The sequence below is a fragment of the Aquabacter albus genome, assembly GCF_040049275.1.
Lineage (GTDB): Bacteria > Pseudomonadota > Alphaproteobacteria > Rhizobiales > Xanthobacteraceae > Aquabacter.
Genome location: NZ_JBDZDT010000003.1, coordinates 565,739 through 620,997, shown reverse-complemented (window position 1 = coordinate 620,997; position 55,259 = coordinate 565,739). Strand labels below are relative to the sequence as shown.

52 protein-coding genes (2 of these 52 running past the window's edge) are annotated in these 55,259 nt (G+C 67.7%); 33 read left to right on the top strand and 19 right to left on the bottom strand.

The window, feature by feature from the left end; translation table 11 throughout:
* From ABLE91_RS09300 to ABLE91_RS09280, 5 genes are all read left to right on the top strand, one after another.
* On the top strand, positions 1-166 hold the 3' portion of the coding sequence (locus ABLE91_RS09300) for a hypothetical protein (protein WP_348930517.1). It extends 38 nt beyond the left edge of the window; only the last 166 of its 204 coding nucleotides appear in the window; its start codon lies off the left edge, out of view; the stop codon is at positions 164-166.
* Positions 163-909 (top strand): zinc ABC transporter ATP-binding protein AztA, encoded by a 747-nt coding sequence (gene aztA, locus ABLE91_RS09295; RefSeq protein WP_348930516.1) that lies wholly within the window; start codon positions 163-165, stop codon positions 907-909. The genes ABLE91_RS09300 and aztA overlap by 4 nt, the downstream gene beginning before the upstream one ends.
* Before the next feature lie 156 nt (positions 910-1,065).
* On the top strand, positions 1,066-1,938 hold the full coding sequence (locus ABLE91_RS09290) for a metal ABC transporter permease (RefSeq protein WP_348930515.1): 873 nt from the start codon (positions 1,066-1,068) through the stop codon (positions 1,936-1,938).
* A gap of 11 nt (positions 1,939-1,949) precedes the next feature.
* Entirely contained in the window at positions 1,950-2,885 is a 936-nt protein-coding gene (locus ABLE91_RS09285) for a metal ABC transporter substrate-binding protein (protein ID WP_348930514.1), read from the top strand.
* Between the two features lie 153 nt (positions 2,886-3,038).
* Complete coding sequence (locus ABLE91_RS09280) at positions 3,039-4,094, top strand: CobW family GTP-binding protein (RefSeq protein ID WP_348930513.1); 1,056 nt, start codon at positions 3,039-3,041, stop codon at positions 4,092-4,094.
* 17 nt (positions 4,095-4,111) lie between these two features.
* Here the strand turns inward: ABLE91_RS09280 and ABLE91_RS09275 are convergent, their stop codons facing one another.
* Both ABLE91_RS09275 and ABLE91_RS09270 read right to left on the bottom strand, forming a co-directional pair.
* The gene (locus tag ABLE91_RS09275) at positions 4,112-5,158 is read right to left on the bottom strand and encodes a hypothetical protein (protein ID WP_348930512.1); all 1,047 of its coding nucleotides are present in this window, start codon (positions 5,156-5,158) and stop codon (positions 4,112-4,114) included.
* A 49-nt stretch (positions 5,159-5,207) separates the two neighbouring features.
* Entirely contained in the window at positions 5,208-6,614 is a 1,407-nt protein-coding gene (locus tag ABLE91_RS09270; protein WP_348930607.1) for a sodium:proton antiporter, read from the bottom strand.
* 191 nt (positions 6,615-6,805) lie between these two features.
* On the opposite strand from ABLE91_RS09270, the gene leuS reads away from it, so the two are divergent.
* From leuS to holA, 3 genes are all read left to right on the top strand, one after another.
* A complete protein-coding gene (gene leuS / locus ABLE91_RS09265) occupies positions 6,806-9,427 on the top strand; it encodes a leucine--tRNA ligase (protein WP_348930511.1) in 2,622 nt (873 codons plus the stop codon).
* A complete protein-coding gene (locus ABLE91_RS09260) occupies positions 9,414-9,971 on the top strand; it encodes a hypothetical protein (protein ID WP_348930510.1) in 558 nt (185 codons plus the stop codon). Before leuS ends, ABLE91_RS09260 begins: the two co-directional genes overlap by 14 nt.
* Positions 9,972-10,037: 66 nt before the next feature.
* Entirely contained in the window at positions 10,038-11,063 is a 1,026-nt protein-coding gene (holA, locus tag ABLE91_RS09255) for a DNA polymerase III subunit delta (RefSeq protein WP_348930509.1), read from the top strand.
* Between the two features lie 45 nt (positions 11,064-11,108).
* Here holA and ABLE91_RS09250 read toward each other — a convergent pair whose 3' ends face one another.
* The 3 genes from ABLE91_RS09250 to ABLE91_RS09240 form a co-directional block, all read right to left on the bottom strand.
* Complete coding sequence (locus ABLE91_RS09250) at positions 11,109-12,440, bottom strand: AmpG family muropeptide MFS transporter (protein WP_348930508.1); 1,332 nt, start codon at positions 12,438-12,440, stop codon at positions 11,109-11,111.
* Between the two features lie 40 nt (positions 12,441-12,480).
* Entirely contained in the window at positions 12,481-13,155 is a 675-nt protein-coding gene (locus ABLE91_RS09245; RefSeq protein WP_348930507.1) for a response regulator transcription factor, read from the bottom strand.
* Positions 13,156-13,256: 101 nt separating this feature from the next.
* Positions 13,257-13,724 (bottom strand): secondary thiamine-phosphate synthase enzyme YjbQ, encoded by a 468-nt coding sequence (locus ABLE91_RS09240; protein WP_348930506.1) that lies wholly within the window; start codon positions 13,722-13,724, stop codon positions 13,257-13,259.
* A 78-nt stretch (positions 13,725-13,802) separates the two neighbouring features.
* On the opposite strand from ABLE91_RS09240, the gene ABLE91_RS09235 reads away from it, so the two are divergent.
* Positions 13,803-14,759, top strand: a complete 957-nt coding sequence (locus ABLE91_RS09235; RefSeq protein WP_348930505.1) for an alpha/beta hydrolase — start codon at positions 13,803-13,805, stop codon at positions 14,757-14,759.
* Here ABLE91_RS09235 and ABLE91_RS09230 read toward each other — a convergent pair.
* The 4 genes from ABLE91_RS09230 to dapE form a co-directional block, all read right to left on the bottom strand.
* Entirely contained in the window at positions 14,756-15,382 is a 627-nt protein-coding gene (locus ABLE91_RS09230; protein ID WP_348930504.1) for a 2-hydroxychromene-2-carboxylate isomerase, read from the bottom strand. The genes ABLE91_RS09235 and ABLE91_RS09230 overlap by 4 nt on opposite strands.
* A gap of 90 nt (positions 15,383-15,472) precedes the next feature.
* Complete coding sequence (locus ABLE91_RS09225) at positions 15,473-15,922, bottom strand: DNA polymerase III subunit chi (RefSeq protein WP_348930503.1); 450 nt, start codon at positions 15,920-15,922, stop codon at positions 15,473-15,475.
* Between the two features lie 37 nt (positions 15,923-15,959).
* Positions 15,960-16,727, bottom strand: coding sequence for an alpha/beta hydrolase (locus ABLE91_RS09220; RefSeq protein WP_348930502.1), 768 nt, complete (start codon positions 16,725-16,727; stop codon positions 15,960-15,962).
* An 11-nt stretch (positions 16,728-16,738) separates the two neighbouring features.
* Positions 16,739-17,929 carry a succinyl-diaminopimelate desuccinylase gene (dapE, locus tag ABLE91_RS09215; protein ID WP_348930501.1) on the bottom strand — a complete coding sequence of 397 codons (1,191 nt, stop codon included), beginning with the start codon at positions 17,927-17,929 and terminating at the stop codon, positions 16,739-16,741.
* A 140-nt stretch (positions 17,930-18,069) separates the two neighbouring features.
* Between dapE and ABLE91_RS09210 the strand changes: the two genes are divergently transcribed.
* From ABLE91_RS09210 to ABLE91_RS09200, 3 genes are all read left to right on the top strand, one after another.
* Positions 18,070-20,610 (top strand): DUF3772 domain-containing protein, encoded by a 2,541-nt coding sequence (locus tag ABLE91_RS09210; protein WP_348930500.1) that lies wholly within the window; start codon positions 18,070-18,072, stop codon positions 20,608-20,610.
* A 74-nt stretch (positions 20,611-20,684) separates the two neighbouring features.
* Positions 20,685-21,191 (top strand): CAP domain-containing protein, encoded by a 507-nt coding sequence (locus ABLE91_RS09205; RefSeq protein WP_348930499.1) that lies wholly within the window; start codon positions 20,685-20,687, stop codon positions 21,189-21,191.
* A 91-nt stretch (positions 21,192-21,282) separates the two neighbouring features.
* Entirely contained in the window at positions 21,283-22,884 is a 1,602-nt protein-coding gene (locus ABLE91_RS09200) for an AMP-binding protein (RefSeq protein ID WP_348930498.1), read from the top strand.
* Positions 22,885-23,057: 173 nt separating this feature from the next.
* Here the strand turns inward: ABLE91_RS09200 and ABLE91_RS09195 are convergent, their stop codons facing one another.
* The 3 genes from ABLE91_RS09195 to ABLE91_RS09185 all read right to left on the bottom strand — a co-directional run bounded on the left by ABLE91_RS09195 (position 23,058) and on the right by ABLE91_RS09185 (position 24,883).
* Entirely contained in the window at positions 23,058-23,573 is a 516-nt protein-coding gene (locus ABLE91_RS09195) for a queuosine precursor transporter (protein ID WP_348930497.1), read from the bottom strand.
* A 67-nt stretch (positions 23,574-23,640) separates the two neighbouring features.
* Positions 23,641-23,940 (bottom strand): 50S ribosomal protein L28, encoded by a 300-nt coding sequence (rpmB, locus tag ABLE91_RS09190; protein WP_348930496.1) that lies wholly within the window; start codon positions 23,938-23,940, stop codon positions 23,641-23,643.
* 205 nt (positions 23,941-24,145) lie between these two features.
* Positions 24,146-24,883 (bottom strand): SDR family oxidoreductase, encoded by a 738-nt coding sequence (locus ABLE91_RS09185; protein ID WP_348930495.1) that lies wholly within the window; start codon positions 24,881-24,883, stop codon positions 24,146-24,148.
* A 115-nt stretch (positions 24,884-24,998) separates the two neighbouring features.
* Here ABLE91_RS09185 and ABLE91_RS09180 point away from each other — a divergent pair, with 115 nt between their 5' ends.
* Entirely contained in the window at positions 24,999-25,655 is a 657-nt protein-coding gene (locus tag ABLE91_RS09180) for a TetR/AcrR family transcriptional regulator (RefSeq protein ID WP_348930494.1), read from the top strand.
* Here ABLE91_RS09180 and ABLE91_RS09175 read toward each other — a convergent pair.
* The gene (locus ABLE91_RS09175; protein ID WP_348930493.1) at positions 25,588-26,511 is read right to left on the bottom strand and encodes a LysR family transcriptional regulator; all 924 of its coding nucleotides are present in this window, start codon (positions 26,509-26,511) and stop codon (positions 25,588-25,590) included. The genes ABLE91_RS09180 and ABLE91_RS09175 overlap by 68 nt on opposite strands.
* Before the next feature lie 121 nt (positions 26,512-26,632).
* Between ABLE91_RS09175 and ABLE91_RS09170 the strand changes: the two genes are divergently transcribed.
* The 5 genes from ABLE91_RS09170 to mmsB all read left to right on the top strand — a co-directional run bounded on the left by ABLE91_RS09170 (position 26,633) and on the right by mmsB (position 30,902).
* Positions 26,633-28,129 (top strand): CoA-acylating methylmalonate-semialdehyde dehydrogenase, encoded by a 1,497-nt coding sequence (locus ABLE91_RS09170; protein ID WP_348930492.1) that lies wholly within the window; start codon positions 26,633-26,635, stop codon positions 28,127-28,129.
* Positions 28,130-28,196: 67 nt separating this feature from the next.
* A complete protein-coding gene (locus tag ABLE91_RS09165; protein WP_348930491.1) occupies positions 28,197-28,424 on the top strand; it encodes a FitA-like ribbon-helix-helix domain-containing protein in 228 nt (75 codons plus the stop codon).
* On the top strand, positions 28,421-28,849 hold the full coding sequence (locus ABLE91_RS09160; protein ID WP_348930490.1) for a type II toxin-antitoxin system VapC family toxin: 429 nt from the start codon (positions 28,421-28,423) through the stop codon (positions 28,847-28,849). Before ABLE91_RS09165 ends, ABLE91_RS09160 begins: the two co-directional genes overlap by 4 nt.
* A gap of 1 nt (position 28,850) precedes the next feature.
* Positions 28,851-29,993, top strand: a complete 1,143-nt coding sequence (locus tag ABLE91_RS09155; RefSeq protein WP_348930489.1) for an isobutyryl-CoA dehydrogenase — start codon at positions 28,851-28,853, stop codon at positions 29,991-29,993.
* Between the two features lie 24 nt (positions 29,994-30,017).
* Positions 30,018-30,902, top strand: coding sequence for a 3-hydroxyisobutyrate dehydrogenase (gene mmsB / locus ABLE91_RS09150; protein WP_348930488.1), 885 nt, complete (start codon positions 30,018-30,020; stop codon positions 30,900-30,902).
* Positions 30,903-30,929: 27 nt separating this feature from the next.
* Here mmsB and pdeM read toward each other — a convergent pair whose 3' ends face one another.
* The 3 genes from pdeM to ABLE91_RS09135 form a co-directional block, all read right to left on the bottom strand.
* The gene (gene pdeM, locus ABLE91_RS09145; RefSeq protein WP_348930487.1) at positions 30,930-31,631 is read right to left on the bottom strand and encodes a ligase-associated DNA damage response endonuclease PdeM; all 702 of its coding nucleotides are present in this window, start codon (positions 31,629-31,631) and stop codon (positions 30,930-30,932) included.
* A gap of 273 nt (positions 31,632-31,904) precedes the next feature.
* Positions 31,905-32,996 (bottom strand): NADH:flavin oxidoreductase/NADH oxidase, encoded by a 1,092-nt coding sequence (locus ABLE91_RS09140; protein ID WP_348930486.1) that lies wholly within the window; start codon positions 32,994-32,996, stop codon positions 31,905-31,907.
* Between the two features lie 126 nt (positions 32,997-33,122).
* Positions 33,123-34,091 carry a homocysteine S-methyltransferase family protein gene (locus ABLE91_RS09135; protein WP_348930485.1) on the bottom strand — a complete coding sequence of 323 codons (969 nt, stop codon included), beginning with the start codon at positions 34,089-34,091 and terminating at the stop codon, positions 33,123-33,125.
* 240 nt (positions 34,092-34,331) lie between these two features.
* Here ABLE91_RS09135 and ABLE91_RS09130 point away from each other — a divergent pair, with 240 nt between their 5' ends.
* Positions 34,332-34,952, top strand: coding sequence for a TetR/AcrR family transcriptional regulator (locus ABLE91_RS09130; protein ID WP_348930484.1), 621 nt, complete (start codon positions 34,332-34,334; stop codon positions 34,950-34,952).
* Positions 34,953-34,963: 11 nt separating this feature from the next.
* Here ABLE91_RS09130 and ABLE91_RS09125 read toward each other — a convergent pair whose 3' ends face one another.
* The 3 genes from ABLE91_RS09125 to ABLE91_RS09115 form a co-directional block, all read right to left on the bottom strand.
* Positions 34,964-35,902, bottom strand: coding sequence for a sensor domain-containing diguanylate cyclase (locus tag ABLE91_RS09125; protein WP_348930483.1), 939 nt, complete (start codon positions 35,900-35,902; stop codon positions 34,964-34,966).
* 150 nt (positions 35,903-36,052) lie between these two features.
* Positions 36,053-37,552 carry an L-asparagine permease gene (gene ansP / locus ABLE91_RS09120; RefSeq protein ID WP_348930482.1) on the bottom strand — a complete coding sequence of 500 codons (1,500 nt, stop codon included), beginning with the start codon at positions 37,550-37,552 and terminating at the stop codon, positions 36,053-36,055.
* A 153-nt stretch (positions 37,553-37,705) separates the two neighbouring features.
* Entirely contained in the window at positions 37,706-40,444 is a 2,739-nt protein-coding gene (locus tag ABLE91_RS09115) for a ligase-associated DNA damage response DEXH box helicase (protein WP_348930481.1), read from the bottom strand.
* Between the two features lie 337 nt (positions 40,445-40,781).
* On the opposite strand from ABLE91_RS09115, the gene ftsW reads away from it, so the two are divergent.
* The 14 genes from ftsW to recN form a co-directional block, all read left to right on the top strand.
* On the top strand, positions 40,782-41,963 hold the full coding sequence (gene ftsW, locus ABLE91_RS09110) for a putative lipid II flippase FtsW (protein ID WP_348930480.1): 1,182 nt from the start codon (positions 40,782-40,784) through the stop codon (positions 41,961-41,963).
* Complete coding sequence (murG, locus tag ABLE91_RS09105) at positions 41,960-43,081, top strand: undecaprenyldiphospho-muramoylpentapeptide beta-N-acetylglucosaminyltransferase (protein ID WP_348930479.1); 1,122 nt, start codon at positions 41,960-41,962, stop codon at positions 43,079-43,081. Before ftsW ends, murG begins: the two co-directional genes overlap by 4 nt.
* A gap of 4 nt (positions 43,082-43,085) precedes the next feature.
* Positions 43,086-44,501 (top strand): UDP-N-acetylmuramate--L-alanine ligase, encoded by a 1,416-nt coding sequence (gene murC, locus ABLE91_RS09100; RefSeq protein ID WP_348930478.1) that lies wholly within the window; start codon positions 43,086-43,088, stop codon positions 44,499-44,501.
* Positions 44,502-44,574: 73 nt separating this feature from the next.
* Positions 44,575-45,462 (top strand): cation diffusion facilitator family transporter, encoded by an 888-nt coding sequence (locus ABLE91_RS09095; protein ID WP_348930477.1) that lies wholly within the window; start codon positions 44,575-44,577, stop codon positions 45,460-45,462.
* Between the two features lie 21 nt (positions 45,463-45,483).
* Positions 45,484-45,726 carry a DUF4160 domain-containing protein gene (locus ABLE91_RS09090; protein ID WP_348930476.1) on the top strand — a complete coding sequence of 81 codons (243 nt, stop codon included), beginning with the start codon at positions 45,484-45,486 and terminating at the stop codon, positions 45,724-45,726.
* Positions 45,701-45,961: a DUF2442 domain-containing protein gene (locus tag ABLE91_RS09085; RefSeq protein WP_348930475.1), complete on the top strand. Its 261-nt coding sequence runs from the start codon at positions 45,701-45,703 to the stop codon at positions 45,959-45,961. Before ABLE91_RS09090 ends, ABLE91_RS09085 begins: the two co-directional genes overlap by 26 nt.
* A 51-nt stretch (positions 45,962-46,012) precedes the next feature.
* The gene (murB, locus tag ABLE91_RS09080) at positions 46,013-46,936 is read left to right on the top strand and encodes a UDP-N-acetylmuramate dehydrogenase (RefSeq protein WP_348930474.1); all 924 of its coding nucleotides are present in this window, start codon (positions 46,013-46,015) and stop codon (positions 46,934-46,936) included.
* Between the two features lie 61 nt (positions 46,937-46,997).
* Complete coding sequence (locus ABLE91_RS09075; protein WP_348930473.1) at positions 46,998-47,918, top strand: D-alanine--D-alanine ligase; 921 nt, start codon at positions 46,998-47,000, stop codon at positions 47,916-47,918.
* 65 nt (positions 47,919-47,983) lie between these two features.
* Positions 47,984-48,862 carry a cell division protein FtsQ/DivIB gene (locus tag ABLE91_RS09070; protein ID WP_348930472.1) on the top strand — a complete coding sequence of 293 codons (879 nt, stop codon included), beginning with the start codon at positions 47,984-47,986 and terminating at the stop codon, positions 48,860-48,862.
* Positions 48,863-48,894: 32 nt separating this feature from the next.
* Positions 48,895-50,184, top strand: coding sequence for a cell division protein FtsA (gene ftsA, locus ABLE91_RS09065; protein ID WP_348930606.1), 1,290 nt, complete (start codon positions 48,895-48,897; stop codon positions 50,182-50,184).
* An 88-nt stretch (positions 50,185-50,272) separates the two neighbouring features.
* A complete protein-coding gene (gene ftsZ / locus ABLE91_RS09060) occupies positions 50,273-51,964 on the top strand; it encodes a cell division protein FtsZ (RefSeq protein WP_348930471.1) in 1,692 nt (563 codons plus the stop codon).
* A 277-nt stretch (positions 51,965-52,241) separates the two neighbouring features.
* Positions 52,242-53,183: a UDP-3-O-acyl-N-acetylglucosamine deacetylase gene (gene lpxC / locus ABLE91_RS09055; RefSeq protein WP_510181923.1), complete on the top strand. Its 942-nt coding sequence runs from the start codon at positions 52,242-52,244 to the stop codon at positions 53,181-53,183.
* A 205-nt stretch (positions 53,184-53,388) separates the two neighbouring features.
* Entirely contained in the window at positions 53,389-54,246 is an 858-nt protein-coding gene (locus tag ABLE91_RS09050; RefSeq protein WP_348930469.1) for an outer membrane protein assembly factor BamD, read from the top strand.
* Between the two features lie 5 nt (positions 54,247-54,251).
* Positions 54,252-55,259, top strand: the 5' portion of a protein-coding gene (recN, locus tag ABLE91_RS09045; protein ID WP_348930468.1) for a DNA repair protein RecN. 672 nt of this gene lie beyond the right edge of the window; the window shows 1,008 of its 1,680 coding nt (coding positions 1-1,008); the start codon lies at positions 54,252-54,254; the stop codon falls past the right edge of the window.

The window sequence follows — 55,259 nt, the reverse complement described above, 5'->3', positions numbered from 1 at the left end:
TCCCGCGCCTCCCAAGGCCGGCGGGCATGATCATGGCAGGCGCGCGCGCGGTCGGTCCTATGACCCGGCCTTCTCCGTCCTGCGGGCATCTTTCGCCCAGCGCGCGATCATCGCGGCGGGGCTCGCGGCGGTCCTTTGGGTCGCCGTGATCTGGGTGACGCCATGACCATAGCGCCCCAACTCCGCTTCCGCGACCTGACGCTCGGCTATGAGCGCCACCCGGCGGTGCACCATCTCGACGGTTCCGTGGAGGAGGGTACGCTTCTGGCCGTGTGCGGTCCCAACGGCGCCGGCAAGTCCACGCTCATGCGTGGCATTGTCGGCCAGTTGCGGCCTCTCGCCGGTGCCATCGAGCGCGGTGGGCTCGATGCCCGCGAGATCGCCTATCTGCCCCAGGGCGCGCAGGTGGACCGCAGCTTCCCCATCAGCGTCTACGACATGGTCTCCATGGGCCTGTGGCGCTGCTCCGGCCTGTTCGGCGGCATCGGCAAGGCGGACCGCGCGAAGATTGCAGAGGCCGTCGCTGCCGTTGGCCTGGAGGGCTTCGAGGGCCGCCCCATCGGTACCCTCTCCGGCGGCCAGATGCAGCGGACCCTGTTCGCGCGGCTCCTTTTGCAGGATGCCCGGCTGATCCTCCTGGACGAGCCCTTCACGGCGCTGGACGCCAAGACCGTCTCGGACCTCCTCGATCTCGTGCGCCGCTGGCATGGCGAGAGGCGCACGGTGCTGGCGGTGCTGCACGATTTCGATCTGGTGCGGGCGCACTTCCCCCACACCCTGCTGCTCGCCCGCTCGGCGGTGGCCTGGGGCCCGACGGGTGAGGCGCTGGCGCCGGAGAACCTTTTGAAGGCGCGCCGCATGGGCGAAGCCTGGCACGACAGCGCGGCCATCTGCGACGCGGCGGCGTGATCCGCACCATCAATCCCCCTCTCCCGCTTGCGGGGGAGGGGCGGGGAGGGGGCACATGAAGCAGGGCGATCCGCGCCTGCCTTCGTGCCCGGCTTTTCCCCCTCCCTAACCCTTCCCCGCAGGCGGGAGAGGGAACCGAGCGGCTTTGGACCACAGATGAACCCCTACGATCTCCTCATCGCTCCGTTCGCGGAGTTCGAATTCATGCGCCGGGCGCTGGTGGGCGTGTTCGCTTTGGCCCTGGGCGCGGGGCCGGTGGGGGCGTTCCTCATGCTCCGCCGCATGAGCCTCACCGGCGATGCCATGGCCCACGCCATCCTGCCCGGCGCGGCCATCGGCTTTCTCGTCTCGGGATTGGACCTGTTCGCCATGACCTTCGGCGGGCTCGCCGCAGGCCTTCTCGTGGCGGTGGGCGCGGGCGTGGTGGCGCGGGCGACTGAACTGAAGGAGGACGCCTCCATGGCGGCCTTCTATCTCATCTCGCTGGCCCTCGGCGTGCTGATCCTCTCGGTCAAGGGCTCGAACGTGGACCTGCTGCACGTGCTGTTCGGCACCGTGCTGGGCCTCGACGATCCCACCCTTTATCTGGTGGCCGGCATCGCCACGCTGACGCTCCTGACGCTCGCAATCATCTGGCGCCCGCTGGTGCTGGAATGCGTGGATCCCGCCTTCCTCTCCTCCGTGAGCCGGGCGGGCGCGCCGAGCCATATCGCCTTCCTGGCGCTGGTGGTGCTGAACCTCGTGGGCGGCTTCCACGCGCTGGGCACGCTGCTCTCGGTGGGCCTCATGATGCTGCCCGCCGCCACCGCCCGCTTCTGGGTGCGCGATCTGACGCCGCTGGTGTGCGTCGCCACCGCCATCGCCTTCGTCTCGGGGGTGGTGGGGCTGCTGGTGTCCTACCATGTGGGCGCGCCCTCGGGCCCGGCCATCATCCTCGTGGCGGGCGGTGCTTACCTGTTCTCGGTCCTGTTTGGACCCGCCGGCGGCATCATCACGCGCCGCTGGCCGCTGCGCCATCTCGAAGCCTGAAGGAGTTGTCCATGCTCTCCCGTCGCACGTTGCTCGCGGCCGCCCTGGTTCTCGCTGCCACGCCCGGCTTCGCCCAGACCAATGAGAAGCTGCCGGTGGTGGCGTCCTTCTCCATCCTCGGGGATTTCGTTAAGAATGTGGGCGGCGACCGGGTGGCGGTGACCACCATTGTCGGCCCCAATGGCGACAGCCACGTCTACCAGCCGACCCCGGCGGACGCGAAGAAGATCGCCGCCGCCAAGCTCGTGTTCGTGAACGGCCTCGGCTTCGAGGGCTGGATGGACCGGCTCGTGAAGGCCTCCGGCACCAAAGCGAGCGTCGTGGTGGCCACAAAGGGCGTCACGCCGCGCGAGCGCACCGCCGACGAGCCGCAGGAGGACGAGGACAAGCCCGCCAAGGGCCACGCCCATGCCCATGGCGCCATCGACCCCCATGCCTGGCAGTCCATTGCCAACGCGAAAGTGTATGTGGGCAATATCCGCGACGCCCTCATCGCCGCCGATCCGGCGGGCAAGGCCGAATACACCGCCAATGCGGACGCCTATCTCGCCAAGCTCACGGCTCTTGAGGCGGACGTGAAGGCGACGGTTGCCGCCATCCCGGCCGACCGGCGGCTCATCATCACCTCCCACGACGCGTTCGGCTATTTCGGCGACGCTTATGGCCTGAAGCTCTTGGCGCCGGAGGGTGTCTCCACGGAGACCGAGGCGTCGGCGAAGGATGTCGGCCGCATCATCCGCCAGATCAAGGCGCAGAAGGTGCCGGCGGTGTTCCTGGAGAACGTCACCAACCCCCGTCTCGTGGACCGCATCGCCAAGGAAAGCGGCGCGAAAGTGGGCGGCACGCTCTATTCCGACGCCCTCTCCGATGACAAAGGCGGCGCGCCTACCTACATCGACATGGTGCGCAGCAACCTCAAGGAGCTGTCCAGCGCGCTGACGAGCTGATGCGCCTCATCGCGTCATGGCCTGACTTGATCCGGCCATCTCGTGGGACGGGGCAAGACGGCGACGAGATGCCCGGGTAAAGCCCGGGCATGACGGCGTGTTCGGTGCGCAAAGAATTATTCTACGGCCCAAGGCCGCTGTCCGGAGTGCCTCATGTCTGAGACCCAGAAGATCCCCGTCACCGTCCTCACCGGCTATCTCGGCGCCGGCAAGACGACGCTGCTCAACCGCATCCTCTCCGAGCTCCATGGCAAGAAGTTCGCCGTCATCGTCAACGAGTTCGGCGAGATCGGCATCGACAACGACCTCGTGGTGGGCGCCGACGAGGAAGTGTTCGAGATGAACAATGGGTGCGTCTGCTGCACCGTGCGCGGCGACCTCATCCGCATCATCGACGGCCTGATGCGCCGCAAGGGCGGCTTCGACGGCATCATCGTCGAGACCACCGGCCTCGCGGACCCCGCCCCCGTGGCGCAGACCTTCTTCGTGGACGAGGAGATGGGCGCACGCACCAAGCTGGATGCCGTGGTGACCGTGGCCGACGCGAAGTGGCTCACCGACCGGCTGAAGGACGCGCCCGAGGCGAAGAACCAGATCGCCTTCGCCGACGTGATCCTCCTCAACAAGACCGACCTCGTCTCGCCGGCGGAGCTGGCCGAGGTGGAAGGCCGCATCCGCGCCATCAACCCCTATGCCAAGCTGCATCGGACGCAGAAGTCTGAGATCGCCATCGACAAGGTGCTGAACCAGGGCGCGTTCGACCTCGACCGCATCCTGGCCATCGAGCCCGCCTTCCTGGAGGAAGATGAGGGGCACCACCATCATCACGACCATGATCATGACCACGGGCCGGACTGCGATTGCGGGCACGACCACGGCCATTCCCATGGCGGGCTGAAGCACTATCACGACGAGGAGATGCAATCCTTCTCCTTCGCCACCGACAAGCCGGTGGACCCGGACAAGTTCTTTCCCTGGGTGCAGGATTTGGTCGCCACCGAGGGGCCGAGCATCCTCAGGTCCAAGGGCATCCTCTCCTTCAAGGACGATCCGGACCGCTTCGTCTTCCAGGGCGTCCACATGATCCTGGACGGCGACCACCAGCGCCCCTGGAAGGATGACGAGGCGCGCCGCAGCCGCATCGTCTTCATCGGCCGGAACCTCGACGAGAAGAAGCTGGAGGACGGGTTCCTCTCCTGCGTGGCGTAACAGCCCGCCGGGAGAAATCAGGCCCGCGCGTGGGCCGGGCGCAGGCGCTGCATGGGATCGGGCAGCGTCCGCTCGATCCAGCCCGCCATGATCTGGCGGCGGGGGTAAAGCCACAGTCCCGCCCCCATGATCGCGACGCCCAGCGCCGAAAGGGCGAAGGGGAACAGGAGCGAATCCGCGAAGATGTCGGCCACTAAGTGGCCGAGATAAATCATGATGCCGATGGTGCCGAACACCGCGTAGACGCGCCGCGCCATGAAGATGGAAAACAGGATAAGGCCGATATTCATGGCGCAGTAAAGCGCCTTCGACCACTCGCTTCCGCCATCCTGCAAGGTCAGCCCGCCCCAGAAGGTCAGCGCCGCCACCAGATGGAGCCAGAAGGCGAAGTCGCCGCCGCGGACGAAGAGGTCCACGGCCCAGGCGATCAGGATCAGCGCGAGGCCGAAATAGAGCGAGAGGTCCCGGCGCTGCTCCCAGTTGAGCTCTTCCCCGTGGAACAGCAAAGGCGCGAGGTCCATGGACAGGAACCAGAGCGCGAAAGCGATGATCGCGACGATGAACGGGAAGCGGTAGAACCACAGGGCAAGCACGCCCGCGGCGATGGTGGCAAGCTCCATGGGCACCCAGCCGCCATTGATCCAGCGGTAGAAATCCCGATAGGTGCCGGGATCGCCGCCCGCGCCCCAGGCGCCCATGCTCTCCTGGAGGCCGAACACCGCCATCGGCGCCATCCCCACAGCGATCGCCACCATGAGCCCGCCGGGCGTCGTCAGCCCGCGCCGCCACAGACGTGTGCCGGCCGTGAGGAAGACGCCAGCATAGACCACGGCCGTGACGGTCAGCGCGGTGCCTCCCATCTGGGCGAAGGCGAGGGTCGCGAACAGCGTCATGGCGGCCAGCACCAGCAGCGCGCCGCCGTACCAGAGCAGGTGGGTGAGATCAAAGCGCGGCCGCGCCACGGACCCTTGCTCCGGCAAAGCGGAGAGCAGCCGGTCCCGCGCGTCCGGAGCCAATCCGGCGGCGGTGGCCGCCGCGATAATCTGCTCGCGGGTGTAGGACATGGACGACCTCAATCCTGACTTCGCTAGAGCACCACGATCCGCCGCTATTCTATAGGAAATACAGGAACGTGATCAGCGCGAAGCAGGGCAGAAGGAAGATGCACGACCAGGCCATGTAGCCGAAGAAGCTCGGCATCTTCACGCCCCGGTGCCGGGCGATGGAGAGCACCATGAAGTTCGGCGCGTTGCCGATATAGGTCATGGCACCCATGAACACCGCGCCCGCCGAAATGGCCTCCAGCGTCACCTCCAGCGGCCCCATCAGGCGGTAGGGATCGCCGCCGGCGAGGTTGAAGAAGACGAGATAGGTCGGCGCATTGTCCAGGAACGAGGACAGCCCGCCCGTCAGCCAGAAATACCAGACGTTCACCGGCTGTCCCGCATCGTCCGTCACGAGGTCCACCAGCGGCGCGAAGGCGCCGGCCGTGCCCGCGCGCAGGATGGCGATGACCGGGATGATGGTGAGGAAGATGGCGGCGAACAGCTTCGCCACCTCCTTGATGGGCTCCCAGTCAAAGCCGTTGCGCTCCCGCACCAGCTTGGGCGTGATGGCGAGCGAGATGAAGGCGATCACCAGCAGCAGCGCGTCGCGCACGATCCATTGCAGCTCCACGTGGGTGCCATAGACGCGGAAGCTCACGCCCGGTTTCCACAGCGCGGAGAGCAGGATCGCGCCGATGATGCCGGCGAGCAGGGGCACATTCTGGAGACCGCGGATGGAGACTTTTTCCGTGTCCGGCGTGGGGTCCGGGGGCGGAAATTTCTCCTTTGCGTAGAAATAGCGGTCCAGCAGGTAGAACACCGCCAAAAGGATGCCGGCGACCAGCGCGGTGTCGTGGAACAAATGGGTGGTGGTCCAGAAGAAGCTGACCCCTTTCAGGAAGCCCAGGAACAAGGGCGGGTCCCCCAGCGGGGTGAGCGAGCCGCCGATGTTCGACACCAGGAAGATGAAGAAGACCACGGTGTGGACGTTATAGCGCCGGTTGTCGTTGGCGCGCAGCAGGGGGCGGATCAGCACCATGGAGGCGCCAGTGGTGCCGATGAGGCTCGCGATCACCGTGCCGAAGGCGAGGAGCGCCGTATTGGTGGCGGGGCTGCCGTGGATGTTGCCCACCACCAGGATGCCGCCGGAGACCGTGAACAGCGCGAACAGCAGGATGATGAAGGGGATGTATTCGAGCAGCGCGGTGTGCGCCACCTCATGGGCCGTGAGGTCCGGGCCCTCGAGCAGGGCGAAGGGGATGAGGAAGGCGAGCCCCCAGAACAGCGCCACCTTGCCGTAATGGTGGTGCCAGAAGCTGTTGGCGAGAAGCGGGAAGAGGGCGATGGAAAGCAGCATCCCCACGAAGGGCAGCGCCCAGAGGGACGATAGCTCCGCCCCGTTGACGGCCGGAAGGCCCGGAATGGCAGCGTTGGCCGAGGAGGTGAGGACCAGTGCCAAGGCCCCCGCTGCCATGCCGATGGCGGCACCGTTCAAACGTCCAGCCTGCACAGACCCATCTCCCCGCGCCCGTTCCCGATTTGATGGACGATGAGGCGGGGTAAGGCAAGGCTACAACAGGGTTATCGGCCCCAAACGCGCGGCGCCGGTTGACCCGTGCGCCTGTTTCTGTCCTAGTCCCGGCGCTTTTGAACCCGCACGAGACCATGACCGCAGAACGCTACAACGCCCGCGACGCCGAGCCCCGGTGGCAGAAGATCTGGCGCGAGCGCGGCATCTTCCGCGCCCGCAACGACGATCCGCGCCCGAAATTCTTCGTGATGGAGATGTTCCCCTACCCGTCGGGGCGCATCCATATCGGCCACGGGCGCAACTATGTCATGGGCGACGTGCTGGCGCGCTATAAGCGCATGCGCGGCTACAACGTGCTGCACCCAATGGGCTGGGACGCCTTTGGGCTTCCCGCGGAGAATGCCGCCATCGAGCGCGGCATCCATCCCAAGGAATGGACCTACGAGAACATCGCCTCCATGAAGGAGCAGCTGGAGCTGCTCGGCCTGTCGCTGGACTGGGACCGGGAGGTCGCCACGTGCGATCCCTCCTATTATGTGGAGCAGCAGCGCATTTTCCTCGACTTCCTGGAGGCGGGCCTCGCCTATCGCAAGGAGAGCGAGGTCAATTGGGACCCCATCGACAACACCGTGCTCGCCAACGAGCAGGTGATCGACGGGCGCGGCTGGCGCTCGGGCGCGGTGGTGGAGCGGCGCAAGCTCTCCCAATGGTTCTTCCGCATCACCCATTTCGCCCAGGAATTGCTGGACGCCCTCGACACGTTGGACCGCTGGCCGGATCGCGTGCGCCTCATGCAGCGCAACTGGATCGGCCGCTCGGAAGGCCTGGAAGTGCTGTTCGAGCTGTCGAAGGACAGCGCGAAGGCCGCCGGCACGCAGACGGTGAAGGTCTACACCACCCGGCCGGACACGCTGTTCGGCGCGTCCTTCCTGGCGCTCTCACCCGACCATCCGCTGGCGACGGCTTTGGCCGCCGGCAACGAGAAGCTCTCGGCCTTCATCGCCGAGTGCAAGAAGGGTGGCACTTCGGCGGAGGTGATCGAGACCCAGGAGAAGATGGGCTACGACACCGGGCTGAAGGTCGTCCATCCGCTGGACGAGACCATGACGCTGCCGGTCTATGTGGCGAACTTCGTGCTCATGGATTACGGCACCGGCGCCATCTTCGGCTGCCCGGCGCACGACCAGCGCGACCTGGATTTCGCCCGCAAGTACCACCTCTCCGTCACTCCGGTGGTTCTGCCGCCGGGCGCGGACCCGGCCACCTTCACGGTGGACGACATCGCCTATGACGGCGAGGGCACGCTGTTCAATTCCCGCTTCATGGACGCCATGAGCGTGGAGGATGCGAAGGAGGCGGTCGCCCGGCGCCTGGAGCGCTTCCGGGTGGACGGTGAGCCCCAGGGCACGCGGCGGGTGAATTTCCGCCTGCGCGACTGGGGCATCTCGCGCCAGCGCTATTGGGGCTGCCCCATCCCGGTGATCCATTGCGAGGCCTGCGGCCCCGTGCCGGTGCCGCGCGACCAGCTTCCCGTGATGCTGCCGGACGACGTCTCCTTCGACCGCCCCGGCAACCCGCTCGACCGCAACAAGGCGTGGCGCAACGTGCCGTGCCCCAAATGCGGCGCGCCGGCGCACCGCGAGACGGACACCATGGACACCTTCGTGGATTCGTCCTGGTACTTCCTGCGCTATGCCTCGGCGAACGTGGACAAGCCGCTGGACAAGGCGGCGGTGGCCCACTGGCTGCCGGTGGACCAGTATATCGGCGGCATCGAGCACGCGATTTTGCATCTGCTCTATTCGCGCTTCTTCACGCGGGCGCTGAAGGCATGTGGGCGCGTGGACATCACCGAGCCGTTCGCCGGTCTGTTCACCCAGGGCATGATCGTCCACGAGACCTATAAGGACCATGCCGGCCGCTGGCTGTTCCCCGAGGAGGTGAAGCTTCTCGGCACCGGCAAGGCGGTGAAGGTGGACACCGGCGAGGACGTCGTCGTCGGCGCGCCGGAGAAGATGTCCAAGTCCAAGCGCAATGTGGTGTCGCCGGAAGTGGTGGCGGACACCTATGGCGTCGACTGCGCCCGCTGGTTCATGCTCTCCGACACGCCCCCCGAGCGCGACAGCGAGTGGACGCCGGCCGGCATCGAGGGCGCGTGGCGCTTCGTGCAGCGCGTGTGGCGCCTCGTGGGTGAGGCGGTGGAGCTGGGCACGCCCGCAGGCGCGCCGATGCCGGAGGCGTTCGGCCCCGAGGCGCTGGCGCTCCGCCGCGCATCCCACGGCCTTGCGGCGACGGTGGCGGACGACGTGGAGCGGCTGCGCTTCAACGTCGCCGTGGCCCATGTGCACGAGTTCGCCAATGTGTTCGGCCAGGCGGTCGCGGCCGCCCGTGCCGGTGCGGCGGATGCCGGCCTTGCCTTCGCCTTGCGCGAGGCGGGGGACATCCTCGCGCGCGTGGTCGGCCCCATGGTGCCGCACCTCGCCGAGGAATGCTGGGCGGTGCTCGGCCATGAGGGTCTTGCCGCCGAGGCCGCGTGGCCCGAGGCGGACCCGGCGCTTTTGGTGCGCAACACCATCACGCTGCCGATCCAGATCAACGGCCGCAAGCGCGACGACATCGAGGTGCCGCGCGAGGCGACCCCGGCCGAGGTGGAGGCCGCCGTGCTCGCCATGGAAAGCGTGCAGCGCGCTCTCGACGGGCGCCCGCCGAAGCGTATCATCGTGGTTCCACAGAGGATCGTGAATGTCGTCGCCTGACCGCGCACCGCTCGCAGCCCCCCGCCTCGTCCGCATCGCGCTCGCGCTTTCCCTCGCGGGGGCGCTCGCGGGGTGCTTCCAGCCCATGTATGCCTCGGGCACCACTGCGGCCGGGCCGAAGCTGCAGGAGAAGCTGGGCGACATCCAGATCGTCAAGATCGACGGCGAGCTGGGCAACGACCTGCGCAACGACCTGATCTTCGATCTCACGGGCGGCGCGGGCAACCCGCAGAACGCGCCCTACAAGATGTACATCACGGTGAAGTCCACCTCCACGTACGCCATCGTCAACACCTCTTCGGGCCTGCCCGAGGCGAAGGTGGTGCGGGTCTCCGGCGACTGGACGCTGGTGAAGGTGGGCGAGGAGAACAAGCCGCCGGCCAAGGGCTCGGCCGCCGCGTCCGCCTCTCTCGACGTGAGCCAGGAGCGCTTTGCCAATTACAGCGCCACCCGCGACGCGGAGAAGCGCGCGGCCGGCACGCTCGCCGAGATGATCAAGGCGCAGCTCGCCGCCTATTTCGTCAAGCAGCAGGCCGGCAGCTAGAGCGGGATGAGGAAAAGCGTGAAGCGGTTTTCCGCCCGCATCCCGGCAATGGCGGCGTAGCGCGCCATGGTTGCGGTCCGCGCGGGCGATGCCGAGGCCGCGCTCACCCGGCGCGACAAGAAGCACCCTGTCGTCCTCCTGTTCGGCCCCGATACCGGCCTCGTGCGCGAGCGCGCCCAGGCGCTGGTGAAGCGAGCGGTTCCCGACGCCTCGGACCCGTTCGCCGTGGTGCGGCTCGAGGGGGACGAGATTTCCTCCGACCCGCGCCGCCTCATGGACGAGACGCGCACCATCGGCCTGTTCGGTGGCGAGCGGGTGGTGTGGGTGCGCGCCGGCAGCCGCAACATCGTGCCGGCCTTGGAGCCGCTTTTCGCCGAGCCGTGCGATGCGCTTGTCGTGATCGAGGCGGGCGATTTGAAGCGCGGCGCCCCTCTGCGTGCGTTGTGCGAAAGCGCCCAAACCGCGCTCGCCATCCCCTGCTATGCGGACGGGGAGCGGGATCTTGCCCGCCTCGTGGACACCATGCTGTCCGAGGCCGGCCTCTCCATCGACCGCGACGCCAAGGACCTTCTCGTCTCCCTTATCGGCGGCGACCGGCTCGCCTCGCGCGGGGAAATCGCCAAGCTTGCCCTCTATGCGAAAGGGCAAGGGCGGGTGACGCTGGACGATGTGCGCATCATCGTCGGCGATGCGTCCGCGCTGGCCTTGGACGATGTGGTGGACGCCGCCCTCGCCGGCAACGCACCGGCAGCCGCTACGGCGCTCGCCAAGGCGAAGATGGCGGCGACGCGGCCGGATGCGGTGCTGGGGGCGCTTCTGCGCGGCCTCCTCTCGCTGCACCAGATGGCGCTGGCCGTGGAAGCCGGCAGCAGCATCGACCGGGTCATCGACCAGCAGCGCCCGGCGGTGCATTTCTCCCGCAAGCCGCACCTGGAGCGGGCGCTGCGCAATTTCTCGTCCGCCGCCCAGTGTCTCCGGGCGACGTTGATGGTGGACGAAGCGGTCCTCGCCTGCCGCCGAAGCCCCGCTTTGGGCGAAGCCATCGCCGAGCGCGCGCTGCTTCAGATCGCCGGGCGGCGGAAGTCGGGGTAGGACTTAAGAAAAGCCGTCATGCCCAGCCATGACGGCGACGGAGCGCTAGAACCCCGAAAAGTGCCGCCGCGCCTGGAGATAGGCCAGCAGCATCAGCCCCGGAATGCCCGCCAGTGCCGTTATCGCGAAGAAGAGCGGCCAGCCCGTCGCTTCGGCGATGAAGCCGCCGCCGGAGGCGAGGAAGGTTCGGCCTACCGCGGTGAGGGCGGTGAGAAGCGCGTATTGCGTCGCCGTGTGCTGCCGTGCGCCGCAGAGCGCCGAGAGATAGGCCACGAACACCACCGTGCCGATGGCGCCGCAGAAATTCTCCACGATGATGGCGCCGGTCAGGAACGGCACGTTCACGCCGATGATCGCCTGGGCCGAGAAGGCGAGGTTCGACGTCATCTGCAGGATGCCGCCGATCCACAGGCATGTGACCAGCGACATGGAACGGGCGAGCGCACCGCCGGCAAAGCCGCCGAGGAGCGCCGCCGCAAGGCCCACGCCCTTCACGATGGCCGCATAGGTCGCCTTGTCGAAGCCGAGCGCGATGACGAAGGGCGCTGTCAGGACGCCCGCAAACGCATCGCTGAACTTGTAGAGCAGCACGAACAGCAGGATCGTGACCGCGTTCGGCCGGGAAAGGAATTCCGCGAACGCGCCATAGGCGGTGGCGAAGACGCGGGAGAGTGCGCCTTCCCCCGCGGCGGCGTCGCGGCGGGCCGGGGGCTCGGGCTCCCGCGCGAGGAAGGTGGCGAGCATGCCCACGGCCATGCAGAGCGCGGCCGCCACATATCCCCACATCCATGCCTTGTCCCGGGCGATGTCCATGGTCTCGATGACCGCCACGATGGCGATGACGCCCGCGCCCGACACCAGCATGCCGATGCGATAGGCCGCCACATATCCCGCCATGCCCGCGGCCTGCTCGGAGGTGTCCAGCCGCTCCACGCGGAAGGCATCCACCACGATGTCCTGCGTCGCCGACACCGCCGCCAGGATCACCGCGCCCAGGGCCACGGCGAAGGGGGCGGAGGAGGGGTTCTGGAAGCCGAGGAAGAGGATGGCGAAGACCAAGGCGATCTGGGTGGCCAGCAGCCAGCCCCGTCGCCGGCCGAGCAGGCGCGAGAGCACCGGCACGTCGATGGCGTCCACCACGGGTGCCCAGAGGAATTTCAGCGTGTAGGGGAGCCCCACCAGGGAGAACAGGCCGATGGTGCCGAGATTGACCCCCGATTCCGTCATCCAGACGGAGAGCGTCGTGCCGGTGAGCGCCAAAGGCAGGCCGGAGGAGAAGCCGAGCAGGATCACCACCAGCACGCTCGGGCGGAAATAGACGGTGATGGCCTCGAGGGGCGAAGAGCCCGCCACACGGTCCGATAGGCGCTCGGTCATTCCGCTCCTTCCTCGCTGCCGGCGTCCTGAGCGCCGGCCGTCAGCCCTGCGGCTGGGTCCACAGGCCGGTCTCCACCTTGGACACCGCGATCACGGCCTGGGTACGGCTTTCCACTCCGAGCTTCTGGAGGATGGCCGAGACATGGGCCTTCACCGTGGCCTCCGAGACCGAAAGCTCATAGGCGATCTGCTTGTTGAGCCGGCCTTCCGACAGCATCATCAGCACCCGCACCTGTTGCGGGGTGAGGGTGGCGAGGCGGGCGATCACCGCATCGGCCTCGGCATCCGCGCGGCTCGAAAGGTTGATGTCGGCGGGCGCCCAGGTGCCGCCGGCCATCACCGCAGCCACCGCATCGCGCATGCCGGCGATGGCGAGCGTCTTCGGGATGAAGCCGGAGGCGCCGAGGTCGAGGCAGCGGCGGATCACCGCCGGCTCCTCGTTTCCGGAGACCACCACCACGGGCAGCGCGGCATACTGCGCGCGCAGATAGATGAGGCCGGAAAAGCCCCGCGCGCCGGGCATGGCGAGGTCGAGCAAGACGAGGTCGAACTCGGAATCCCGCTCCAGCAGGGCATGCAGTTCATCGAACGTGCCCACCTCGACGATCTCGCTCGCCGGATAGAGGGCGGTGACGGCCTCGTGCAGGGCGCCACGGAACAGAGGATGGTCGTCGGCGATGACGAGCCGGACGGTGTTGGCGACCTCGTCTCCCAAGAACGACCTCCCGCAACGGACGATTCTATGAAGGTTGTATGGCGTCCGCGAATCGCCCGCCGGCATTTTCGGCCGCTCAGCCTGTGGTGGCAAGCTGCGGATCAGGGCGCGGCCCGGCCGGAAAAGGCAAGGATGATCTCGCGCTCGAGCGGCTTCGCACGGTGCTCCACCAGATAGATGCCCTGCCAAGTGCCGAGGCAGAGCTTTCCCTCGCGCACGGGAATGGCGAGGTGGCTGTCGGTGAGCATGCTGCGCACATGGGCCGGCATGTCGTCCGGCCCCTCCAGATGGTGGACCCAGGGCCGGTCCTCGGGCGCCAGCGCGTGGAGCGCGGTCAGGAGGTCGATCTGCACGTCCGGGTCCGCATTCTCCTGGATGGTGAGGGAGGCGGAGGTGTGGCGGCAGAACACGAACACCATGCCGAAGCGCCCGCCGGTCTCGGCGAGGAAGGCCCGCACCTCGCGGGTGATGTCGATGAAGTCCTCGCCGCGCGTCCGCACGGTGAGCACCGCCTGGGCCTGGGTGTCGATGGCCGTGACTTTGGCGGGGCTGCGGGTCATCTCAGTCATCCCATATCCTCCGTTACCGCTCTTGACGCCCGCGCACTTGCCCTCTTCCCTTGCCCCGGCATGAGGGCTCGGGGACATATGGACACCATCCACCTTAAGAAAGAGGACTTCGGGGCGGAAGCCGTTGCCGCAGACACGCGGATGATCAACCAGGCGGTGATCAAGGCGCTTGCCGCGATCCCGGACCGGGGTAGCGTTCCGCCTGCCGTCATCCGCAAGGCGCGCCTGGAAGGGCGTGGCCCCTTCCCGCTGCCGCCGGAAAGCCGGCGCGCCCGCGACGCGGTGATCGAGGGGCCGCACGGCCCCACCCCGCTGCGCATCTATATGCCGGAGGCCGCGCCCAAGGGCGTCTATCTCCATCTGCATGGCGGCGGCTGGTGCATCGGCTCGCCGCGCGAGAATGACGGCGCCAACGACCGCATCGTAGATCGCACTGGCTATGCGGTGGTCTCGGTGAAGTACCGGCTCGCCCCGGAGCATCCCCATCCCCAGGGGCCGGACGATTGCGAGGCGGCAGCCCTGTGGCTCGTGCGGGAGGCGCAGGCGCGGTTCGGGACGTCCCGGTTCGCCATCGGTGGGGAATCCGCCGGCGCGTGCCTTGCCGTCGCGACGCTGGTGCGGCTGCGCGATCGGCACGGGCTGAAGCCGTTCGCGGGCGCGGTGCTCACCGCCGGCTGCTTCGACCTGCGGCTCACGCCGAGCGTGCGCCAATGGGGCACGACGCCCCTTGTGCTGAACACCGAGGATATCACCCGCTTCGTCGCCTACTACCTCTCCGGCGGCGGCAGCGCGGAAGACCCTGACGTGTCGCCGCTTCTGGCGGACCTGTCCGGCCTGCCGCCCGCCTTCTTCACCGTCGGCACCCAGGATGCGCTGCTGGACGACACCCTCTTCATGTCCGCCCGCTGGCTCGCCGCCGGCAATCCGGCGGAGCTGCTGGTGATGCCGGGCGGCTGCCACGTCTTCGTGCATTTTCCCGGCAGCGCCGGCAGCACGGCCAATGGGCGGATCGACGGGTTCCTGAACGGGCTCTAGGCTTTGGGCACGTCGCCGAAGGGCGCGCGGCCGGAGGCGAGGGCGTCATCCAGAAGCTCGATGCGGTCCTGGCCCCAGAAGACCTCGCCGTCGAGCACATAAGAGGGCGCGCCGAACATGCCGGCAGCGAGCGCCGTGGTGCGGTTGGCCTCATAGGCGGCGCGGATTTCCGTCGTGTCCGCCGCCGCGACGATGGCGTCGCCCGGCAGGCCCACCTCGTTGATGATGCCGGCGAGAACCGCCCTGTCGCCGAGATTCTCCTGCCGCTGCCAGACTGCCGAGTAAAGGCGTGGCAGCAGGGTCTCGATGGATCCGTGCGCCATGGCGGCGAGCACTGCGCGGTCGGCGAAGGGGGCGTCGAACGGCCAGAAAAGCGGGTTGAGGTGGAAGTCCACGCCCCTTTTCACCCGCCAGCGCTGCATCTCGAGCATGCGGTAGCGCTGGCGCGGCGGGGCGCGCTTCGCCAGCGGCAATCCGCCGGTCTCGGCGAACACCGGGCCGAGTTCCACGGGGAAGAAGCGCACGGTCGCGCCGTGGCGGCGCACCACATCCATAAAGGGCGCGTGGCCGAGGAAGGACCAGGGACTGGCAAGGGAGAAGAAATAATCGATGGTGCGGGACATTCGCGGGAGACCTTCTGGACGCGTCTTTCGAGAACAACCGTCATCCCCGGACCGAGCCCGGGCATGACGGCCTTGATTTTCGCTGCCGCCTCACGCCTTCCTCACCCACCGGCCGTTCTCATCCTGCTGCCAATAGGTGAGCGCGTGCCCCGCCGCCTTCGAGGTGCGCCATTTTTCGCGGGCGGCGGCGACAGCATCATCGTCGCGGCCGTCGAACATATGGACCACGCGCACATAGCCTCCCGCGTCCGGGATGTCGGCCCCGTCCACCAGGAAGCGCACCTGGGCGCCGTTGGGATTGGCCTCGCCCGTGGTGAGGAGCACGGGCTGGCGGTCGGGACGGGCCTGCGCGTCCGTGCCGTGGGGCAGGAAGGCGGCGTCGCTATAGGTCCACAGATGCGCGTCGAGCGCGTCGCGCCGCTCCGGTGAGCCGCATTGCACCACGCAGCGCCACCCCCGCTCCAGGCTCTTTTCGAGCAGCAGGGGCAGGGCGTCCTCAAGGGGGCGCCGTTCGAGATGGTAGAACAGGACTTCGGTCACGGGCGGCACCGTCGCGGGCGCGCCACGCCCCGTCAAGTCAAAGCAGGCTCTCCACCACGGTGACGAGGCGTTCCAGGTCCTCGGGGCGGGAGAGGCGGTGGTCGCCGTCCTTCACGAGGCTGAAGACCACGTCGTCCTCCGCAAGGCAGGAGACCAGCGTCATGGCGTGCTGCCACGGCACGTCCTCGTCCCGCGCGCCCTGGAGGATGCGCACGGGGCAGCCGACCGCGAAGGGCGTGCCGAGGACCAGGTGACGTCGCCCGTCCTCGATCAAGGCGCGGGTGATGACGTAAGGCTCGTCGCTGTATTCGGAGGGCCGCTCGAACCGGCCGGCAGACAGGATCTGCTGTTGCACTTCGGGGGAGAAGCGCGCCCACATGAGGGTCTCGGTGAAATCCGGCGCCGGGGCGATCAGCACCATGCCGGCAAGGCGCTTCTCGCCGCGCGCCGCCAGCGCGCGGGCCAAAAGAAGGGCGACCCAGCCGCCCATGGAGGAGCCGACAAGGATCTGCGGGCCGTGCGTCGCGCAGTCGAAGACGGCAATAGCCTCCTCCAGCCATTGGGAGATGGTGCCGTCCACGAAGCGGCCGCCGGATTCGCCGTGGCCGGAATAGTCGAAGCGCAGGAAATTCTGCCCGCGCCGCACCGCCCAGTCGGCGAGCGCCTGCGCCTTGCCGCCCATCATGTCGGACTTGAAGCCGCCCAGCCACATCACGCCCGGGCCCTGGCCGGGAATGGCGCGCACCGCGATGGCGCGGCCGGAGACGTCGAGATGGGTCAGGGTTTCGGGGCCGGGGGTGGTCACGCAGATCTCCGTCAGGCGGGAGGATGGGCGAAATAGCGGGCGATGATGGTTTGGTAGATGTTGGTGAGCGCCAGGAGGTCGGCGACGGGGGTCGCCTCGTCCACCGCGTGCATGGTGCGGCCCACGAGGCCGAACTCCACCACCGGGCAGATGTCCTTGATGAAGCGCGCGTCCGAGGTGCCGCCGGTGGTGGAGTGCTCCGGCCGGCGGCCGGTGACTTCTTCCACCGCCCCGCAGATCAGGTCCACGAAGGGGCCGGGGGCGGTGAGGAAGCTTTCGCTGGCGCCGGGGCGGAAAGACAACTCGAAACGGGACGGCTCTACCGCACCTTCGAGCCGGCGAACGATCTCGGCCTTCAGCGTGTCCAGGGAGAAATGATCGTTGAAGCGCACGTTGAAGCGGGCCTGCGCCTCCGCCGGGATGACGTTGAAGGCGGGGTTGCCCACGTCCACCGAGACCACTTCCAGGTTGGAGGAGGGGAAATGCGCCGAGCCCGCATCGAGGGGCGCATCGATCAGCGCCGCGAGCAGCTTCACGAGGCGCGGCACCGGATTGTCTGCGAGGTGCGGGTACGCGGCATGGCCCTGCTTGCCCTTCACCGTGATGACGCCGGAGAGGCTGCCGCGCCGGCCGATCTTCACCATATCGCCCAGGGCGCCGGGATTGGTGGGTTCGCCAAGGATGCAATGGTCGATGCGCTCGCCCTGGGCCTTCAGCCACTCCACCACCTTGACGGTGCCGTCGAGCGCCGGTCCTTCCTCGTCCCCTGTGATGAGGAGCGAGAGGCTGCCGTGTACCGGGCGCCCGTAGCGCAGCGCGGCGGCGAGCCAGGCGGCGACGCCGCCCTTCATGTCCACCGCCCCGCGTCCATAAAGCAAGCCGTCCACCACCTCGCCGGAGAAAGGGGGATGGCTCCAATGGGCGGCATCCCCCGGTGGCACCACGTCCACGTGCCCGGCAAAGCACAGATTGGGGGACTGATCGCCGATCCGGGCATAGAGGTTGGGAACGGGAATGCCGGCACTGTCGAAGGTCAGGCGCTCCACCCGGTAGCCGCCCGCCTCCAGGGCCCGCGCCACCACATCCAGCGCGCCGTCCGCATCGGGCGTGACGGAGGGCGCGCGCAGCAGCGCCTGCGCAAGGGACAGGGGATCGGAGGCCAAGGGGAAAGCTTCGCTCTTGACGGAGGGGGGCATGCTCATGGACTTAGAGTTCCGCATCGTCTCGCGCCGTTTTAGTTCGCTTTCCGGGTGGAAGGAAACCATCGGTGACGGCGGCAAGGGGGCGCTGCCATCAGGTCGCCGCCTTCGGGCAGCAGAAGGCCGCCTCCCGGAGGGTGTCCATGTCCCGCTCGTTCGTGCGTTTTTCCGGCGCGCTGTCTGCGATCCTGATCGTTCTCGGCCTCAGCTTCGCCGCCTTGGCGCAAACCGCGCCCGCCACGCCTGCGGCGCCTGCCGTGCCCGCGGTGACGGCCGAGGCCGTCCAGGCGGCGCGCGAGCGCATCGAGGCCATGCGCTCGGCGCTCAACAGCCTGGAAGGCTCGCTCTCGGTGCAGGGGCTCAGGGCCAACGACCTCGACGACCTGAAGGTGCGGCTCGACCCCATCCGCCGGGAAGCGCAGCAGCGGCTCGACGATCTCGGCCCGCGCCTGTCCAGCACCAAGACGCGCCTCCAGGAGCTCGGGCCCCCGCCGGCGGAGGGCGCCCCGCCCGAGGAGCCCACCGCTGCCGCCGCGCGCGAGCAGCTCAATGCCCAGATCGCCACGATCGATGCGGCATTGAAGCAATATGTGGCGCTCACCAGCCGCGCCGACCAATTGTCCGACCAGATCGCCGGCCGCCGCCGAAGCCTGTTCGCCGATCAGTTGTTCGACCGGTCCAACAGCGTGCTCGACCCTGAATTGTGGGCTGCCGCAGCCAGCGCCTTCAAGGTGGAGATCAGGGCGCTGAGGTTTCTCTTCGTGGACTGGGGCGGCTATGCCAGCCAGAGGCATGGCATCTGGCTTCTGGGTGCCATCATCGCCGGGGCGCTGGCGGTCTTTGCCGTCATCTTCACGGGCGGGCGCATGCTGCGCCGGCGGTTCCGCTGCCCGCCGCCGGAGGACGGGGAACACTATCCGCGCTTCCGCTCCGCCCGCGAGGCTGTGAAGGTTGCCCTCTTCAATGCGCTGACCGCGCCCTTGGCCGTGCTTGGCGCCTCCAGCTTCCTCACCGGCTTCGATCTGGTGCCGCCGCGGGTGCAGGATGTGCTGCATGGCCTGGTGGTCGCCGTCTTCATCCAGGCCATTGGCCATGCCGTGGGGCGCGCCGTGCTCGCGCCTCACGAGCCCTGGCGGCGCCTGCCGAACATTTCCGACCGCGGCGCGCAGATCAGCTACCGCTACTATTCCTGGACGGTCTGGACGCTGTCCATCGCCGCCTTCCTCAACATCATGCACCGCTCGCTGTTCTCCCCCGTGGCCCTCACGGTGGTTACCAGCGCCATCATGGCGCTGCTGATCGGCGGCTTCATCGCCCGCAGCCTGATCGGGCTGGCGCGGGCGGCGGAGGAGGATGACGAGAGCAGCGGGGCAACTGCGGAAGCACCCACCGGCGTCATGCGCCTCCTCCAGCCGCTCCGGCTCGTCATCTGGCTCGTGCTGGCGGCCATCATCGTTTCCCTGGCAACGGGCTATGTCAGCTTCGCCGCCTTCATCTCCGCGCGGATCGTGATGGTGACGGCGGTGGTGGGCGGGCTTTACGTGCTCAACGCCCTCATCGATTCCTTCTTCGAAACCCTGCGGTCGGACACCCATCAGGCCCGTCTCGTGTCGAAGACCCTCGGCCTCAAGCCGAACCGGCTTGAACTGATCGGGGTGATACTCGCCGCCTTGCTCAAGCTATGCCTGCTGTTCATGGCCCTCTTGCTGGTGGCGGGAAGCTGGACCTCCACGACCGACATCATGGACACGGTCGAGCGCGCCTCCTTCGGCGTGCGCATCGGCACCACCACCATCACGTTGTGGAACGTGCTCTATGCGGTGCTGCTGCTGCTCCTCGGCGTGCTGGTGGCCCGCACCTTCCAGCGCTGGATGGCCAACAAGTTCCTGCCGCGCACAGGCCTGGAGCCGAGCCTGCAATCCTCCATATCCACCGTGGTCGGGTATGTGGGGACCATCATCGCCTGCGCGGTGGCCATGAGCGAGGTGGGGCTGAACCTTGAGAATGTCGCCCTGGTGGCCGGCGCGCTCTCGGTGGGTATCGGTTTCGGCCTCCAGTCCATCGTCTCCAACTTCGTCTCGGGCCTGATCCTCCTGGCCGAGCGGCCGATCCGGGTGGGCGACACCATCAATGTGAAGGGCGAGGAAGGCTATGTCCGCCGCATCAGCGTGCGGTCCACCGAGATCGAGACCTTCGAGCGCTCCACGGTGATCGTCCCGAACTCGGACCTGATCACCGGGATGGTGAAGAACTTCACCCATTCCAACACCACGGGCCGTGTCATCGTCGCCATCAATGCCACCTATGATGCGGATGTGGACGAGGTGCGCGACATCCTGGTGGCGGCCGCCTGCGACCATCCGCAGGTGATCCAGAGCCCGCCGCCGCGCGTCTTCCTCACTAAGTTCACGGATGCCGGCCTGATCTTCGAGCTGCGCTGCGTGGTGGCGAACGTGGATTATGCCCTCACCGTGAAGAGCGACCTGCATTTCTCCATCCTCACGCGCTTCCGCAAGGCGGGGGTCGGCATGGCGTGTCAGCCTTGGGCGGCGCTGGCGCGGGCGCCTGCCGATCTCGTGCCGCCGCCGCCTGCCGCGCTGCCCGCTCCACCGCGGGAAGAGCCCACCCTCGACCTGCCGCCCGCCCCCAAGGAGGGTGCGCCGAAGGACGGGGCGCGGTCCTGACGCGGGCCTTGCTAACGCTTCCTCAACCTGCCGGGCCTCTCATCGGCCTTCGATACCCTTTTTCAGAGGCCGCCATGCGCCGCGCTGCTCCCCTTCTGGTCCTTCTCTCCTTCATGCTTGCCGCCTGCGGCACGACGGAGGTGGACACCAAGCCCGCTTTCTATGACGACCTCGCCAAGACCGGGCAGCCGGTGGATCCGGCGGCGGCGGCTTCCATCCTGAACGCCTATCGCGGCACCAAGGGCCTCTCGCAGGTGACCATCGACCCCTCTTTGTCGAAGGTGGCGCAGGACCAGGCGAACGCCATGGCGGCGGCGGACCAGCTTTCCCATGAGGTGGGCGGGCGCACCTTCGTCATGCGCATGAAGGCCTCCGGCTACGACCCGAAGATCGCGGTGGAGAATGTGGGCGCGGGCTACCACACCCTTGCGGAAGCCTTCTCCGGCTGGCGCGATAGCCCGCCCCACAACAAGAACATGCTGACGCCGGGCGTGACCCGCATGGGCATCGCGACGGCTTTCGCGCCCAAGTCCAAGTACAAGGTCTATTGGGCATTGGTGCTGGCCCAGCCGGAAAAATAGCCGGCGCCTTTGCGCTGCACAAAAAATTGGACGCACTGCGTCCGCCCGTTTAGGGTGCGTCCTGCCTAAGCCTTATGCAGGACGCAAGCATTTGCTGGAGAGGACCGAGTACGAGCGGGCGCGCGCAAGTTTCCGCTGGCACATTCCCGCCCGTTACAACATGGCCGTTGATGCCTGCGATGCCTGGGCGCAGCGCGACCCGCACCGGCCTGCGCTTTTCGTGAGGGGCCGCACCGGCTTTTCTCCCCTCAGCTATCTCCACATCTCGCTGGCGTCCAATCGCCTCGCCCGCGCGCTCGCGGCCAAGGGTATCGCGGCCGGCGACCGGGTGGCGATCCTCGCGCCCCAATCGCCGCAAGTGCTCATCAGCCATCTCGCGCTCTACAAATTGAACGCCATTGCGGTTCCGCTGGCGGCGGTGTTCGGCGTGGAGGCCATCGCCTATCGGCTGGAGGATTCCGGGGCGAAGGCGGTGATCACCGACGCCGCCGGCCTCGCCAAGTTGCCGGCAGGCGAAGGCAGGCCGGAGCTTCTCGTCTGTCTCGATGGCCCGTCCGCCGGTATCGAGGGCTTCGACGAGCTTCTCGCACGCGCGAGCGATGCGCCGCTTGCCATCGACAGCACGCCCGACGATCCGGCGCTGATGATCTACACCTCCGGCACCACGGGCCGCCCGAAGGGGGCGCTGCACGGGCACCGGGTGCTGATCGCCCATGTGACGGGCCAGGACTTCACCCACGGCTTCCCGCCGCATCCCGGCGACCGCATGTGGACGCCCTCCGACTGGGCCTGGGCGGGCGGGCTGCTCAACACCGTGCTGCCGTCACTGGTGCATGGGGTGCCGGTGGTGGTGCAGCCGCCGGGCAAGTTCGACCCGGAGGCGGCCTTCGCCTTGATGGCGGAGGCCGGGGTGCGCAACGTCTTCATCCCGCCCACGGCGCTTAAGATGATGCGCAGCGTTTCCCGGCCGCGCGAGCGGTTCGGCTTCGACCTGCGCACCGTGGGCTCGGCGGGAGAGGCTCTGGGGGCGGAGACCTTCGCCTGGGGGCGCGAGGCGCTGGGCGTTCCCGTCAACGAATTCTACGGCCAGACGGAATGCAATTACGTCATCGGCTCCAGCGCGGCGCTCGGCGTCGCGCGGGCCGGGGCGACGGGCAAGCCGGTGCCGGGCCATGAGGTTGCGATCCTGCGCGCCGACGGCACGCCGTGCGAGCCGGGGGAGATGGGGCAGATCGCCGTGCGCGCGCCGGACCCTGTCATGTTCCTCGGCTATTGGAACCGCCCGGAGGCCACCGCCGAGAAGTTCAGGGGCGACTGGATGCTCACCGGCGACGTCGCCCAGATGGATGCGGACGGCTACATCCACTTCCAGGGCCGCGACGACGACATCATCACCTCAGCCGGCTATCGCATCGGCCCGACCGAGATCGAAGACGTGATCCTGCGCCATCCCGCCGTGGCGCTCGCGGCGGTGGTGGGTAAGCCCGATCTTGTGCGCACCGAGATCGTGAAGGCGTTCCTGGTGCTGAAGGAGGGCTTTTCCCCCAGCGCCACGCTGGAGGCCGAGGTGCAGGATCTGGTGCGGAAGAATCTTGCCGGCTACGAATACCCGCGCGAATTCGTCTTCGTGGATGAACTGCCCCTCACCACCACGGGAAAAGTGATCCGCCGTGAGCTGCGCGCGCGGGGATAGCTAACGCGCCTCTCGATTAACGAACGCGTCGTCATGGCCGGGCTTGTCCCGGCCATCCACGTCTCGCCGCGTGTCCGCACCCAGCGGAGCCGCGTGGATGCCCGGGACAAGCCCGGGCATGACGGATAGGCGGGGATTGCTGATGTCTTGCAAATGTCCGGGCGGTGCCGCGCTCAGGCGCGAACGCCCGGCGGCTGCCAGACCGGCATGCGGGCGATGATGACCTTGTAGGGCCCCAGGAAAATCCCGATCATCAGAAGCTTCACCGCATAGTCGCACAGCGCCCAGCTCTGCCAGGGCAATCCCGTGCCGGCAAAGGCAAGAGAGAAGAACACCACGGTGTCGAGGGCGCTGGAGATGAAGCCGGAGAGCAGCGGCGGCATCCACCACGCGCGGCGGCGCAGCCGGTTGAAGACGGTGGCGTCCAGAAGCTGCGCGGTGAGAAAGGCGGTGCCGGAGGCGAGTGCGATGCGGGGCGTGGCGAAGGCCGCGGAGAGGGCGACCGCCAGCGCGAAGCCCACATAGACCACGCGGCGCGTGCGCACCGGGCCGAGACGCCGATTGGTGAGGTCGTTCACCAGGAATGTGAAGGGATAGGTGAAGGCGCCGAAGGTGAGATAGTCCGCGAGGCCGAAGGGCTCGAACGGAAACTGCACCAGGATATTGGCCGCGAGCACCGTCGCGCACATGCAGAAAACCGCGAGCGCGAACGCCCGCGGTTCAGATTTCAGCAGAAGCTGCGGCGACGCCACGGCGTCAGGCGGCCGGAGCGGCCTCAGCCTGGGCCTTCACCAGCTGGCGCTTCAACTCGAGGGCGCGCGGGGAGAGTTCCTCGTCGCGGGCCTTCTTGAGGAAGCCGTCGAGGCCACCGCGGTGGTCCACGCTCTTCAGCGCGTTGGCGCTGACGCGAAGGCGCACGGAACGGTTCAGCGTCTCGCTCTGGAGCGTGACGTTGCACAGGTTCGGCAGGAACCGGCGCTTGGTCTTGTGGTTCGAGTGGCTCACGAGGTGGCCGCTCTGAACCCCCTTGCCGGTCAGGTCACACCGCCGGGACATAGCAGAAGTCCTTCAAATCTGTTTTTCGCGGGCGACGCCGTGCGGAGCCGGGAGCCGGCCCTTCGTCAACCACCCGCAATATCGGGAAGGCGCTCGTATAAGCGGGAGGGGCTGGCGCGTCAAGGCGGAAGGTTATGACGCAGCAGCGTAACAAACTCCCTCCCCCGCAAGCGGGAGAGGGAAAGGGGCGGTGCCCACGGGGAAATCACGCGTTGACGCCGCCGTCCACGGTGAAGCCGGCGCCGGTGATCTGCTTGGCGGCGGAGCTCGCGAGGAAGGTCACCATGTTGGCGATGTCCTGCGCCTCGCCGAACTGCTTCAGGGCCATGCCGGACAACATGGCGTCCTTGTTCGGGCCGTCGGCAGGGTTCATGTCCGTATTGGTGGGGCCGGGATGCACCACGTTCACGGTGATGTTGCGCGGGGCGAGATCGCGGGCGAGGCCCTTGGTCAGCGAGATCATGGCCGACTTCGACATGGAATAGATGGTGATGCCGGGCAGGGTCACGCGCTCGGCGAGGCAGCTGCCCATGTTGATGATGCGCCCGCCGTCCGAGAGCAGAGGGATCGCCGCCTTCGTGGTCAGGACCACGCCGCGAATGTTCACGTTGAGGATGGCGTCGATGTCCTCAAGGCTCATGCTTTCCAGCGGGCCGCCGCGGGCGATACCCGCGTTGTTCACGAGGATATCCAGGCCCCCGAGCGCCTTTGCCGCCTCTTCCACCGAGGCTTGAGCGGCGGCGGCATCGGCGCTGTCCGCCTTGATGGCCACGCCCTTGCGGCCCAGTTTCTCGATCTCCTTCACCACTTCGGCCGCGCGGTCCGCGGAGCGCTCATAGGTGATGGCCACATCCGCTCCGGCCTTGGCCAAAGCGGTCGCGATGGCCGCACCAATTCCCCGGCTCGCGCCCGTCACCAAAGCCTTTTTTCCATTGAGATCCATGACACGCTCCTGCGTCTCGGGTGTTTTATAATGATCGATACATAAATTGGTTTACAGGAGCGGGTCAAGGAATTATTTTAATGTCCGATACAGAATTTGGATAACGGTTCGGAGAATGGCAGCACGTGGACGACCCAGAACCTTTGATCGCGACGCCGCTTTGGCGGCGGCGATGGAGGTGTTCTGGCGCAAGGGCTACAGCGCCACGTCCATGACGGACCTGTGCACGGCCATGGGCATCAATGCGCCCAGCCTTTATGCCGCCTTCGGCAGCAAGGCGGCACTCTATGCCGAGGCCATCACCTATTATGCGGAAGTGACGACACCTTTGATCTGGGGACAGATCGAGGCGGTGCCCACCGCCTATGCGGCCGTGGAGAGCGTGCTCATGGGCTCGGCCGCGAACCTTCCGGCTTCTGATAACCCCGCTGGCTGCATGGTCACGCTGTCGAGCGTCGGGCAGGAGGGCGAGGCACGGCTGGGGGCGCTTGTGGCTGAGACCCGCGCGCAGGGCGAGCAACTGGTCGCGGCGCGCCTGACGCGGGCGGTGGCGGAGGGCGAACTGCCCGCCTCCATCGATGTGCGGAAGATCGCCCGCTTTTTCGCCTGCGTGCAGCAGGGCATGTCGATCCAGGCCCGCGACGGGGCGGGCCGGGAGGAGCTGGAAGCCGTTGCGCGCGCTGCGCTCTTGGCGTGGCCGGCGCTTACGGCTGCGGACGCTCCGCGCTCGGCAGGAACAGAGCCCGCGCCTCCTGTGCCTCCCGCGCAATGAAGTCCGCCGCCACGCGCACCCGCGCGAGTGATCGCGTGTCCGCGTGGGTGATGAGCCAAAAGGTCCGCGTCAGCTCCACCTCCTCCGGCAGGATGGGCGCAAGGCCAGGGTCGCCCTCCGCCATGAAGCAGGGCAGCACCGCGATGCCCGCCCCCGCGCGCACAGCCATGAACTGGGCGACGAGGCTCGAGCTTTTCACGCGGGGCCGAAGATCCTTCGCCACCAGCGGCGCGTAATCCAACTCCGGCGCGTAGAGCAGCTCATCCACATAAGAGATGAAGGTGTGGCGCAGCAGCGCCGCGCGGTTCTCGATGGGGCCGTGCGCCTCGAGGTAGTCGCGCGCGGCATAGAGGCGGAGGCGATAATCCGTGAGCTTCCGCGCGTGCAGGCGGCCTTGCTTCGGCCGGCTGAGGGAAATGGCGATGTCCGCCTCGCGCTTCGTCAGGTTGAACACGCGCGGCATGGCGAGGAACTGGATCTCCAGCGCCGGATGCTGCGCCGCCAGCCGCCCCATGCGCGGCGCCAGGAAATAGGTACCGAAGCCATCAGGCGCGCCGATGCGCACCGTACCCGAGACGCCGAAATCCGCCCCGCCGATCTCCTGCTGGGCGGCGGAGGCCAAGGTCTCCATGGCCTCGGCGGAGGCAAACAGGCGGTCGCCATGGGCGGTCAGCACATAGCCGCTGGGCTGCCGGTCGAACAGCTTCGCCCCCAGCATCAATTCCAGCGCACTGATGCGGCGGCTCACGGTGGAATGCTCCACCCCGAGCTGCCGTGCGGCCAGGGTGAGTTTCCCCGCCCGCGCCACCGCGAGGAAGAAACGCAGGTCCGACCAGTCGAAATCGGCGGTGCTCATGTGAAATCGCGCACAGTCACGGTGCAAGGATTGAGGTGGATGTGCAAAAAATCATAGGCCATTGTACCGGCCAATAGACAACTCACAAAAAACTGCGAAACGCTCCGAAGGGATACGCATCATGCGCGAGGTCGGCCATTTCATCGGCGGCAAGCACGTGCCCGGCACGTCCGGCCGCTTCAGCGACATCTGGCAGCCCATGACGGGCGAGGTTGTGGGGCGCCTCGCGCTCGCCTCCGCCGAGGAAATGCGGGCGGCGGTGGAGAATGCCAAGGCGGCGCAGCCGGCCTGGGCCGCCACCAACCCGCAGCGCCGCGCGCGCATCCTCATGAAGTTCCTGGAGCTGGTGCAGCGGGACTATGACGCCCTCGCCGAGTTGCTTGCCCGCGAGCACGGCAAGACCATTCCCGACGCCAAGGGCGACATCCAGCGCGGCCTGGAGGTCATCGAGTTCGCCTGCGGCATCCCCCATCTCCTGAAGGGCGAGTTCAGCGACAGCGCCGGGTCCGGCATCGATGTCTATTCCATGCGCCAGCCTTTGGGCGTGGTGGCCGGCATCACGCCGTTCAACTTCCCGGCCATGATCCCCATGTGGAAGTTCGGCCCGGCCATCGCCTGCGGCAACGCCTTCATCCTGAAGCCGTCCGAGCGCGATCCCGGCGTGCCCATGGCGCTCGCCGAGCTGATGATGGAAGCGGGCCTGCCCGCCGGCATCCTCAATGTGGTGAACGGCGACAAGGTGGCCGTGGACGGCATCCTGGACGATCCGGACATCCAGGCGGTGGGCTTCGTCGGCTCCTCCGCCATCGCCCATTACATCTATTCCCGCGCGGCGGCGACGGGGAAGCGCTGCCAGGGCTTCGGCGGCGCCAAGAACCACATGATCGTCATGCCTGACGCGGACATGGATCAGGCGGTGGATGCCCTCATCGGCGCCGGCTACGGCTCCGCCGGCGAGCGCTGCATGGCCATCTCCGTGGCCGTGCCCGTGGGCGAGGCGGCGGCCGACAAGCTCATGGAAAAGCTCATTCCCCGCGTCGAGGGCCTGAAGATCGGCCCGTCCACGGACATGACCGCCGATTTCGGCCCGCTGGTGACCCGCGAAGCGCTGGACCGGGTGACCAATTACGTGGACATCGGCGTCAAGGAAGGCGCCAAGCTCGTGGTGGACGGGCGCGGCTTCAAGCTCCAGGGCTATGAGAACGGCTTCTATATGGGCGGCTGCCTGTTCGACCATGTGACGGCCGACATGCGCATCTACAAGGAAGAGATCTTCGGCCCGGTCCTCTCCGTGGTGCGCGCCAAGGACTATAAGGAGGCCCTGCGCCTTCCCACCGAGCACGAATACGGCAACGGCGTCGCCATCTTCACCCGCGACGGCGATGCGGCGCGCGATTTCGCCTCCAAGGTGAATGTGGGCATGGTGGGCATCAACGTGCCGATCCCCGTCCCCATCGCCTACCACACCTTCGGCGGCTGGAAGCGCTCGGGCTTCGGCGACCTCAACCAGCACGGGCCGGACGGCATCCGCTTCTACACCAAGACCAAGACGGTCACCTCCCGCTGGCCCTCCGGCGTGAAGGACGGGGCGGAGTTCGTCATCCCCACCATGAGCTGAACTTCTTGCATCCGGCGTCTCGTGCTATCATTTTTGATAGCACGAGATTGCAGGCGAGGAGATCGTCATGGCCCAGGTGCTGATCAGGAATATCCCTGAGGAAACCATCAAGGTCTTCAAGGAGCGCGCGAAGCGCAACGGGCATTCGTTGGAGCAGGAGATCCGCAATCTCCTGGAGAAGAACCGGCCCTATACGCCCGAGGAGCGGGTGGCGGTGACCCGGTATCTGCACGCCAAGACGCTCAAGGTTTCGCGGCCTCTCACGTTGGAAGAGATCCGAGAAGGCCTTGAATGAGTGGCACCGTCGTCGTCGACGCCAGCGTCGCGGTGAAATGGCTGGTGAAGGAGGAGGACGTCGAGAGCGCCCTCCGCCTCCTGCAAGGCGCGAGCGAAATACGCGCCCCCAAGCTCATCCTAGGGGAGGTCGCCAATGCCGTCTGGAAGAAGGTGCGTCGCAAGGAAATCTCCGCCGACACAGGTGTCGAGGCGCTTGAATTTCTGGCGGGCTATATCGCCATTCTCTTCGATACGGACGATCTTCTTGGCGCGGCGCTTCGCATGGCCTGGGCCCTCGACCATCCCATCTATGACTGCCTCTATGTGGAGAGCGCACGCCGCCTGGACTTGCCGCTTGTGACCGCAGACGCACGGCTCATTCGCAAGCTCGCCGGCAGCACTTACGGCCGTCACATTGTCCCCCTTTCCGAATGGCGCGCCTGACATGTTCGAGCTCTCTGAGGATCAGCGCGCCATCCGCGAAATGGCGCAGGACTTCGCCCGCGAGGAGATCGCGCCTTATGCGGCGCAATGGGACGAGGAGCAGGTCTTCCCCATCCCCACCTTCCGCGCCGCCGCCGCCCTTGGCATGGGCGGGATCTATGTGAAGGAGGATGTGGGCGGCTCCGGTCTGACCCGGCTCGACGCCGCGCTGATCTTCGAGGCGCTCGCCACCGGCTGCCCGGCCACGTCCGCCTTCCTGTCCATCCACAACATGGCCGCCTGGATGATCGACCGCTTCGGCGGGGATGAGCTGCGCCAGCGTGTCCTGCCCAAGCTCTGCACCATGGAGCACATCGCCGCCTATTGCCTCACTGAGCCGGGAGCGGGCTCGGACGCCGCCGCGCTGAAGACGCGGGCGGTGCGCGATGGCGACCATTATGTGCTCGACGGCCAGAAGCAGTTCATCTCAGGCGCCGGCTCGGCAGACCTCTATGTGGTGATGGCCCGCACGGGCGGGCCGGGGGCCGGCGGCGTTTCGGCCATCGTGGTGGAGGCGGGGACCCCAGGCCTCTCCTTCGGCGCCAATGAGAAGAAGATGGGCTGGAAGGTGCAGCCCACCCGCGCCGTCATCTTCGAGAATTGCCGGGTGCCCGTGGAAAACCGGATCGGCGCCGAGGGCGACGGTTTCAAATTCGCCATGGCGGGTCTCGATGGCGGGCGCCTCAACATCGCCGCCTGCTCGCTCGGCGGGGCGCAGGCGGCGTTCGAGAAGGCGGTTTCCTACATGCGGGATCGCAAGGCGTTCGGCAAAGCGCTGAACGAGTTCCAGGCCCTGCAATTCCGCCTCGCGGACATGGAGACGGACCTGGAGGTGGCACGCACCTTCCTCTGGCGCGCGGCCTCCGCCTTCGACCGGGCCGACCCGCAGGCGACGCGCCTGTGCGCCATGGCGAAGCGGGTGGTGACCGACACGGGCTTCGAGGTGGCGAACCAGGCGCTTCAGATGCACGGCGGCTACGGCTACCTCTCCGATTACGGGATCGAGAAGATCATGCGGGACCTCCGGGTCCACCAGATCCTGGAAGGTACCAACGAGATCATGCGGGTCATCATCTCCCGGGCGCTGGTGGCGCGAGGGAACTGAAGAATCAACCAACGGGAGGCGTTCATGGCCAAGGTCGGCTTTATCGGGCTCGGGAACATGGGCGCACCCATGGCCGCGAACCTCGTCAAGGCGGGGCACGAGGTGATTGGCTTCGATCTCTCTCCGCCCGCCATCGAAGGGGCGAAAGCGCGGGGCCTTACCATCGCCGCGAGCGCGGCGGAGGCCGTGGCGGACGTGGACGTGGTCGTCACCATGCTGCCCAGCGGGAAACATGTGCTGGGCGCCGTCGAGGGCCTGTTCAAGGCCGCCCGGCCGGGCACCCTGTTCATTGACAGCTCCACCATCGACGTCGCCTCCGCCCATGCTTTCCACAAGGCGGCGGACGCGGCCGGCCATGAGAGTCTGGACGCGCCGGTGTCCGGCGGGGTCATGGGTGCCGAGGCCGCAACGCTCACCTTCATGTGCGGCGGCACTGCTGGAGCTTTCGCAAAGGCCGAGCCGCTGCTCGCCGCCATGGGGCGCAAGAGCGTCCATTGCGGGGATGCCGGCGCGGGCCAGACGGCGAAGATCTGCAACAATATGATCCTCGGCATCTCCATGATCGGCGTGTGCGAGGCCTTCGTGCTGGGCGAGAAGCTCGGCCTCTCCCATCAGGCGCTTTACGACGTGGCCTCCACCTCCTCCGGCCAGTGCTGGGCGCTCACCACCAATTGCCCGGTGCCCGGCCCCCTTCCCACCAGCCCCGCCAACCGGGACTACAAGCCCGGCTTCGCCACGGCGCTTATGCTGAAGGATCTCAAGCTCTCCCAGGATGCGGCGCAACATGCCGGCGCCGCCACCGCTCTGGGCGCTGCAGCCACGGCGCTCTATGCGGCCTTCGAGGAGGAAGGCTTTGGGGGCAAGGACTTTTCCGGCATCATCGAATGGGTGCGCACGCGGGAAGCGTGAGAAAGAAAGGGCGCTTGGGCCGCGCCCTTAATCCATCAGGCAGGCGCGGACCTCGACCCTGTAGGTCCGCTCCCGCCCCAGCATATGCGCCTCGAAGCGGCCGGCAAACAGCCCGGCCAAGGCGGGATGGCGCACATTGAGGCCGCCCGCATAGGCGCCAAGCGCCGGCAGCACCATGCGCTGCCCGTCGGTGGCGAAGCAGCGCCGCCTGATGGTGCGGCCACGCACCTGCAGCCGCGCAGACGGGTGGAGATGGCCTGCTACCTCCCCGTCCAGCGGCTCGGCGCGGGGCTCGTGCCGGAAGGTGAGGGCGCCGATGCGGGCCTCCACGGCCCATTCCCCACCCAGCAGCGGGGACGGCTCGGGGTCGTGATTGCCGGCGATCCAGATGAAGTCGCGCCCGCTCTGCAGCGCATTCAGCCGCCCGAGCGCTGTGGGATGCAGGCGTTCCGCGCCCCAGCGGTCGTGCAGGCTGTCGCCCAAAGCGATGACGGTGGCCGGGTTCCAGCGGGAGATGAGGGCTTCGATCTGGGCCAGAGTGTCCGCCGTGTCGTAGGGCGGGAGCATCTGCCCGCGCCGGGCATAGGCCGAGCCCTTCTCCAGATGCAGGTCCGCCACCGCCAGCAGCCGCTCCGCCGGCCAGACCAGCGCGCCCAGGGGGTCGAGAACCACCTCCGCGCCGTGGAGCGGCACGGGTGCGGTGGGAACGGAATCGGAACGCGCGAGCATGAGGCGATAATGCCCATCTCGCGGCGCGCGGCAAGCGGGGGTGGGGCGTTATTGACCTTCTCCCCTTCAAGGAGGCTTTGCCTGAAGACCCGGACGGATAGGCTTTTCACCTCTCCCCGAGGGGGAGAGGTCGGCTGCGTAGCAGCCGGGTGAGGGGGCTCCGGCGTTTCAGGATTGGAGAGGGTGGTTCCCCCTCACCCCAGCCCTCTCCCCCGCGGGGAGAGGGGGCACAACGCTCGCTTTCAGGCCGTAGTATCGCGGAGCCCGCGTATCCTATTTGAACAACTGCCTCAGCCCCGAGGGCTGGCAGCGCAGGAACTGGTTCGCCGCATGCACCGAGGCGCCGAGCTTGGCCGCCGCGTGCCAGGGCCAGCGCGGGTCGTAGAGGATGCCGCGCGCCAGCGCGATGGCGTCCGCCTTGCCGGTGGTGAGGATCTCCTCCGCATGGGTCGGATCGGTGATGAGGCCGACCGCCAGGGTGGGAAGCCCGGTCTCGGCCTTGATGCGCTCGGCGAACGACACCTGATAGCCGGGCGTCACCGGGATCTGCTGGGCCGGCGAGAGGCCACCGGAGGAGACGTGGATGGCGTCAAGCCCGCGCTTCTGCAATTCCTTCGTATAGGCGACGCACTGCTCGATCTCCCAGCCGCCTTCCACCCAGTCGGTGGCGGAGACGCGCACGAAGATGGGCTTGTCCTCGGGAACCGCCGCGCGCACCGCCTCGAACACCTCCAGCGGGAAGCGCATGCGGTTCTCCAGCGAGCCGCCATACTCGTCCGTGCGGGCATTGGAGAGGGGCGAGAGGAACTGGTGCAAGAGGTAGCCATGGGCGGAGTGGATCTCGACCATGTCGAAGCCGACGCGCATGGCGCGCTTCGCCGTCTCCACGAAGCCCGCCTTCACCCGCGCGAGGCCCTCTGCATCGAGGGCGATGGGGGCCACGTCCGCATTGCGGAACGGCAGAGGGGAGGGCGCCACCGGCACCCAGCCGCCGTCGTCCACGGAGACCTGTCCGCCGCCCTTCCAGGGCGCATAGGTGGAGGCCTTGCGGCCCGCATGGGCGATCTGGAGGCCGAGGGGCATGGGCGACCAGGCGCGCAGGCGGGGGATGAGATCGGCCAGCGCCGCCTCGTTCTCGTCCGACCACAGGCCGAGATCCTCGGGCGAGATGCGCCCTTCGGGCTCCACGGAGGTGGCCTCCAGGATCAGCAGGCCCGCGCCGGACTGGGAGAGATTGCCGAGATGAATGAAGTGCCAGTCGGTCGCCGTGCCCTCATTGGCCGAATACTGGCACATTGGGGCAATGACGATGCGGTTGTCGAGGGTGAGTGAGCGCAGGGACCAGGGCGTGAACAGAGCGGACATGGATGTTTCCCCCAGAGCAGTTGGGCGAAACAATAAGGCCCCCTTTCTATATGGCAAGCGGGGACGGGGCGGGCCACCTGCCCCCTCCCCCGCAAGCGGGAGAGGGGATTCGGAGAGCAATGATCCTCACGCGCTCAGCGCCACGGGCGGCAGGCACGCCTCGCAGATGGCGGCCACGTGGCGATGGTCCGTGCCGCAGCATCCGCCCAGCACCCGCATGGTGGGGAAGGATTTGCGCAGCGCGCGGTAGCGGGCGCCCAGATCCACGGGGTCGCCGGCATCCAGCGTCTCGCTCTCGTCCAGCTCCTGATGGCTCTTGGCGGAGGCGTTGGCGCGCACGCCATGGATGCGCTTCACCCAGGCTTCCCCGGCCTCCAGCGCCCCTTCAAAATGGGTCGGGTGGGCGCAGTTGATCATGTAGTAGATGGGATAGGCGCCGGTTTCCCGGTCCACGGTCTCGATGGCCTCGCGCAGGCTCCTGCCGGTGACGAGCCGCCCGTCCGTCTCCACCGTGAAGGAGACGACACAGGGCATGCCGAGTGCCTTCGCCGCGCGGGCGATGCCGATGGCCTCGTCGATATTGGTCAGCGTGAAGGCGGAGACCATGTCCGCCGCGCTGTCCGCGAAGGCGGCGATCTGGGGCGCGTGATAGGCCTCGGCCTCCGCCGCATCCATCTTGCCGGCCTTGTAGCCGTCGCCGCGCGGGCCGATGGCCCCGGAGATGACGCACGGGGTCGAGGGCCTCTCCCACTTGGCGCGCAGCCGCTCCAACTCCGCGATGGCGACGTGGTTCACGCGCCGGAGCGCCGCCGCGTCATAGCCGAGCAGGGCGCCCCAGTCCGCATTGGCCCGCCAGGTGGCGCTGTCCAGCACGAAGCCGGTGCCGCGCGCCTTGGCGATGGCGAGATAATCCTCGTGATAGGCCCGCAGCTTCGCGCGGCCGTCCTCGCTGTCGAGAAGGACGAAGGAGGCGAAGTGCGGCAGGTCCACGCCCTGATGGAAGATGAGGCTGGTCTCCAGGCCGCCATCGGTGAGGAAGGTGCCGCCATCAAACAGCGGCAGGGCGTGGCGATACTTGGCTGTGGCGCTCGACATCCTGTGTCTCCCCTGTGGAAGTGTCCTCGCCGCTCCATTCGGGCCGGCGCGAGGGATGACGTTTTGTGCCGGAACCGGCCCCGCGCGGCTAGAAAGCTTGCGGTCCAGCAGCGGCGAATGCCTTGAAAAGGCTTATGTCCCAAGGCTTCATGCCGTAACGGCATGTGAGGGAAGCGCAGGCTATGCTATGCGTGCTCTCACAAAACCGTACCGGCGGTACAGTTTCGGGCGAGACGGGCCATGACGTTGCAGGCCAGCAAGGGCGCGAAGACACGCGAGCGCATCCTGGAAATCGCCGAGGCCTCGGTGCTGGCGAAAGGCTTCGGCGCCACCTCCATCGACGAGGTGATCTCGGAAGCGGGCATCACCAAGAGCGGTTTCTTCTATCATTTCAAGGACAAGAACCAGCTCGCCCGGGAGATGGTGAAGCGCTATGTGGAGACCAATGACAGATTGTTCGATGAGATCTTCGCCCGCGGCCGGGAGCTCTCCGATGACCCGCTGCAAGCCTTCCTCATCTCGCTGAAATTGCTGGCCGAGGTGATGGTGGACCTGCCCTCGGGCCATCCCGGCTGCCTCATCGCCTCCATCTGCTACCAGGAGCGGCTCTATGACCGGGAGGTGCGGGAACTCACCGCGCGCTCCGTGGAAAGCTGGAACGCCCGCTTCCGCGCCATCATCGAGGAGATCGCCGCCGTCCACCCGCCGCGGGAGAAGGTGGAGTTTGGGGACATCGCCGACATGCTCTCCTGCGTGGTGGACGGCGGCATCATCATGTCCAAGACGCTGAACGACCCCCACCGCCTGGAGCGGCAGGTGCTGGCCTTCCGCACCTTCGTGAAGCTGCTGTTCGGGGGATAACCCCCCGGGGCTCACACCGCAGTTGCCGCCGCCTGTGCCTCGCTGCGCTCATCCAGATGGATGCGGTTGCGCCCGGCGAGCTTGGCGGAATAGAGCGCGCGGTCGGCCCGCGCATAGAGGGTGCTCGGCGTGTCTCCGGCGGCACCTGCCGCGATGCCGGCGGAGAAGGTGTAGGCGAAATCGGCCAGCTCCGGCAGCGGACGCGAGGCGCGCACCGTGGCCAGCATTCTCTCCACGATCAGCGCCGCTGCCGGGACCGGGGTATCCGGCAGCACCAGCACGAACTCCTCTCCGCCCACGCGGCCGAAGCAGTCGGTCCGGCGCACCTGGTCGTGGATGCGGCGCGCGAAGTCGCGCAGGATCAGGTCGCCCGCCACATGGCCGTGGCGGTCGTTGATGTACTTGAAATTGTCGAGGTCGAGCACGCAGATGCAGCCCAGCACCCAGTCCGACGGGGCCTCCCGCCGCAGCATGTCCTCCATGCGGGCGGTGACGAACCGGCGGTTGGCGACGCCGGTCAGATCGTCGGTGTTCGAGGCCTTGATGGCGAAGTCGCGGTCCTGGCGCACCGCGCGCTCGTCGGGGCGCATGTTGGTGATGTCGCTGGCGATGCAGAGCATCCAGCCGTCGCTCTGCACCGTCTCGGTCATCCAGAACCAGCGGCCGTCATGAAGGTCGGTCTCGAACGCCCGGAACGGCATTTTTCCCCGCCGCGATTGGGCGGAGAGCAGCCATTCCTCGAAATTCGGGTTCTGGATGATGGTGCCCTGCCGCGCCGCAACATTGCGCCGCATGATCTCGGCCCAGGAGGTGTTCTCGCCCTCGGCAATGAAGAAGGCCGCTCTGAAGGCCCGGTTGGCATAGCGCAGCCGGTCTTGCCCGTCATAGGCGGCGACGAGGACCGGGGTGTCCTCATAGAGCCGGGAAAGCTGTTGGGTGACGTCGTCCATGCCGTCTGCCGGTGGGTGGCGAACCACAGTCTTCGCCGTGATTGTGGCGCAGGTGCGTTCCCCAATGGCACCGGCGCTGCAGTGCAGCAAGAATAAAATTCCGACCGGCGGAAGCACCTTCCCTTCCGCCGAAGGCATGGAGCAGCCCTGTCAGGGCCGCGAATCCGGCCCGCTCTCCAGGATTTTCTGGGTCAGCACCACGGAGGGAATGGTCGGCCGCAGGAGGGTCGGGTTGTTGCGGCGCAGCAGGTGCCACCCGAGCGCGAGGAGCACCGCCAGCACGGGGATGGACGCCACCGTGAAGGTGCCGTTGGGATAGTCGAAGGCCATGAGCACCAGCACGCCGGCGAGGAAGGCGAGGGTCAGCCAGGAGGTGAACGGTGCCCCGGGCATCCGGAAGGAAACCGGCTCCGCCTCGCCCCGCGCGATGGCCTGGCGCAGCTTGATCTGGCAGACCACGATGAAGGCCCAGGTGGACAGGATCCCCAGGGACGCGATGTTCAGCACGATCTCGAACACGCGAGACGGCACGAAATAGTTCAACACCACGCCCACCGCATAGATGGTGACCGTGACCATGATGCCGGCGAACGGCACGGAGTGGGAGTTGAGGCGGGAGAGGAAGGACGGGGCGGAGCCGCCCATGGCCAGCGAGCGCAGCACGCGGCCGGTGGAGTAAAGCCCGGAATTGAGGCTCGACATGGCGGCCGTGAGCACCACGATATTCATGGCGCTGCCGATGCCCGGCACACCCAGAGCGGCGAAGAAGGTGACGAACGGGCTCTCGCCGGCCCGGTACTGGGTCCAGGGCAGGAGGCACACAAGCAGCACCACGGAGCCCACATAGAACAGCGCGATGCGCCAGATGACACCGTTGATGGCGCTGGGCAGGATGGCCCTGGCGTCCTTGGTCTCGCCGGCGGCGATGCCGATGAGCTCGATGCCGGCATAGGCGAACACCACGCCCTGGATCAGGACCAAAGCCGGCAGCCAGCCGTGGGGAAACATGCCGCCATTGTCGGTGATGAGATGGTAGCCGGTCGGGTGGCCGGCGACCCCCATGCCGGACCCGAGGATGGCGGTGCCGACGATGAGAAACAGGCTGAGCGCGCCGACCTTGATGACGGCGAACCAGAATTCCATCTCGCCGAAATACTTCACGCTGATGAGGTTCATGCCCGTGACGATGCACAGGGCCACAAGCGCGAACACCCATTGCGGCGTGTCCGCGAACATGCCCCAGTAATGCATGTAGAGGGCGACCGCGGTGATATCGACGATGCCGGTCATGGCCCAGTTGAGGAAATAGAGCCACCCCGCCACATAGGATGCCCGCTCGCCCAGGAACTCGCGGGCATAAGAGACGAAGCTGCCGCTGCTCGGCCGGTGCAGCACCAGTTCGCCCAGCGCCCGCAGGATGAGGAAGGCGAAGGCGCCGCACACCAGATAGACCAGAGCGAGGGAGGGGCCCGCCGCCTCGAGCCGGCTTCCGGCCCCGAGGAACAGGCCGGTGCCGATGGCCCCGCCGATGGCGATCATCTGCACCTGGCGCCGGCCGAGGCCCTGGTGGAGCCCGTCATCGTGGGATGCGAGCCACGCTTTCTTGTCGAGCGCCGCGTTGCCGGCCTCGCGCTCCGTCGTCGAAGTCATAGATCCCAGTTCCCCAGCCGAACTGTTTGCCGGCGCTGGCCGCCAATCTGGCACGTGAGGATTGCGCGTGGCCGAATTTTTTTAGGATAGATCGAAATTTTTTGCGGGGCGCATCGAGCAAGGCGCTGGCACGGGACAAGCTGCGCGTGCGCTCTACCCCATGGCCTCCCGCACAAGGTCTTCCTCCGCCTCCGCCAGCAGTGCCTCGGCGGTCTCCACGCTGCCCACGCTCTCCCGGCCGATCTCCAGCAGCACCGGCACCGAGAGGGGCGAGACGTGCTCCAGGGGTTGGTGGACCATGTGGCCCTTCACCCGCATGAGCATGTCGGAGAGGCGCCGCACGTCCAGAAGGCCGGTGGCGGCGTCGGCGCGCGCGGCGCGCAGCAGGACGTGCCCCGGCTCGTGGCGGCGGAGCACGTCATAGACGAGGTCGGTGGAAACGGTGACCTGCCTTTTGGTCTTCTCCTTGCCGGGAAAGCGCCGCTCGATGAGGCCGGCAATCACCGCGCAGGTGCGGAAGGTGCGCTTCATGAGGGCGCTCTCCGCAAGCCACGCCTCCAGGTCGTCGCCCAGCATGTCGGCGTCGAACAGAGCGTCCAGGGAGAGCCGCCCGTCTTTCACCGCCGCGCCCATGTCGCCCGCCGCATAGACGGCGATGGCGTAGTCGTTGGCGACGAAGCCGAGGGGCTTCAGCCGCGCCCGCTCCAGGCGGCGGGTCAGCAGCATGCCGAGGGTCTGGTGGGCGAGGCGGCCCTCGAAGGGATAGCAGACGAGATAGAAGCGCCCGGCGCGGGCGAAGGTCTCCACCAACAGGTCCGTGCGCCGCGGCAGGCGGGAGCGGGCGCGCTGAAGCTCCAGCCAGTCGCGCACCTGCCGGGGCAGGGTCTTCCAGCGCTCGGGCGCGGCGAGCAGCGCGCGCACGCCGGCCGCGAGGAAGGTGGAGAGCGGGAACTTGCCGCCCTCGTAGGACGGCACCTTGGGCTCGGTGGCGGTGGAGCGGGAGACGTAGATCTCGTCCTCAACCATCACGTCATAGCGCAGGATCTCGCCAGCGAAGACGAAGGTGTCGCCCGGCACCATGGTCTCGACGAAATATTCCTCCACCTCGCCCAGCATCTTGCCGCCATAGCGTGGCCGGCCGGCAACGCCGGTCTTGGAGGCGCCACGCGCGGAGACGAGGCGCACCTTGATCATGGTGGCCTCGACGATGGTGCCCACATTCAGCCGGTAGGATTGCGCCACCATGGGATTGGCCACGCGCCACAGCCCGTCCTTGGTGCGACGGATCTTGGCGTAGCGCTCATAGGCGCGCAGGGCGTAGCCGCCGGTGGCGACGAAATCGACGACCTGCTCGAAATCCTCCCATGAGAGGTGCCGATAGGGCGCGGCGGAACGCACCTCATTGTAGAGCGCCTCGGAGGAGAAGGGTTCGGCGCAGGCCATGCCGAGCACGTGCTGGGCAAGCACGTCCAGCGCCCCGGTGCGCTCCGGGGGAGTGTCCTGCGCGCCCGCCCGCACCGCTTCCAGAGCGGCACGGCATTCCAGCACCTCGAAGCGGTTGGCCGGCACGAGCACGGCGTGGGAGCTTTCGTCGAGGCGGTGGTTGGCGCGGCCGATGCGCTGCATGAGGCGGGACGAGCCCTTGGGCGCGCCCACGTTTATCACCTGGTCGACATCCCCCCAGTCGATGCCGAGATCGAGGGAGGAGGTGCAGACCACCGCTCTGAGCAGCCCCGCCGCCATGGCACTTTCCACGCGGCGACGCTGCTCCACGTCCAGCGAGCCGTGGTGGAGGGCGATGGGCAGATTATCGTCATTGATGCGCCACAGCTCCTGGAACAGGAATTCCGCCTGCCAGCGCGTATTGACGAAGACAAGGCTCATCTTGTGGGCCTTGATGAGCCCGTAGACCTCGGGAAGCGCATGGAGCGCCGTATGGGTGGCCCAGGGCATGGCCACCTGCGTCTCCAGCATGGACAGGTCCGGCGCCGCCCCGCCCGTGGCGATGACGAGATCGGCGAGGGGGCCGGGATCGCTTCCCGCCCCACGCGCTTTGCTCCCTCCCCCCTTGCGGGGGAGGGCTGGGGAGGGGGGTATTTCTCCGCTTGGTCCTCTCGCGGGGTTCCAGGCGACACCCGTTTCACCTCCCTCCCCAGTCCTCCCCCGCAAGGGGGGAGGAGGCACGTCGTGCAAAGGGAGAGGGGGCTCGGGATTCTGCCCCACCAGATAGCGCCTAAGATCGTCCGGCTCGGCCACCGTGGCGGAGAGGCCAACCGTCTGCAGTCCGGGCGCGATCTTGCGCAGCCGCGCCAGCGCCAGCGCCAGCAGGTCGCCGCGCTTCGACGTCACCAGAGCGTGCAACTCGTCCAGCACCACGCGCCTGAGGCCGGAGAAGAGATACTCGGCATCCTTGGACGCGAGCAGCAGGGACATCTGCTCTGGCGTGGTCAGGAGAATGTCCGGCGGATCGCGCCTTTGCCGCTGGCGGCGCGAAGACGGGGTGTCGCCGGTGCGGGTTTCCACGCGGATGGGAAGTCCCATCTCGGAGATGGGCGTCTCCAGGTTTCGGGCGATGTCCACCGCCAGCGCTTTCAGCGGCGAGATATAGAGCGTGTGCAGCGGCGAGGCTTTTTCCGGCGGCGCGCGCCCGGCCGCGCCCGGCTTGCGCTTCGGGTTGCGCCCTTCGCTCAGCTCCACGAGGGAGGGGAGGAAACCCGCCAGTGTCTTGCCGGCGCCGGTAGGGGCGATGAGGAGGGTGGATTTCCCCGCCCGCGCATGGGCGAGCAAATCCAGCTGGTGCGCCCGCGGCGCCCATCCGCGCGCGGCGAACCAGTTCAGGAAGATGTCGGGCAGGGCAGCGCCGGCCCCGAGTTCGCGCTTGGACACCGGCAATACGTAGTGTGCGCAGAGGGATTCCGCGAGCGGGACGCACTTGTCCTGGACAAGTGACGGCGAAGCCGGAACGCAGATCCGGGACCCAGCGCAAAGCTCCGGCGAAGCCGTCACCCCGCGACCAGCGCTACACGCCTCCGCTGCGCGGCAGCGAAGGCTCATCGAAGTGCCTTCGGCAGTCCCTTGCGCTGGGTCCCGGCTCTTCTTCCACTGCGCGGCGCTCCGTTGCAGTCGGCCAGGACACGGCGCTCCGCTTTAGGGGCACCCCCTTAATCCCCCGTCAACCAAGCTCCTTCATCCTACCGCCTCACGTTCCTGCCCCCGGAGTTCCGCCCAAATGATGTCACGCGCCGACCGCACCGTGCTCAGCGAATGGTGGTGGACGGTGGACCGCCTGCTGCTGGGCTCCCTGTTCGTGCTCATGATGATGGGCATCGTGCTGTGCCTTGCCGCAAGCCCGCCGGTGGCGGCCCGCCTCGGCATTCCGGACCCGTTCCATTTCGTGCAGCGGCAGGTGCTGTTCCTCATCCCGGCGGCGGCGGTGATGATCTTCACCTCCTTCCTCTCGCCGCGCACCATCCGGCGCGTCTGCGTGGTGGTGTTCCTCATCTTCCTGGCGCTCTTGTTCGCCACCCTTCTCTTCGGCCCGGAGGTGAAGGGCGCGCGGCGCTGGCTGATGATCGCCGGCATCACCGTGCAGCCCTCCGAATTCCTGAAACCCGCCTTCGTGGTGCTGGCCGCATGGCTGTTCGCGGAAAGCGGCAAGCGGCCGGAAATGCCGGCTCAGCTCTTCGCTATCGGCCTCCTCGGCTCGGTCATGCTGCCTCTGGTGCTCCAGCCCGACTTCGGCCAGACCATGCTGCTCGGCCTCGTCTGGGGAACTCTGTTCTTCCTCGCCGGCCTGCGCTGGATCTGGATGGTGGGGCTCATCGGCGTTGCCGGTGGCGGCGCGGTTCTCGCCTATAATGTGGTGCCCCACGTGAAGAAGCGCATCGACCGCTTCCTCGATCCCGCTTCCGGCGACACCTACCAGATCGACACGGCGCTGGAGAGCTTCCGCCATGGCGGCTGGTTCGGCCAGGGGCCGGGCGAGGGCACGGTGAAGCGCATCCTGCCCGACGGGCACACCGACTTCATCTTCGCGGTCGCGGCGGAGGAATTCGGCATCATCCTGTGCCTGATCCTCCTCTCGCTGTTCGCCTTCATCATCATCCGCAGCCTCACCCGCGCCTTGGACGAGCAGGACCCCTTCGCCCGCTTCGCCGCCACGGGTCTCGCGCTGCTGTTCGGCCTCCAGGCGTCCATCAACATGATGGTGAATGTGCACCTGATGCCCGCCAAGGGCATGACGCTGCCCTTCATCTCCTATGGCGGCTCCTCGCTCATCTCGCTGGCCTTCGGCATGGGCATGCTGCTGGCGCTCTCCCGCCGGCGTCCCGGCGCGGCCGCCTTGGCGGCGCTGAGCGAGCCGCCGGCCGACCCGCGCGCCCGCACCGGCGCCGCAGCGGGCGCCGCATGAGCGCACCATTGGCGCTTCTGGCGGCGGGCGGCACCGGCGGGCATCTTTTCCCCGCCGAGGCGCTGGCGAGCGTGCTCGCAACGCGCGGCTTTCGCGTGGACCTCGTCACCGACAGCCGCGCGGCGCACTATGCAGGCGCCTTTCCGGCCGGCGATCTGCATGTGCTCCCCGCCGAGACGGTGCGGGGCCGCTCGCCCGTGGCGCTGGCGAAGACCGCCTTCACCCTCGCCGCCGGGCTCGTCTCGGGCCTCGTTCTGATGCGGCGGCTGAAGCCCGCCATCGTGGTGGGGTTCGGCGGCTATCCCACGGTGCCGCCGGTTCTGGCCGCGTCCATCTTGGGCATGCCGACGCTGATTCACGAGGCGAACGGCGTCATGGGCCGGGCGAACCGCATGCTGGCGGGCCGCGTCACCGCCATCGCCACAGGCTTTCCCGACATCTGCGCGGGCGAGCCGGCTTTGGCCGAAAAAGCGGTGTGGACCGGCAATCCCCTGCGCCCCACCGTGATCTCCGCCGCCGCCACGCCCTTTCCGGCAACCGAGGGTCCATTCAACCTCCTCGTCTTCGGCGGCAGCCAGGGCGCGCGGGTGATGTCGGACATCGTCCCGCCCGCCATTGCCTTGCTCGAACCCGCGCTGCGCGCGCGCCTCCATATCGTCCAGCAGGCGCGCGAGGAGGACCTTGCCCGCGTGCGCGACGCTTATGCGGCGGCCGGCGTCTCCGCCGAGATCGCGCCCTTCTTCAAGGACTTGCCTGCCCGCCTGGCGGCCGCCCATCTGGTCATCTCGCGCTCGGGCGCTTCCACGGTGGCGGAGCTTGCCGCCATCGGCCGGCCTTCCATCCTCGTGCCGCTGCCCCACGCGCTGGACCAGGACCAGGCCGCTAATGCCCGTTCCCTGGAAAAGGTGGGCGGCGCGCTCCTCATGCCCCAGGCCGCCTTCACCCCAGAGCGACTGGCGGGCGAACTCTCGCGCCTCGCCTCCGACCCCCAATCCTTGACGGGAATGGCTCAAGCGGCGAGAAGCGCCGGCGCGCTCGACGCCGCTGAGCGGCTGGCGGACGTGGTTCAGCGTCTGGCGCGGGGGGCGCCGGCCGCGCTGTTGCAAGGAAAGTCTTGAGAGAATGAAGCTCCCCCTGGCCCTCGGTTCCATCCATTTCGTCGGCATCGGCGGCATCGGCATGAGCGGCATCGCCGAGGTGCTGCACAATCTCGGCTACCAGGTGCAGGGCTCGGACGTGGCCGAGAGCGCCAACGTCAAGCGCCTGCGCGAGAAGGGCATCGCGGTCACCGTGGGCCATGACGCCGCGAACGTGGATGATGCAGACGTGCTGGTGGTCTCCTCCGCCATCAAGCGTGACAATCCCGAGCTCCTGGCCGCCCGCGCCCGCCGTCTGCCGGTGGTGCGCCGCGCCGAGATGCTGGCCGAGCTGATGCGCCTGAAGAGCTGCGTCGCCATCGCCGGCACCCATGGCAAGACCACCACCACCTCGCTGGTGGCCACCTTGCTGGATGCCGGGGCCATGGACCCCACCGTCATCAATGGCGGCATCATCAATGCCTACGGCACGAATGCCCGCCTCGGCGATGGCGAATGGATGGTGGTGGAGGCGGACGAGAGCGACGGCACCTTCCTGAAGCTGCCGGCGGAAGTGGCCATCGTCACCAATATCGACCCCGAGCATCTCGACCACTTCAAGACCTTCGACCGGGTGCAGGACGCGTTCAAGGCGTTCGTCGAGAATGTGCCCTTCTACGGCTTTGCCGTGATGTGCATCGATCATCCCGTGGTGCAGTCCATGGTGGGGCGCATCGAGGACCGGCGCATCATCACCTATGGGGAGAACCCGCAGGCGGACGTGCGCCTCGTGGACGTGGACCTGAAGGGCGGCATAACCAAGTTCAACGTCATCTTCCGCGACCGCGCGGGCGAGACGGTGCACCGCATCGACGGCCTGCGCCTGCCCATGCCCGGCAAGCACAATGCGCTCAACGCCACGGCCGCCATCGCCGTGGCGCATGAGCTGGGCGTCTCCGATGCACGCGTCGTCGAAGCGCTGTCCCAATTCGGCGGCGTGAAGCGGCGCTTCACCCGCACCGGCGAATGGAACGGCGTCTCCATTTTCGACGATTACGGCCACCACCCGGTGGAGATCGCCGCGGTGCTGCGCGCCGCCCGCGCGGCCAGCGAGGGCCAGGTGATCGCGGTGGTGCAGCCGCACCGCTATTCGCGCCTTGCCTCCCTGTTCGATGATTTCTCCACCTGTTTCAACGACGCCGACCACGTGATCGTCGCCCCGGTCTATGCGGCGGGCGAGCCGCCCATTCCCGGCGCCGACCGCGACCATCTGGTGCAGGGCCTGCGCGCCCGCGGCCATCGCAGCGTCACGGCGCTGGAGGGACCGGAAGCTCTGGCGGGGGTCATCGCGGGCGTGGCAAAGCCCGGCGACTATGTGATCTGCCTCGGCGCCGGCAACATTACCCAATGGGCCTATGCTTTGCCCAACGAACTGGCAGCCGGCGCGGCCGAGGCGCGGTAAATTGGCCCAGGTTGCGCTGCAGCGCGGGAGACGATAGGCAAGCCGCATCCGCAACGATGCCCAGAGGGCCTTCATGAACCGCGCGCTCTGGGTCGCCGCCGGCAGCGTGGTCGTCGGCATCATCGTCTTCACCCTGAAGGGTGCTGCCTGGTGGGTCACGGGCTCCGTGGCGCTGCTGTCGGATGCGCTGGAAAGCATCATCAACATCGCGGCCTCGCTCGCCGCGCTGGTGGCGCTGCGCATCAGCGCGCAGCCGGCCGACGACAACCATCCCTACGGCCACCACAAGGCGGAATACTTCTCCGCCGTGCTGGAGGGCGTGCTGATCCTTCTCGCCGCCGGGTCGATCCTGCGCGAGGCCTATTTCGGCTTCCTCGATCCCCGCATGCCCGACCAGCCGTTCCACGGCATCCTGCTGAACGGCCTCGCCACCGTGCTCAATGCCGTGTGGTGCTCGGTGCTGCTGCGCTACGGCCGCCGGTGGCGATCGCCGGCTCTGGTGGCGGATGGGCGGCATCTTCTTACCGACGTGGTGACGTCCATCGGCGTCCTTGTGGGCTTCGTCCTCGTGCCCCTGGTGGGCTGGCCGCAGCTTGATCCGCTCATTGCCGGGCTGGTCGCGATCAACATCCTGTGGACCGGCTGGAGCCTGATGCGCGAATCCGTCGGCGGCCTCATGGACGAGGCGCCGCCCGCCAATGTGGTGGCGCGCATCAAGGAACTGGTGTCCACGCACGCTGCCGGCGCCATCGAGGCCCACGATTTGCGCACCCGCCATGCCGGGCGCATGACCTTCGTGGAATTCCACCTCGTCGTGCCCGGCGAGATGACGGTGGCCGCCGCCCACGACATCTGCGACCGCATCGAGCAGGCCTTCGAGGCGGACATGGAGGACATGGTGATCACCATCCATGTGGAGCCGGAAGGCGAGGCGAAGCACCGCGGAGTGGTGGTGCTTTAATAAGGTGCCCGGGAGGGCGGGATGCCGACAATCTTGAGATTGGATGGGTATCGGTTCTATTTTTACAGCCATGAGCCCAACGAACCGTGGCACGTCCACGTGGACAAGGCCGGTTGTTCGGCCAAGTTCTGGTTGGAGCCGGTGGCGCTTGCTGGGAATGCAGGGTTCTCAGCGCGGGAGATCGGTGAGTTGCTGAAGCTTGTCCGCGAGCATCAGGTTCAGTTCAAGGAGGCCTGGGATGGCTTTTTCGGCGCCGGCCGCTGACACGCGCGTCAAGGACGTTTCCATCGGAGAGAATGAGCTGTCCGTGCGTCTCATGGACGGGCGGACCATTAGCGTTCCTTTGGGATGGTATCCGCGCTTGGCGGGTGCAACACCTGATCAACGGAAGCATTGGGAAATAGCTGGCGGCGGCTATGGAATCCATTGGCCTGAGATCGATGAAGACCTGAGTACGGATGGCCTTCTGCGCGGGGCACCGGCACCCCGCCGGGGCTGACGAAGACTGTTCCCGTTTGGCTTTCTCCCGGTCACCCGCTAAAGCGGCGCCATGAGTTTCCCCGATCTCGTCCCCGGCCTTACCAGCGCGCTGCCCGATCTGCGCGGGCGGCTCGTTGCGAACGCGCCTTTGGCCGCGTTCACCTGGTTTCGCGTCGGCGGGCCGGCGCAGGTGCTGTTCGAGCCGGCGGACGAGGCGGGCCTGTCCTATGCCATGGCACGGCTGCCGGCGGATCTGCCCGTCACGGTGATCGGCCTCGGCTCCAACCTCATCATTCGGGACGGCGGCATTCCCGGCCTCGTGGTGCGGCTCGGCAAAGGGTTCAGCGATATCGCTGTCGAGGGCACCCAGATCCGCGCTGGTGCGGGCGCGCCTGATGTGAAGGTGGCGCGGACGGCGGCGGATGCGGGGCTGAAGGGGCTCGCTTTCCTGCGGGGCATTCCCGGCGCCATCGGCGGCGCATTGCGCATGAATGGCGGAGCCTATGGCGGCGAGGTGAAGGATGCGCTCGTCTCCTGCCGCGCCGTGGGGCGGGATGGCACCGTCCACGAACTGACCAATGCGCAGATGGGCTTCACCTATCGCCATTGCGATGCGCCGGAAGACCTCATCTTCACGCAGGCTTTGTTCCAGGCCGAGCCGGGAGACGCCGCCGAGATCGCGGCGGAGATGGAGCGCATCACCTCGTCGCGCGAGGCGACCCAGCCCATCAAGAGCCGCACCGGCGGCTCCACATTCAAGAATCCGGACGGCCAGAAGGCATGGCAGCTCGTCGATAAGGCCGGCTGCCGGGGCTTCACCCTCGGCAACGCCCAGGTCTCCGAGATGCACACCAATTTCCTCATCAATCTCGGCGGTGCCACCGCTGCCGATATCGAGGCGCTGGGGGAAGAAGTGCGCCGCCGCGTGCGTGAGACCTCCGGCATCTCCCTGGAATGGGAGATCAAGCGGATCGGGATACCGCTTTCCGCTTAGGGAATTGCAAACGCTGTTTGCGCTTTAATCCTGCGCCCGTCCGCCATCACAGGAAACTTTCATGTCCAAACACGTCGCGGTGCTCATGGGCGGCTGGTCCGCCGAGCGGGAAGTCTCGCTGCGCTCAGGCGAGGGATGCGCCCGCGCACTGGAGGCGGCCGGCTACCGCGTGACGCGGGTGGATGTGGGCCGGGATGTTGCGGAAGTGCTGGCGCGCCTCCAGCCGGACGTGGCGTTCAATGCCCTGCACGGCAAGCCGGGGGAGGACGGCACGATCCAGGGCATCCTGGAAATCCTGCGCATTCCTTATTCCCATTCCGGCGTCCTCGCCTCCGCGCTCGCCATGGACAAGGCGCAGGCCAAGGTGACGCTGGCAGCGGCGGGCGTGCCCGTGGCCACCGGCTTCGTGGTCTCCCGGGCAGAGGCCGCCAAGGGCCATGTGATGGAGCCGCCTTATGTCCTGAAGCCTGTGGCGGAGGGTTCCAGCGTCGGCGTCTTCATCGTGCGCGAGGATCAGGCCCACCCGCCGCAGGAACTGCATCGCGCGGACTGGTCGCACGGCGAAGCGCTTCTGGCGGAACGCTTTATTCCCGGCCTGGAACTGACCTGCGCGGTGATCCGCGGGGAGGCTTCGGACGTCACCGAGATCGAGGCTACGCAGGCTTTTTACGATTACGAATCCAAATATGCGCTCGGCGGTTCGCGGCACATTCTCCCTGCCCGCATTTTACCCGAAGTTTACCAACAGGTGCGGATACTTACGGCAACGGCGCATAAGGCGCTCGGTTGCCGGGGCGTCTCCCGTGCGGACTTCCGATACGACGACCGGACCGGGGATGCCTCGGGCTTGGTCTGTCTGGAGGTCAACACGCAGCCCGGCATGACCGAGACGTCCCTTGTGCCCGAACTGGCCGCCCATGCGGGCATATCGTTCGGCGAGCTTGTGACATGGATGGTGGAGGACGCATCGCTGGACCGTTGAGGGCGCTTCAGGCCCTCAAGCCGGGTGGGGCCCCGCAGCCGCAGGCGCGGCGCAGGCCCATCCCCATGCGCGAGCCGGCGCCGGCGAGCCGCACGGCCCTGTTCCTGCGCCGCCTCACCGTCCGCCTTGGTGCCTCGCGCCTCGGCCGGCGGGGTGCGAGCCTCCTGGCGGTCGCCGTGATCGGCGGCTTCTCGCTTTATGGCGTGGTGCTGGGCGGACACGTGGAAGAGGCCGAGGAGTTCTTCGTGGACCTCGGCGACGTGGCCGCCAATGTCGCCGGCTTCAAGGTGAAGCAGGTGAACCTTTCCGGCCAGAATCACGTGACCCCGCCGGAAATCCTCGCCGCCGCCGGCATCAAGGCCACCACATCCATCCTGTTCATCGATGCGGACGCGACCCGCGCGCGGCTCGAAGCCATGCCCTGGATCTCCAGCGCGAGCGTCCGTAAGCTCTATCCCGACCGCATCGACATCTCGGTGGTGGAGCGCGAGGCCTATGCGCTCTGGCAGTTCAACGGCCAGATCCAGGTGATCGCCCGCGACGGCATGCCTATCGCGCCTTACTCGGATGATCCGCGCTATGTCAGCCTGCCCATCGTGGTGGGCGAGGGCGCCGAGAAGCAGGTGGGCGAGATCGTCGAGGCGCTCGCCCGGGTGCCGGCGCTGCGCGATCAGGTGCGGGCCGCGATCCTCGTCGCCGACCGCCGCTGGACGCTGAAACTGCGCAACGGCATCGACGTGCGCCTCCCCGAGGAGGGGCTGAGCGACGCGCTGCTCCAGCTCGCGGACCTCGACCGCGAGAAGAAGCTGCTCACCCGCGACATCACCATCGTCGATCTGCGCCTGCCCGACCGGGTGGTGATCCGCCTGTCGGACGGCGCCTACGACGCCCGAATGCAGATGCTGAAGGCCAAGGCCAAAGCAAAGAAGGGAGGGGCCGCGTGAGGCACCGGCTCGCTCAAGGGTTCGCCCCGAAGATGCGCCCGATCCCGCCGAAGAAGAGCGGGATCATTGCAGTACTGGATATCGGCACCAGCAAGATCGTGTGCGCCATCGCCCGGCTGAAGCCGCGCGGCGCCTCCGACGTGCTGCACCGGCGCACCCATTCCATCGATGTGCTCGGTATCGGCCACACCCGCGCCCACGGCGTGAAGGGCGGGGCGGTGGTGGACATGGCCCGCGCGGAGCTGGCGGTGCGCCAGGCGGTGGACATGGCGGAGCGCGCCGCCGGCGTGCAGATCGCTTCCGTCATCGTCGGCGTCTCCGGCGCGCGGCTCGCCTCGCAGCATTATGAGGCCGCGGTGCGGCTCACGGCGCCGGCCGTGGAGGAATTCGACATCCGCCGCGTGCTGGAGGCTGCTTCCACCTATGCGGTGGGCGACGGGCGCGCGGTCATGCACGCTTTGCCCGTGGGTTATTCGCTGGACGGCCGGCGCGGCATCGGCGAGCCGTGCGGCATGTTGGGTCGCGAGCTCGGCGTCGACATGCACGTGGTCACCGGCGACCTCACCTCGCTGAAGAATCTCGTTCTGTGCGTCGAGCGCTGCCATCTCGGCATCGAGGCCATGGTGAGCGCGCCTTATGCGGCGGCGCTCTCTTCCCTTACCGACGACGAGATGGAACTAGGTGTCACCCTCATCGACATGGGGGCGGGCACCACCACCTTCTCCGTCGTCTCGGGCGGCCACTGCATGTATGTGGACGGCATCGCGCTCGGCGGCCAGCACATCACCAATGACGTGGCCCGCGGCCTTCCCGCCCGGCTCGCGGATGCGGAGCGCCTGAAGGCGCTGCACGGGGCGGTGGTCGCGGTTTCTTCCGACGACCACGACATGCTCACCATTCCCGCTTTGTCTGGGGATGACCGCGATCAGCCAAACATGGTTCCGAAATCTCGCCTCGTGACTATCGTAAAACCGCGAGCGGAAGAGATCGTCGAACTGATTCGCGACCGACTGAAGGCCTCGGGTCATGCCGGCGATGCGGGCCGCCGCCTCGTCCTCACGGGCGGCGCGGCGCAATTGCAGGGACTGCCGGATCTGATGGCCCGCGTGATCGGGCCGCAGGTGCGAATCGGCCGGCCGCTGGGGGTCTCCCGGCTGCCGGAAGCGGCGCGGGGCGCGGCTTTCGCGGTCGCCGCCGGGCTGCTGGTCTACCCGCAGGTGGCGGGGCTCGAGCACTTCGAGCCGCGCCGCCGCCAGGCGGTGGGGGCGGAGAGCGGAACTTATTTTGGCCGCGTGGGGCGCTGGCTGAAGGACAGTTTTTAGAGATGGTTAACCGAGTTCGGTCTTAACTCGGACCCAAGCCTCGGATTCGGACGACGGCACGGCGCTTCGGGCGCGACGGAGTGAGAACATGTCGATCAACCTTCAGATGCCCGACATTCGGGAGTTGCGGCCCAGGATCACGGTCTTCGGCTGCGGTGGCGCCGGCGGAAACGCCGTCAACAACATGATCACCGCCGGCCTTTCCGGCGTTGAGTTCGTGGTGGCCAATACCGATGCGCAGGCCCTTTCCCTCTCCAAGGCCGAGCGCCTTGTGCAGATGGGCGTGGCGGTGACCGAAGGCCTTGGCGCCGGCTCCCAGCCGGAAGTCGGCCGCGCCGCCGCCGAGGAAGTCCTCGACGAGATTCGCGACCACCTGTCCGGTTCGCACATGGTGTTCATCACCGCCGGCATGGGCGGCGGCACGGGCACGGGCGCTGCGCCCGTGGTGGCCCGCGCCGCTCGCGAGCTCGGCATCCTCACGGTGGGCGTGGTGACCAAGCCCTTCCACTTTGAGGGCCAGCGCCGCATGCGCGTCGCCGAGCACGGCATCAACGAACTGCAGAAGACGGTCGACACCCTGATCGTCATCCCGAATCAGAACCTGTTCCGGGTCGCCAACGAGAAGACCACCTTCGCGGACGCCTTCGCCATGGCGGACCAGGTGCTCTATTCGGGCGTTGCGTGCATCACCGACCTGATGGTGAAGGAAGGCCTCATCAACCTCGACTTCGCCGACGTGCGCGCCGTGATGCGCGACATGGGCAAGGCGATGATGGGCACGGGCGAAGCCTCCGGCGACAAGCGCGCCATCCAGGCGGCGGAAGCGGCCATCGCCAACCCGCTGCTGGACGAGACCTCCATGCGCGGGGCCGGCGGCCTGCTCATCTCCATCACCGGCGGCAACGACATGACGCTGTTCGAGGTGGACGAGGCGGCGACCCGCATCCGCGAGGAAGTGGACCCCGACGCCAACATCATTCTCGGCGCCACCTTCGACCAGTCGCTGGACGGTATCATCCGCGTGTCCGTGGTGGCGACCGGCATCGACCCCGCCGTCATCCCCGAGCAGATCCAGACCCGCGGGGAGGGCATGCCCGACCTCGGCGGGCGGAAGATGTCCAATGCCGGCCGCGCCGCCGTGGAGCAGGCCCGCGAGGCCCAGATCCGCAGCGCGGTGGCCGCAATCTCGGCCGAGGACCTGATGTCCCTCGAAATGCCGACGCCCACCCAGGCCCGCGTCCCGCAGCCCGCTCCGGCCCCCGCGCCGCAGCAGGCGGTGGCCATCGACGAGGTGACCATCCGCGCCGCGACCCCCAAGCCCTCCTTCTTCTCCGAGCCCGAGCAGCCCGCTCAGCCCGCGCAGATGATGCAGGAGGACGAGTTCGCGCCGTACATCCCGCCGCAGGCCCAGCGCCCGCGCACCCCGCGCATGCCGCGCGTGGACGAGCTGCCGATGCCGGCGCAGAACCAGATCCGCGCCCAGCGCACTGGCGAGCCGGCGGGCGAGCAGAAGAAGATGACGCTGCTCCAGCGCCTTGCGAATGTGGGCATGGGCCGGCACAGCGACGAGGCCGAGGCGCCCCGCGCCCCGCAGCCGACCATGCGGGCGCCTGCGCCCCCCGCCCAGCGCCCGGCCGCCCGCGCCGAGCCGGTGTCCGAATTCGCCAAGCGTCCCCCGGTCCGGCCGGCGGCGGAGGTTCCCACCCGCCACCCGCAGCAGCCGGGGCATGAAGAGGATCAGCTGGAGATTCCCGCCTTCCTCCGCCGGCAGGCGAACTGATTAACCTTCTTCTCTGTAACACGACATTGCGCCCGAGGCTTAGCCTCGGGCGTAAGCTTTTGATAACTAAGGGGTAATTAGGATTCAGCCTCGGTAACAGGCGGTAAGCAAGCGTGATTTGGCGCGACGCAGCAAGCCGTCTAGGTTCTCGCTCGAACCTTTGCTCAACACCCGTTTGGGGGATTCGATCCCGCCACCACGGCAAAAATGAGTAAGGGGCGTGAAACTTTAGGGGCGGGAGCCGACCGGCTTTGTGCCGCAACGCTTCCGAGGCGGAATGAACTCCGAGATGCAGACGACCCTGGCTGGCAAGATCGCCCTGAACGGCGTTGGCGTCCATGGCGGCGTTGAGGCCAATCTCACCTTCAAGCCCGCCGCCGCGGATACCGGCATCGTCTTCTCTCGCACCTTCGCCGACCAGTCGCCCCGCCGCATCAGCGTTTCCCGCCAGTCGGTGCAGGCCACCGATCTTGCGACCGTCCTCGGCGACCGCTCCGGCGCCCTGGTCTCCACGGTCGAGCATGCCCTCGCGGCCTTTGCGGGCCTTGGGGTCGACAATGCCGAAGTGGAAATCGACGGCCCCGAAGTTCCGATCCTCGACGGCAGCGCCGCGCCCATCGTGGCGGCGGTGGACACGGTCGGCGTCGCGAAGCTCTCCGCCCGCCGCAAGTATCTCAAGGTGCTGAAGCCCATCCGGGTGGAGAACGGCGCCTCCTTCGGCGAACTCACCCCCTACGATGCCGGCTTCCGCCTCGAAGTGGAGATCGAGTTCGAGCACGCCATGATCGGGCGCCAGCGATTCGCCGGCAACCTGACCCCCGACGTGTTCCGCCGCGATCTCTCCAAGGCCCGCACCTTCGGCTTCCTGAAGGATGTGGAGCGGTTGCGCGGCGCGGGCTATGCGCGCGGCGCCTCCCTCGACAACACCATCTGCCTCGATGGCGACGGCGTGCTGAACCCCGAGGGCCTGCGCTTCGCGGACGAATTCGTGCGCCACAAGGCGCTGGACGCGGTGGGCGACCTCGCCCTCGCTGGCCTGCCTCTGTTCGCGCGCTACCGTTCCTTCCGCGGCGGCCACAAGCTGAACTTCCAGGTGGTGGACGCGCTCCTCGCCGACCGCTCCGCTTATGCGGTGGTGGAAGCCCCCGCCCGCAGCCGCCGCGAGGGTGCGGAACTGGCCGTTGGTGCCCCGGTTCTCGCTTACGCACCGGAGCGCTGAGGCCGCCTTGCCCCGGGCTGGACGCACGGGGCTTCCCCTAAGGACGGTTGCGGCCTATTTGCCTTCTCGCAATATTTGCCGTCTCTTCACCAGTGCGCGCCACAATGCCGTCGGAAAGCGCCGTTAGCCGCGTTCGTGGCGGCCCTTCGGCCCGCAGCGGGCTGCGGTCGGGTGGGCCAACGGCTCGGGAGTGGATCTTCACGTGATGCGCCTTTTCTCTGACGCTGCTTCCTCGCGCGCCGTACGCTTCCGTGTGCTGGGGCTGCTCGGCGTGTTCCTCGTGGCGGCGAGCCTTGCGGGCTGCGCCAGCGACAAGGACGACATCATCGCCCCGGACGAGCCGGCGGAGAAGATCTACAATGAGGGCCTGACCCTCATGAACAAAGGCGACCTCACGGCCGCCGCCAAGCGATTCGAGGATCTGGACCGCACCCATCCCTATTCGGAATGGGCGCGCAAGGCGCTCCTCATGGACACCTATGTCTATTATCAGGCCGGCAAGTACGACGAGGCCATCGCCGCCGGCAAGCGCTACCTGACGCTGCATCCCGGCTCGGCGGACGCGGCCTATGCCAATTACCTCGTCGCCTCGGCGTATTTCGACAATATCCCCGACGTCACCCGCGACCAGAAGGCGACGCGCCAGGCGCTGGACGCCCTGGACGATGTGATCCGGAAATATCCCAATACCGAGTATGCCGCCTCCGCCAAGAAGAAGGTGGAAGTGGCGCGCGACCAGCTGGCCGGCAAGGAAATGATGATCGGCCGCTATTATCTGGAAAACCGCAACTACACGGGCGCCATCAACCGCTTCAAGGTGGTGGTGACCCAGTATCAGACCACCCGGCAGGTGGAGGAGGCGCTGTTCCGTCTCACCGAGGCGTATATGGCGCTCGGCATCATCGGCGAGGCGCAGACCGCCGCTGCCGTGCTCGGCTACAATTTCCCCGAAAGCTCCTGGTACAAGGACGCCTACAAGCTGGTGCAGCAGGGCGGTGGCGAGCCCCAGGAAAATAAGGGCTCCTGGATCAGCCAGGCGTTCAAGAAGCTCGGTCTCGGCTGACCTCCATGCTCTCCTCCCTCTCGATCCGGGACATCGTTCTGATCGAGAAGCTCGATCTCGTCCTGAATGAGGGCCTCACCGTCCTCACCGGCGAGACGGGCGCGGGAAAGTCGATCCTGCTCGATGCCCTCTCCCTCGCGCTCGGCGGCCGCGGCGACGGCGCGCTGGTGCGTCACGGCGAGGCCAAGGGGCAGGTGACGGCGGTGTTCGACCTCGCCCCCGACCATCCCGCCCGCGCGCTGCTGACGGAAGCGGACATTGCGGACGAGGGCGACCTCATCGTCCGCCGCGTGCAGATGGCGGACGGGCGCACCCGCGCCACCATCAATGAGCAGCCGGTGAGCGTTCAGACCCTGCGCGCGCTGTCCACCCGCCTCGTGGAACTGCACGGCCAGCACGACGACCGCGCTCTGGTGAACCCCGCGACCCATCGCACCCTCCTCGACGCCTTCGGCGGGCTCGGGCCGCGCGCCGAGGCCGTGAGCGGCCTCTGGCGCGCCTGGCGCACCGCCACAACGGCGGCCGCCGAGGAGCGGGCGCGGCTGGAGGCGGCGGCGAAGGATGCCGACTATATCCGCCACGCGGTGGCGGAACTGGAGGCGCTGGCGCCCGAGGTCGGCGAGGAAGCCGTGCTCGCCGAGCGCCGCACCGCCATGATGCGTTCAGAAAAGATCGCCGGCGACCTTGCGGAGGCTCTGGACGCGGTGGGCGGGGGCGGCTCGCCCGTTCCCTCTCTGGCCGCCGCCATGCGCCGGCTGGAGCGCCGCGCCGGCGAGGCGCAGGACATGGTGCGCCCCGCCGTGGACGCGCTCGGTCAGGCGCTCGATGCCCTGGAGAGCGCCCGCTCGCATCTGGAAGCGGCAGTGAGGGACGCGGATTTCGATCCGCGCGAACTGGAGCGCATCGAGGAGCGCCTGTTCGCGCTGCGCGCTGCCGCCCGCAAATATGGCGGCGCCATCGAGGACCTGCCGGCGCTCGCCGCCCGCTTCGCCGCGAACCTTGCGGCGCTGGAC

What these genes read in the sequence shown, in the direction of transcription:
- aztA (WP_348930516.1), top strand. Translation starts at nt 163, where the DNA reads ATGACCATAGCGCCCCAACTCCGCTTCCGCGACCTGACGCTCGGCTAT.
- ABLE91_RS09290 (WP_348930515.1), top strand. Translation starts at nt 1,066, where the DNA reads ATGAACCCCTACGATCTCCTCATCGCTCCGTTCGCGGAGTTCGAATTC.
- ABLE91_RS09285 (WP_348930514.1), top strand. Translation starts at nt 1,950, where the DNA reads ATGCTCTCCCGTCGCACGTTGCTCGCGGCCGCCCTGGTTCTCGCTGCC.
- ABLE91_RS09280 (WP_348930513.1), top strand. Translation starts at nt 3,039, where the DNA reads ATGTCTGAGACCCAGAAGATCCCCGTCACCGTCCTCACCGGCTATCTC.
- ABLE91_RS09275 (WP_348930512.1), bottom strand. Translation starts at nt 5,158, where the DNA reads ATGTCCTACACCCGCGAGCAGATTATCGCGGCGGCCACCGCCGCCGGA.
- ABLE91_RS09270 (WP_348930607.1), bottom strand. Translation starts at nt 6,614, where the DNA reads ATGGCAGCGGGGGCCTTGGCACTGGTCCTCACCTCCTCGGCCAACGCT.
- leuS (WP_348930511.1), top strand. Translation starts at nt 6,806, where the DNA reads ATGACCGCAGAACGCTACAACGCCCGCGACGCCGAGCCCCGGTGGCAG.
- ABLE91_RS09260 (WP_348930510.1), top strand. Translation starts at nt 9,414, where the DNA reads ATGTCGTCGCCTGACCGCGCACCGCTCGCAGCCCCCCGCCTCGTCCGC.
- holA (WP_348930509.1), top strand. Translation starts at nt 10,038, where the DNA reads ATGGTTGCGGTCCGCGCGGGCGATGCCGAGGCCGCGCTCACCCGGCGC.
- ABLE91_RS09250 (WP_348930508.1), bottom strand. Translation starts at nt 12,440, where the DNA reads ATGACCGAGCGCCTATCGGACCGTGTGGCGGGCTCTTCGCCCCTCGAG.
- ABLE91_RS09240 (WP_348930506.1), bottom strand. Translation starts at nt 13,724, where the DNA reads ATGACTGAGATGACCCGCAGCCCCGCCAAAGTCACGGCCATCGACACC.
- ABLE91_RS09235 (WP_348930505.1), top strand. Translation starts at nt 13,803, where the DNA reads ATGGACACCATCCACCTTAAGAAAGAGGACTTCGGGGCGGAAGCCGTT.
- ABLE91_RS09230 (WP_348930504.1), bottom strand. Translation starts at nt 15,382, where the DNA reads ATGTCCCGCACCATCGATTATTTCTTCTCCCTTGCCAGTCCCTGGTCC.
- dapE (WP_348930501.1), bottom strand. Translation starts at nt 17,929, where the DNA reads ATGAGCATGCCCCCCTCCGTCAAGAGCGAAGCTTTCCCCTTGGCCTCC.
- ABLE91_RS09210 (WP_348930500.1), top strand. Translation starts at nt 18,070, where the DNA reads ATGTCCCGCTCGTTCGTGCGTTTTTCCGGCGCGCTGTCTGCGATCCTG.
- ABLE91_RS09205 (WP_348930499.1), top strand. Translation starts at nt 20,685, where the DNA reads ATGCGCCGCGCTGCTCCCCTTCTGGTCCTTCTCTCCTTCATGCTTGCC.
- ABLE91_RS09195 (WP_348930497.1), bottom strand. Translation starts at nt 23,573, where the DNA reads ATGTGCGCGACGGTGCTCGCGGCCAATATCCTGGTGCAGTTTCCGTTC.
- rpmB (WP_348930496.1), bottom strand. Translation starts at nt 23,940, where the DNA reads ATGTCCCGGCGGTGTGACCTGACCGGCAAGGGGGTTCAGAGCGGCCAC.
- ABLE91_RS09185 (WP_348930495.1), bottom strand. Translation starts at nt 24,883, where the DNA reads ATGGATCTCAATGGAAAAAAGGCTTTGGTGACGGGCGCGAGCCGGGGA.
- ABLE91_RS09180 (WP_348930494.1), top strand. Translation starts at nt 24,999, where the DNA reads ATGGCAGCACGTGGACGACCCAGAACCTTTGATCGCGACGCCGCTTTG.
- ABLE91_RS09175 (WP_348930493.1), bottom strand. Translation starts at nt 26,511, where the DNA reads ATGAGCACCGCCGATTTCGACTGGTCGGACCTGCGTTTCTTCCTCGCG.
- ABLE91_RS09170 (WP_348930492.1), top strand. Translation starts at nt 26,633, where the DNA reads ATGCGCGAGGTCGGCCATTTCATCGGCGGCAAGCACGTGCCCGGCACG.
- ABLE91_RS09165 (WP_348930491.1), top strand. Translation starts at nt 28,197, where the DNA reads ATGGCCCAGGTGCTGATCAGGAATATCCCTGAGGAAACCATCAAGGTC.
- ABLE91_RS09160 (WP_348930490.1), top strand. Translation starts at nt 28,421, where the DNA reads ATGAGTGGCACCGTCGTCGTCGACGCCAGCGTCGCGGTGAAATGGCTG.
- ABLE91_RS09155 (WP_348930489.1), top strand. Translation starts at nt 28,851, where the DNA reads ATGTTCGAGCTCTCTGAGGATCAGCGCGCCATCCGCGAAATGGCGCAG.
- mmsB (WP_348930488.1), top strand. Translation starts at nt 30,018, where the DNA reads ATGGCCAAGGTCGGCTTTATCGGGCTCGGGAACATGGGCGCACCCATG.
- pdeM (WP_348930487.1), bottom strand. Translation starts at nt 31,631, where the DNA reads ATGCTCGCGCGTTCCGATTCCGTTCCCACCGCACCCGTGCCGCTCCAC.
- ABLE91_RS09140 (WP_348930486.1), bottom strand. Translation starts at nt 32,996, where the DNA reads ATGTCCGCTCTGTTCACGCCCTGGTCCCTGCGCTCACTCACCCTCGAC.
- ABLE91_RS09135 (WP_348930485.1), bottom strand. Translation starts at nt 34,091, where the DNA reads ATGTCGAGCGCCACAGCCAAGTATCGCCACGCCCTGCCGCTGTTTGAT.
- ABLE91_RS09130 (WP_348930484.1), top strand. Translation starts at nt 34,332, where the DNA reads ATGACGTTGCAGGCCAGCAAGGGCGCGAAGACACGCGAGCGCATCCTG.
- ABLE91_RS09125 (WP_348930483.1), bottom strand. Translation starts at nt 35,902, where the DNA reads ATGGACGACGTCACCCAACAGCTTTCCCGGCTCTATGAGGACACCCCG.
- ansP (WP_348930482.1), bottom strand. Translation starts at nt 37,552, where the DNA reads ATGACTTCGACGACGGAGCGCGAGGCCGGCAACGCGGCGCTCGACAAG.
- ftsW (WP_348930480.1), top strand. Translation starts at nt 40,782, where the DNA reads ATGATGTCACGCGCCGACCGCACCGTGCTCAGCGAATGGTGGTGGACG.
- murG (WP_348930479.1), top strand. Translation starts at nt 41,960, where the DNA reads ATGAGCGCACCATTGGCGCTTCTGGCGGCGGGCGGCACCGGCGGGCAT.
- murC (WP_348930478.1), top strand. Translation starts at nt 43,086, where the DNA reads ATGAAGCTCCCCCTGGCCCTCGGTTCCATCCATTTCGTCGGCATCGGC.
- ABLE91_RS09095 (WP_348930477.1), top strand. Translation starts at nt 44,575, where the DNA reads ATGAACCGCGCGCTCTGGGTCGCCGCCGGCAGCGTGGTCGTCGGCATC.
- ABLE91_RS09090 (WP_348930476.1), top strand. Translation starts at nt 45,484, where the DNA reads ATGCCGACAATCTTGAGATTGGATGGGTATCGGTTCTATTTTTACAGC.
- ABLE91_RS09085 (WP_348930475.1), top strand. Translation starts at nt 45,701, where the DNA reads ATGGCTTTTTCGGCGCCGGCCGCTGACACGCGCGTCAAGGACGTTTCC.
- murB (WP_348930474.1), top strand. Translation starts at nt 46,013, where the DNA reads ATGAGTTTCCCCGATCTCGTCCCCGGCCTTACCAGCGCGCTGCCCGAT.
- ABLE91_RS09075 (WP_348930473.1), top strand. Translation starts at nt 46,998, where the DNA reads ATGTCCAAACACGTCGCGGTGCTCATGGGCGGCTGGTCCGCCGAGCGG.
- ABLE91_RS09070 (WP_348930472.1), top strand. Translation starts at nt 47,984, where the DNA reads ATGCGCGAGCCGGCGCCGGCGAGCCGCACGGCCCTGTTCCTGCGCCGC.
- ftsA (WP_348930606.1), top strand. Translation starts at nt 48,895, where the DNA reads ATGCGCCCGATCCCGCCGAAGAAGAGCGGGATCATTGCAGTACTGGAT.
- ftsZ (WP_348930471.1), top strand. Translation starts at nt 50,273, where the DNA reads ATGTCGATCAACCTTCAGATGCCCGACATTCGGGAGTTGCGGCCCAGG.
- lpxC (WP_510181923.1), top strand. Translation starts at nt 52,242, where the DNA reads ATGAACTCCGAGATGCAGACGACCCTGGCTGGCAAGATCGCCCTGAAC.
- ABLE91_RS09050 (WP_348930469.1), top strand. Translation starts at nt 53,389, where the DNA reads ATGCGCCTTTTCTCTGACGCTGCTTCCTCGCGCGCCGTACGCTTCCGT.